Below are 57,671 nucleotides of genomic sequence, written 5' to 3' on the forward strand. Positions count from 1 at the left end.
GCCGTCCGCGGCGGCGAACACCACCGGCAGGCAGTCGGCGGTCAGGATCGCCAGCACCACGCCCGGCACCGAGGTTACCGCCGCGTCGGCCACCGGCTCGCTCGCGCCGGGCACCGGCGGTGCATCGAAGCGCAGCACGGTGCTGCTGTGCACCTGGCGCAGCCAGTGCGGTGCCGACGGCAGCGCCAGCCCCTGCTGCAGCAGCTGGCGGTTGTGCTCAACGTTGGCTGGGGTATCACCATCGGCCGCGTGCCGGTTGCCCAGGTTGAACTGCGCGAACGGCGCCGGCGAGATGCCCGCACCGTGCCGGCGCGTGGTCAGCGCATGGACGCCTGCGGGCGCCGGCCAGTCGGCCTGCAGCAACGGCAGCGCGGCCGCCATCACCAGCGGTCCCGCTCGCGGGCGGCGAAGGCTTCGCTGTCTTCGCGCAGCACCTTCATCAGGTGCAGCATGTCCTCCGGCACCGGCGCGGTGTTGCGCACCGGTTCACCGGTGATCGGGTGCATGAACTCCAGGGTCTCGGCGTGCAGGGCCTGGCGCTTGAAGCCGCGCAGCGCGGCCACCAGCTCGTCGCTGGCACCCTTGGGCAGCTTCAGCGCGCCGCCATACAGCGGGTCGCCGATGATCGGATGGCGCACGTGCGCCATGTGCACGCGGATCTGGTGGGTACGGCCGGTTTCCAGGCGGCACTCCAGCGCGGTGTGTGCCCGGAAGCGCTCGCGCAGGCGGTAGTGGGTCACCGCCTCCTTGCCGTCCTCACGCACCGCCATCTTCAGGCGGTCGCGCGGGTGGCGGTCGATCGGGGCATCGGCTGTACCACCGGCCACCAACGCGCCCATCACGATGGCCAGGTACTGACGGTGCACGTCACGTGCCGCCAGCTGCTCGACCAGCGCGGTCTGCGCTTCCAGGGTCTTGGCCACCACCATCACGCCGCTGGTGTCCTTGTCCAGGCGGTGCACGATGCCGGCGCGCGGCAGCACCGCCACCGACGGATCGCGGAACAGCAGCGCGTTGACCAGGGTGCCGCTGTGGTTGCCGGCACCCGGATGGACCACCAGGCCGACCGGCTTGTTGATCACCAGCAGGTGCTCGTCCTCGAACAGCACGTCCAGCGGGATGTCCTCCGGCTGGGCATCGGTCTGGGTTTCCAGCACCGCGTTGAGGGTCACCACCTCGCCGCCGCGCAGCGGATCGCGCGGGCGCACCTGGGCACCGTCCAGCAGGACCTCCCCGGCCTTGATCCACTCGGTCAACCGCGAGCGCGAGTATTCGGGGAACAGTTCGGCCACGACCGCGTCGAAACGGCGGCCGGCGGCGGTGTCGGGGACGATGGCCTGGCGGGCCGATTCAGAGGGTTGTTCAGACATGGCAGGGGGCATTCTTTGAAATTTTGGGGTCCCGGCGGCCGGTTTCAGTCGCTGGACAGGACACTAGGCTATCATCGACCCTTCGTATTCCAGCCGCGTCCCGCCTCGACCCCATGATCCGACGCTCCGCCATGCTCTCCGCGCCCGTCCGCCTCACCGCCCTGCTGCTGGTGCTGGTCATCGCCGCAACCGGCTGCCATCGCGGCGCCAAGAAGGGTGATCGCCCCGATGAAGGCGTGCCGGTCGAACAGCTGTACGAGAAAAGCCACAAGCTGATGCAGGGCGGCAACTGGAGCGGCGCCGAAGCCAGCTTCCGCCGTCTGGTGGCCCAGTATCCGTACGGTCCGTACACCGAGCAGGCGATGATCGAAACCGCCTACGCCCAGTACAAGGCCGGCAAGCACGATGACGCGGTGTCCAGCATCGACCGCTTCATCCGTACCTACCCGACCCACCGCAACATTGCCTATCTGTACTATCTGCGCGGCCTGGCCAACTCCAACCGCAGTACGGTTTTCCTGCGGCGCGTATGGTCGCTGGATGCCAGCCGCCGCGACCTGTCCACGCCGCACCAGGCGTACTCGGACTTCAACATCGTGGTTGATCGTTACCCGAACAGCCGCTACGCCGCCGATGCGCGCCAGCGCATGCTGGAGCTGCGTGACGTGTTCGCCCAGCACGAGCTGGACAACGCGCTGTACTACATGCGCCGCGGCGCCTGGGTGTCAGCCGTGGGCCGCGCCAACTACCTGCTGGAAACCTACCCGCAGAGCGCCTTCCAGTACGACGCCGTGGCCGTGCTGGCCGATTCCTACACCCACCTGGGCAACAAGACCCTGGCCGACGACGCCCGCCGCGTCCTGCAGCTGAACCAGCCGGACCACCCGTGGCTGGAAGGCAAGTGGCCGAAGTACCCGTGGATGATCCGCAAGCTGAACCCGTTCGCCGGCGAGAAGTCCGCCAGCACCGGCCAGCGCAACGCGCGACTGGAAAAGAAGTAAGCGAGGGCCCCGAAAGGGGCCCTTCTTCTTTGTAGAGTCAAGCCATGCTCGACTGCTTTCCTCGTCCGCCTCCCCGCGCCGGGGCCGGCACCTAGGAATGCTACGAATCCACGGCGGATGCGACGCCGGTCGCAGCCTGCCCGGGCACGACCATCCACACTGCAGCGCCACGGCCACACCGGCCATCACGGAGCGCCCCATGGCCCGTCTGCCCTGCTGCAGTATCCGCCCTCTGTCCTGCCTCCTCGCCATCGCGCTGCTGGCGCTGACCTCGGCGCCGCCGGCCGCCGCACAGGACGCAACGGGCGATCTGCTGTCCGCAGCCCCCTATCGCGCCACCTGGGTGCCGTCCCAGGCCGCCCAGGCCTACAAACTGCACTACCGCACCCCTGACCACCGCGGGCAGCTGGCCGAAGGCACCGGCCTGCTGTACCTGCCCGCCGGCACGCCGCCCATCGGCGGTTGGCCGGTGGTGTCGTGGGCGCATGGCACCCAGGGCATTGCGGATCGTTGTGCGCCCTCGGTCTCCGGCCCCTACCAACCCGAACGCGACGGGCGCTTTCTCGATCGGTTCCTGGCACAGGGCTATGCAGTGGTCGCCGCGGATTACCAGGGCCTCGGAAGCTCAGGCGACCATGCCTATCTGCATGTGCGCACTGCCGCGCGCAACGCCATCGACATGATCAAGGCCAGCCGCCAGTACCTCGGCAACGGGACGCTGTCGCCGCGCTGGGTCTCGGTCGGCCATTCGCAGGGCGGTGCCGCCGCGCTCACGGCGGGCCACATCGCCCCCACCTATGGCGGACCGTCGCTGCAGTACCGCGGCAGCTTCACCACCGGCACGCCCACCGCAGTCGAACTGACCGCGCTGGTGATGAAGCCGGACAACCGCACCGCCAATCCGGGCGCGCTCAACGCGTATCACGCGTATCTGCTCGATGGACTGCTGCAGGTCGCGCCGCAGATCGACCGCGTCCTCAGCGATGAAGGCCGCGCGCGGGTGGCGGTGGCACGCGAACAGTGCCTGGGCGAACTGGCCACCACGCTCGACGGCGCCGACACCGGCAGCATGTTCACTGCGCCGCTGGCCAGCGTGCCGGGCATCTGGGCGGTGCTGTACGACTATCTCGGCGTACCGCGCCGCGGCTTCAGCCAACCGCTGATGTTGGGCCATGGCAGCCAGGACCGCGATGTGCCCTACCTGACCACCCTGCTGTACGCCGCTGGGCTGGCCCTGCGAGGCGAGCCGGTCGCGTTCCGGCGCTACCCCGTCGACCACCGGGGCACGCTGGACGCAGCGGCGGCCGATGGCCTGCGGTTCGTACGTGCGCGACTGGGGGACGATCCCTTCAACGACGCTGCGGAAACCGCCGGTCTCGAACAGTTGCTCGACGGAGTCCGGTAGATCCACGCCAAGCGTGGATGATCTTCGACCATCGTGCGGACCAAGCTCCGCACCCACCGGGGAGGGGCCAACGGGTTGCCGGCCAGCGGCCGGCACGACCCGCCAAGCGCTGCCTCAGCCCTTGTAGCCGTTGCTGATCGGGTAGCGCCGCTCGCGGCCGAACGCGCGGCGCGAGACCTTCGGCCCCGGCGCGGCCTGGTGCCGCTTCCACTCGCTGATGCGCACCAGGCGCAGCACGCGGTCGACCACGGCTGCGTCGTAGCCGGCGGCCACGATCTCGCCGCGCGACTGCTCCTGGTCGATGTAGCGGTAGAGGATGCCGTCCAGCACGTCATAGGCCGGCAACGAGTCCTGGTCCAGCTGGTTCTCGCGCAGCTCGGCCGACGGCGGGCGGCTGATCACCGCCGGCGGGATCACCGGTGCGCCGCCCACGGTATTGCGCCACTTGGACAGGCCGAACACTTCGGTCTTGTACAGGTCCTTCAGTGGCGCATAACCACCGCACATGTCGCCGTAGATGGTGGCGTAGCCGACCGCGTACTCGCTCTTGTTGCCGGTGGTCAGCAGCAGGCCACCGAACTTGTTGGCCAGCGCCATCAGGATCACGCCGCGGCTGCGCGACTGCAGGTTCTCTTCGGTCACGTCCGGCGCGGTGCCTTCGAACATCGGCGCCAGCGATTCCATCAGGCCCTTGAACGCCGGCTCGATCGACACAGCCTCAAGCTTCACCCCCAGCGCCCGGCACTGCTCGGCGGCCAGGTCGTTGGACAGGCCGGCGGTGTAGCGCGACGGCAGGCGCACGGCGGTCACGTTCTCCGCGCCCATCGCATCCACGGCCAATGCCAGCACCAGGGCCGAGTCGATGCCACCGGACAGGCCCAGCCACACCTTCCTGAAACCGTTCTTGCGGCAGTAGTCCTGGATGCCACGGGTCACCGCGCGCCAGGCCAGCGCGTCCATGCTCTCGTCGCCGTCGTCCATCCACACATGCGGCATGAAGCGGCGGGTCTCACCGTCATACTCCACCACCAGCCACTGGTCGACGAAGGCAGCAGCGGCCGGGTGCACCGTGCCATCACCATCCGCCACCACCGAAGCACCGTCGAACACCAGCGCATCCTGGCCGCCCACCACGTTGAGGTAAGCGATGGCCGCCCCGCTCTCGCGGGTACGCGCGGCCAGCACGGCGTCGCGCTGCGCATGCTTGCCACGCTCGTAGGGCGAAGCATTCGGCACCACCACCAGCTGCGCACCCGCGCGCATGGTGTCGGCCAGCGGCTCGGCGAACCACAGGTCCTCGCAGATCAGCAGGCCGACCGGAATGCCATTGACCTCGAACACGCAGCTGCCACCATCCGGATCGACGTCGAAGTAGCGGCGCTCGTCGAAGACCGCGTAGTTGGGCAGTTCGCGCTTGCGGTAGGTCTGCTCGACCAGGCCGTCACGCAGTACGCTGGCAGCGTTGTAGACCACCGCGCCAACCGCCTGTGGCCAGCCGACCACGGCGGTGATGCCACGGCAGGCGGTGGCGATGCGGGTCATCGCCTGCTCGCACTCGTACAGGAAACCCGGGCGCAGCAGCAGGTCCTCCGGCGGGTAGCCGCTCACCGCCAGCTCGGGGAACATCACCAGCTCGGCGCCGTACTCATCGCGCGCCTGGCCGATCATCTCGATGATGCGTTCGGTGTTGCCGGCGACGTCGCCGACCGGGAAGTCGAACTGCGCCATCGCGATGCGGATCGAAGCCATGGGAATCCAGCCTGTGGTTGCAATGCTTCCATTGTAACGCCGCGCCATGCGCGCGCCGGGCACGCTCGCTGCGTGGACAGCCCCGGCTCAGTAGATCCACGCCATGCGTGGATGGGGTTACCGGAACCGTCAGGGCGCCAGACGCAGAAAGGCCGCCCAAAGGCGGCCCTTCTGTTTCAGGCAGCCGGCCAGCGGCCGGCTCTACAGCATCGTCTGCGCGAGGCAGTCGATCTTATTTCACCAGCTTGGCGATGGCAGCGCCCAGGTCGCCCGGCGAACGGACGGTGACCACGCCAGCGGCTTCCATCGCGGCGAACTTGCCTTCCGCGGTGCCCTTGCCGCCCGAGGCGATCGCGCCCGCGTGGCCCATGCGCTTGCCGGCCGGAGCCGACGCACCGGCGATGAAACCGACGACCGGCTTCTTCACATGGTTCTTGATGTACTCGGCGCCGGCTTCTTCGGCGTCACCGCCGATCTCGCCGACCATGATGATGCCTTCGGTCTGCGGGTCTTCGTTGAACAGCTTCAGGCAGTCGACGAAGTTCAGGCCGTTGATCGGGTCACCGCCGATGCCGATGCAGGTGGACTGGCCCAGGCCGACTTCGGTGGTCTGCTTGACCGCTTCATAGGTCAGGGTGCCCGAACGCGACACGATGCCGATCTTGCCCGGCTTGTGGATGTGGCCCGGCATGATGCCGATCTTGCACTCGCCCGGGGTGATGACGCCCGGGCAGTTCGGCCCGATCAGCACGGTGTCCGGGTAGGAACGGGTCAGCACGTTCTTCACGCGCAGCATGTCCAGCACCGGGATGCCTTCGGTGATGCAGACGATGACCTTGATGCCGGCAGCCGCAGCTTCCAGGATCGCGTCGGCCGCGAACGGCGGCGGCACGTAGATGACCGAAGCGTTGGCGCCGGTGCTCTGCACGGCGTCGGCAACGGTGTTGAAGACCGGCAGGTCGATGTGGGTGGTGCCACCCTTGCCCGGGGTCACGCCGCCAACAACCTGGGTGCCGTACTCGATCATCTGAGTGGCGTGGAAGGTGCCCTGCTGGCCGGTGAAGCCCTGCACGATCACCTTGGTGTTCTTGTTAATCAAAACAGACATGGGAATTTCCTTCGGTGTCGTGGATCAGGCGGCGTTCTTGACCGCTTCAACGACCTTCTTGGCGCCGTCGTTGATGTTGTCAGCCGGGATGATGGCCATGCCGCTGTCACGCAGCAGCTGCTTGCCCTCTTCCACGTTGGTGCCTTCCAGGCGCACCACGACCGGAACCTTGACGCCCACTTCCTTCACGGCGGCGATGATGCCTTCGGCAATCATGTCGCAGCGGACGATGCCGCCGAAGATGTTGACGAAGATGCCTTCAACCTTGTCCGAGGACAGGATCAGCTTGAACGCTTCGATGACGCGCTGCTTGTTCGCACCGCCGCCCACGTCCAGGAAGTTCGCCGGCTCGCCGCCGTTGAGCTTGATGACGTCCATGGTGGCCATGGCCAGGCCGGCACCGTTCACCATGCAGCCGATGTTGCCGTCCATGGTGACGTAGTTGATGTCCAGCTCCGAAGCGGTGACTTCGGTTTCATCTTCCTGGGACTTGTCGCGCATCGCGACCAGTTCCTTGTGGCGGAAGTTGGCGTTGTCGTCGCTGTTGAACTTGCCGTCCAGCGCGTACAGGTTGCCATCGTCCAGGATCGCCAGCGGGTTGATCTCAACCAGCGCCAGGTCCTTCTCGTTGAAGATGCGGTACAGGTTCACCATGATGTTGGCGAACTGGCCGGCCTGCTTGGCGGTCAGGCCCATCTTGAAGCCGATGTCACGGCCGTGGTAACCCTGCACGCCCTCGACGAAGTCCACGTTCAGGGTGTGGATCTTGTCCGGGGTCTCGGCAGCGACCTGCTCGATTTCCATGCCGCCTTCGGAAGAGGCGATGTAGCTGATGGTGCGGGTGCCGCGATCCACCAGGACCGACAGGTACAGCTCCTTGACGATCTCACCGGCGGTGGTCACCAGCACCAGGTTGATCGGCAGCTCGACGCCGGCGGTCTGGTAGGTGGCCATCTTGGTGCCGAGCATCTTGGCCGCTGCGGCCTTCACGTCGTCGACGGTCTTGCAGAACTTGACGCCGCCAGCCTTGCCGCGGCCGCCAGCGTGGATCTGCGCCTTGACCATCCAGGGGCCCTGGCCCAGCGACTGGGCGACTTCAACCGCCTCGTCCGGGGTCGCCGCGACCTTGCCGGCCGGGACCGGGATGCCGTATTCGGCAAGCAGTTGTTTTGCCTGGTATTCGTGGAAATTCATGCGTCACCGTGGGAATAGGAACGACCGCACGCAATTCCTCAGGGCCCCCTCGAAGAGGCACCGGCACGGACCGCGGCGGGCCCTCTATTGTGGCCGAGCCGGCGCCGGGGCGCAAAGAAGTCTGTACAAAACGCCAGACCCGGCCAGATTTCCGCCGTCATTCAGGCAGTTGCGCCCGGGGGCCGGCTGGCCAGCGGTATCCACCCCAGGCCAAATGCGCGATCCGGGCCGCAGCGGCGGGCCCCTGCCGGGGGCCCTATACTGGTCAGCCAGGGTGTGTAGCGTCGGGGGTGCTCGACGGTTTTCCACCGCAGGCCACATCGAAGCGACGTACCGCCCGGCCTCAGGGGACGCCGGGCAGGCCCGCCGCAGATTCCAGACCCAGGCAGCCAGAAGGGGAGTTCCGGCGTGTCACCCAGTGCTTCATTGATCGACCGCATCGAATCGATTCCGCGGCGTGAGCTGTATTTCTTCGCGCTGTACCGGGTGCTGATCGCTTCGGTCATCGCCGCCCTGCTCTACAGCCCCTTGTCGGCCATGGTCGGCGAAGCCCACCACCCGCGGCTGGCCGACACCGTCGCCGCCATCTACCTGGGGCTGTCGCTGCTGGCCCTGGTGATCGGCCGCAACGAACGCTGGCTGCGCCCGATCGTGGTCAGCGGCGTGCTGGTGGACATCGTCGCCGCCACCCTGCTGTCACATGCCCTGCCCGGTGCCAGCGCCGGCATTTCGATGTCGCTGCTGTTCAACATCGCCGCTGCCGCCACCCTGCTGCCGCTCAGCCTGGGGCTGGGCCTGGCCCTGGCCGCCAGCCTCGCCACCGGCGTGGAATACACCTGGAAGCTGCTGGAAGGTGGCGACCCCACCCGTACCCTGGCCGAACTGGCGATGTTCGCCACCAGCTACCTGGCGCTGGCCTTCATCAGTTACCAGGTTGGCAGCCGCGCGCGCCGCAACCAGCAGCTGGCCAACCAGCGCGGCGATGAAGTGGCCAACCTGTTCCAGATCAACGAGCTGATCATCCGCCGCATGCGTACCGGCGTGCTGGTGGTCGACGCCGACAACCGCGTCACCCTGGCCAACGAGGCCGCCTCGATGCTGCTCGGTGACAGCGACGGCAGCGGCGAAAGCGGCCGCCTGGACCTGGCCAGCGCCGCCCCGGAACTGGCCCGTCGCCTGCAGCGCTGGCGCAACGGCTGGGCCCAGGACGAACTGCCGCTGCAGCTCAACCCCGACCAGCCCGAAGTGCAGCCCCGCTTTGCGCGCCTGCTGGCCGGCAGCGAGCTGGCCCTGGTGTTCCTGGACGACTCCAGCGTGGTCTCGCGCCGTGCCGAATCGCTCACCCTGTCAGCAATGGGACGCTTCTCGGCCAGCCTCGCCCACGAGATCCGCAACCCGCTGGCCGCGATCAACTACGCGGTGCAGCTGCTGGAGGAAGGCACCGGCTTCAACGAAAGCGACCGCCGCCTGCTGCAGATCATCCGCCAGCAGTGCCAGCGCACCAACGGCATCGTCGAAAGCGTGCTGGGCCTGGCCCGGCGCGAGCGCGCCACGCCCGAAAACGTCGACCTGGCCGCCTTCGTGCGCCGCTTCGTGCTGGAGTACAAGCAGGGGCAGACGCTGGAGACCGACAGCATCGAGCCGATCATCAACGACACCTCGGTGCTGGCCCAGGTCGACAGCAAGCACCTCTACCAGGTGCTGACCGTGCTGGTGCACAACGCACTCAAATATGGCCGCATTGGCCAGCAGCCGGCGCGGGTGCGCCTGCGCGTGGCGCAGCACGAGCGCAGTGCGGTCATCGACGTGATGGATCGTGGCCCCGGCATTCCCGAGAGCGTGGCCGCGCAGTTGTTCCGGCCGTTCTTCACCACGTCCGAGCATGGCACCGGGCTGGGCCTGTACATCGCCCGCGAGCTGTGCCGAGCCAACCAGGCGCGGCTGGACTACATCCCGGTTCCCGCTGGAGGCTCCTGCTTCCGCCTGGTGCTGCCCGGCCCGCATACGCTGTTGCCCACCTGATCTCGATTCTGTGCGTCAAACATTTGTCGCTTCCAGCCCCCTCGTTTATCTTTCACGCCCATGAACGAAACCCGCAGCGCCCTCGTCGTCGACGACGAACGCGACATCCGCGAACTGCTGGTCCTGACGCTCGGCCGCATGGGGCTGCGCATCAGTACCGCAGCCAACCTTGCCGAAGCGCGCGAACTGCTGGCCAGCAATCCGTACGACCTGTGCATCACCGACATGCGCCTGCCCGACGGCAATGGCATCGAGCTGGTCAGCGAGATTGCGCAGCACTATCCGCGCACGCCGGTGGCGATGATCACTGCCTTTGGCAGCATGGACCTGGCCGTGGAAGCGTTGAAGGCCGGCGCCTTCGACTTCGTCAGCAAGCCGGTGGACATCGCCGTGCTGCGTGGCCTGGTCAAGCACGCGCTGGAACTCAACAACACCGAGCGCCCCGTGCCCGGCCCCGCCGCCGAACAAGGGGCGCGCCTGCTCGGCGATTCGCCGGCCATGGACGTGCTGCGTACCACCATCGGCAAGGTCGCGCGCAGCCAGGCGCCGGTCTACATCCTCGGTGAATCCGGCGTGGGCAAGGAGCTGGTCGCACGCACCATCCATGCCCAGGGTGCCCGCGCGGCCGGCCCGTTCGTGCCGGTCAACTGCGGCGCCATTCCCGGCGAGCTGATGGAGAGCGAATTCTTCGGCCACCGCAAGGGCAGCTTCAGCGGCGCCCACGCCGACAAGCCCGGGCTGTTCCAGGCCGCGCATGGCGGCACCCTGTTCCTGGACGAAGTGGCCGAGCTGCCACTGCAGATGCAGGTGAAGCTGCTGCGCGCGATCCAGGAAAAGTCGGTGCGTGCGGTCGGCGCCGCCAACGAGGAGCCGGTGGACGTGCGCATCCTCTCGGCCACCCACAAGGACCTGGCCGAGCTGGTCGAGGACGGCCGTTTCCGCCACGATCTCTACTACCGCATCAACGTGATTGAGCTGAGGGTGCCGCCGCTGCGCGAGCGTCGCCAGGACCTGCCGGAACTGGCCGCGTCGGTGCTGGCACGGCTGGCCCGCAGCCATGGCCGCCCGACGCCGTTGTTGGCGCCGTCGGCACTGGACGCACTGGCCCAGTACGCCTTCCCCGGCAACGTGCGTGAACTGGAGAACATCCTGGAGCGTGCACTGGCACTGGCCGAAGAAGACCGCATCGGCGCCGACGACCTGCGCCTGCCGCAACATGCCCCGCGCACGCCCGGCAGCGCAGCACATGCCGAAGCCGTGGCTGACCTGCAGCCCGGCAACGCCGCCCTGCCCTCGTACATCGAACAGCTCGAGCGCAGCGCCATCCAGCGCGCGCTGGAAGAAAACCGCTGGAACAAGACCCGCACCGCCGCGCAGCTGGGCATCACCTTCCGTGCGCTGCGCTACAAGCTGAAGAAGCTGGGGATGGAGTAAGCACAGGGCCCGACGCGGGCCCACCAACCTGGTAGTGCCGGCCGCTGGCCGGCAACCTCATGCATCGCGGCATCCACGCATGGCGTGGATCTACCCACCAATGTGGTAGTGCCGGCCGCTGGCCGGCAACCTCATGCATCGCGGCATCCACGCATGGCGTGGATCGACCTCAATCCTTGGTAACGCGGTTGATCTCGGCCAGGCTGGTGATGCCCGCAGCGGCCTTCTTCAACGCCGACTGGCGCAGATCGTTCACCCCGATCTGCTGCGCGGCCTCGGCAATCTGCAACGCATTGCCACCGGCCAGCACGATCGTGGCGATCTCGTCGGTCATCGGCATCACCTGGTAGATACCCGTACGGCCCTTGTAGCCCTCGGTGCACTCATCGCAGCCGACCGCCTCGTACAGCTCGATACCCGCGTCCAGCTGCGCCTGGGTGAAGCCTTCGGCCAGCAGCGCATGCTCGGGCAGATTGGCCGGGCGCTTGCAGTTGTTGCACAGCCGGCGCGCCAGGCGCTGCGCGATCACCAGCGTCACCGAGCTGGTGATGTTGTACGGCGCGATGCCCATGTTCATCAGGCGCGCGATGGTCTGCGGCGCATCGTTGGTGTGCAGCGTGGACAGCACCATGTGGCCGGTCTGCGCCGCCTTGATCGCGATCTCGGCCGTTTCCAGGTCGCGGATTTCGCCGACCATGATGATGTCCGGATCCTGTCGCAGGAACGAGCGCAGGGCCGCGGCGAAGGTCATCCCGCGCTTGTTGTTCTGCTGCACCTGGTTGACGCCGGGCAGGCGGATTTCCACCGGGTCTTCGGCGGTGGAGATGTTGCGCGTCTCGTCGTTGAGGATGCCCAGCGCGGTGTACAGCGACACCGTCTTGCCCGAACCGGTCGGGCCGGTCACCAGCACCATGCCGTACGGCTTGTGGATGGCTTCCAGGAACAGCTTCTGCTGGTCCGGCTCGTAACCCAGCTTGTCGATGCCCAGCTTGGCCGCGCTGCCGTCCAGGATACGCAGCACCACCTTCTCGCCGAACAGGGTCGGCAGCGTGCTCACGCGAAAGTCGATCTGCTTGGTCTTGGACAGATTGAGCTTGATGCGTCCGTCCTGCGGCACGCGCTTCTCGGCGATGTCCAGCTGCGCCATCACCTTCAGGCGCGCGGCGATGCGCTGGTTCAACTTCACCGGCGCGCGCGCGACCATCTTCAGCAGGCCATCGATGCGCAGGCGCACGCGGTAGTCGTCTTCATAAGGCTCGAAGTGGATGTCCGAGGCGCCCTTGCGGATCGCATCCACCAGCACCTTGTTGACGAACTTCACCACCGGGGTGTCATCGCCCTTGGCGTCGATGCCGGCGTCGCCGCCGGCACCGAGATCCTCGTCTCCGGCTGCAACATCGAGGTTGCCCATGCCATCGTCGTCACCACCGAGCGCGTCGCCCAGCGTGTCATGGCTGGCATGCCATTGCTCGAGCGTGCGGCGGATCTGGTCCTCATCCACCAGGATCGGCTCCACCACCAGATTGGTGTGGAACTTGATCTCGTCCAGCGAATGGGTCGGGTTGCTGGTACCCACGAACAGCTTGCCGCCGCGCTTGAACAGCGGCAGCACGTTGTGCTTGCGCAGCAGCTCCTCGCTGACCAGGCTCATTGCGTTCTGGCTGGCGTCGAACGTGGACACGTCGAACAGCGGCATGCCGAACTCGACCGCATTTGCGGCCGCCAACTGGGCCGCCCCGACCACCTTGTTCTGCGCGAACCAGGTCGGCAACGGCTGGCGGGCCGCAGCGGCCTTGGCCATGGCGTCGCGTGCGGAAGCCTCGTCCAGCGCACCATCCTGGACCAGGCGACGGGCCAGGCCGGTGATGCCGACGAGATTGGCGGAAACGATCGTGTTCATTCTTTACTCCAACTCCCCGCGCAGCCTACCCTACAGATGGCCGCCTCGGAACCGGCAAGTAGATTCAGCCGTGCGGACATGCCTTGGGCGCAACCTCAGCAGGCGCACTGGTCCTGCAGTCCCAGATGCCTGTATTGGCTGAATATGTGATCGTCACTGTCGCTGCCTTGACCTTCTCATTGACACCCGCCGCGGCCATAGTCGCGACGATCACGCAAGGAATGGCAGGTGATGCCTTGATGCTTTCGACGTACTTACCCGTCGTTACGGCATCGGCCGGCACTGCGCAAGATGTTGCTACATTGCTGTTGGCGAATTGCTCGGCCACCGGAGTTTTCAGGCCGCCCAGCAGACTGATCGCCTCGGACAACTGGCTGCGTGCAGTGTAGTCGTTGTATTGCGGGATGGCGATGGCCGCGAGAATGGCGATGATAGCCACCACGACCATCAGCTCGATCAAGGTGAAGCCCGTCTGCATTTTCATGATTGCGCTCCCCAGCGCAGAGAGTGTATGTGCCTGCTCAGCGCACAACACATTGCCCAAAAAAAAGCCCCGGCAACACCGGGGCCTTTTTCTTACGGACAACTATATTTAGGTCGGATCACAAGCCTTCGGCGTGATCGCGGCGCTGACGCTGCTCTTGCAGGTCCACGCGCCGGTCGACGGCTTGTAGGTCAAGGTGACGGTCGCCTCCTTCACCTTCTCGTTCACACCCGCCGCCTTCATCTTGGCTTCAATCGCGCAGCTGTCTGCGCCCGGAGTCGGCGTCAGGCTGGCGACGTACTTACCAGTGGTTACCGAGCCAGCCGGCACGACGCAAGAGGTCGCTGCGGTGTTGTCCTGGGCGAAAGCTTCTGCAATCGGCGTCTTCATGCCAGACGCCAGAGTGAAGGCTTCCGTCATCTGGGCGCGCGCGGTGTAATCGTTGTACTGCGGGATCGCGATGGCGGCCAGGATGGCGATGATCGCAACGACGATCATCAGTTCGATAAGGGTGAAGCCCTTCTGGTTCTTCATTTTGGTACATCCCCAAGATAAGTGGTGGTTGATTTCAGAGCACAGGATCGGTCTGGCCAGCGGCCAGCTGAGCGGGTCCTGCCCCCTGCGGGTGGATCAACGCAGGTTGCGTGCCAACCCCGGCACGCCTCCCCCTGGATTTCCCCGCGCTCATGATGGCAGCTATTTCACGGATGGGAACCCCCCGGATGCGAATCTGCGATGGACGCGGCAATGTGACGCAGTGCGTCACCTTTGGTCGGCACCCGGCACGAATTCGCATGATGGCGCCCCCAACAACTGCCCAGACGGGCATGAACCCGCTACCATCGACGGCTAGACGCCCGCCTGGGGATGGCGGGTCTTGGGGAGCCGATATGTCTGTCAGTCGCAGTGCGATCAAGAAAGAACCCGTGGCGCGCAGCACCACGGAGTTGCAGCCGTTTGTCTGGGAGGGGACCGACAAGCGGGGCGTGAAGATGAAAGGGGAGCAGGCCGCGAAGAACGCAAATCTGCTGCGGGCGGAGCTGCGTCGACAGGGCATCAACCCCGGCACGGTAAAGCCCAAACCCAAGCCACTGTTCGGCGCCGCCGGCAGCAAAGTCTCACCAAAGGACATTGCCTTCTTCAGCCGTCAGATGGCAACAATGATGAAGTCCGGCGTGCCAATCGTCTCGGCCCTGGACATCATCGGGAGTGGGCACAAGAACCCACGTATGAAGAAGATGGTCGACGGAATTCGCGCCGATATTGAGGGCGGTTCTTCGCTTTATGAGGCGGTCAGCAAGCATCCCGTGCAGTTCGATGAACTTTATCGAAACCTGGTCCGGGCCGGCGAGGGGGCGGGTGTACTGGAGACCGTACTGGATACCGTCGCCACCTACAAAGAGAACATTGAAGGCCTGAAGGGGAAGATCAAGAAGGCACTGTTCTACCCGGCCATGGTCATAGTCGTAGCGCTGCTGGTCAGCGCCATCATGCTGATCTTCGTCGTACCGCAGTTTGAAGAAGTGTTCCGCGGGTTCGGGGCGGAACTGCCTGCATTCACTCAGATGATCGTGAATCTGTCGCGCTTCATGGTCTCCTGGTGGTGGCTGATCGCAATCGTGACGGTGGGCGCCGTCGTGGTCCTCACTATGGCCTACAAGCGATCACCCAAGATGCAGCACACCATGGACCGGCTGATTCTGAGGGTGCCTGTGATCGGCCAGATCATGCACAACAGCTCGATCGCCCGTTTCGCCCGCACTACGGCCGTGACCTTTAAGGCCGGTGTCCCGCTGGTTGAAGCGCTGGGCATCGTTGCCGGCGCCACCGGCAACAAGGTCTACGAAGAGGCCGTGCTGCGGATGCGTGACGATGTATCAGTGGGCTATCCAGTGAACATGGCGATGAAGCAGACCGCCCTTTTCCCCCATATGGTCATTCAGATGACCGGCATCGGTGAAGAAGCCGGTGCCTTGGATGCCATGCTATTCAAGGTGGCCGAGTACTATGAGCAGGAAGTCAACAACGCCGTGGATGCCCTGAGCAGTCTGCTCGAACCGATGATCATGGTCTTCATCGGTGTCGTTGTAGGCGGTATGGTCATCGGCATGTACCTTCCCATCTTCAAACTCGGCGCCGTCGTCGGATAATCACTACATGGCATTTCTCGACCAGCATCCCGGCCTCGGCTACCCCGCCGCGGCCGCCCTGGGGCTGCTGCTGGGCAGTTTCCTCAACGTCGTCATCCTGCGCCTGCCCAAGCGGCTGGAGTGGCAGTGGAAGCGCGATGCGCGCGAGGTCCTGGAAGAACCGGACTTCTACGAGCCCCCACCACCGGGGATCGTGGTCGAGCCCTCGCACTGCCCGCACTGCAAGCACAAGCTGAGCTGGTACGAGAACATCCCGCTGTTCAGCTGGCTCATCCAGGGCGGCAAGTGCCGCCACTGCAAGGCGCCGATCTCGCTGCAGTATCCGCTGGTCGAGGCCCTGACCTCGGTGCTGGTGCTGGCCTGCGTCTGGCAGTTCGGCTTCGGCTGGCAGGGCTTCGGCGCCATCGTGCTGACCTGCTTCCTGATCGCCCTGTCCGGCATCGACCTGCGCACCCAGCTGCTACCCGACCAGTTGACCCTACCCCTGATGTGGCTGGGACTGATAGGCAACATCGACAACCTGTACATGCCGGCCAAGCCTGCCTTGGTCGGCGCGGCGGTGGGCTATCTGTCGCTGTGGATGGTCTGGTGGCTGTTCAAGCAGCTGACCGGCAAGGAAGGCATGGGCCACGGCGATTTCAAGCTGCTGGCCGCCCTCGGCGCCTGGTGCGGGCTGAAGGGCATCCTGCCGATCATCCTGCTGTCGTCGGTGCTGGGCGCCATCATCGGCTCGATCTGGCTGTACACCCGGGGCCGTGACCGCGCCACGCCGATTCCGTTCGGCCCCTACCTGGCCATTGCGGGTTGGCTGTACTTCATGTGGGGCGCGCCGGTGGTCGAGCAGTACCTGGTGTTGAGCGGACTGCGCTGAGGGGAATCCCCATGAGCCGGTATGTGGTGGGCCTGACCGGTGGCATTGCCGCCGGCAAGAGCGAGGTGACCCGGCGCTTCGAGGCGCTGGGCATCGTGGTGGCCGACGCCGATCTGGCCGCCCGCGCGGTGGTTGCTGCCGGCAGCCCTGCCCTGGGCCGCATCGCCGAGCGCTTCGGCGCCGACATGCTGCAGGTAGACGGCGGCCTGGATCGGGCACGCCTGCGGGCCCACGTGTTCGCCGACCCGGCCGAACGGACCGCGCTGGAAGCGATCACCCATCCGGCCATCCGCCTACTGATGCAACAGCAGTGCGCGCAGGCCGCCAGCCCCTATGCGATTGCCGCCATTCCACTTCTGACCGAGGTCGGTGGGCGGACCGCCTACCCGTGGCTGGACCGGATACTGCTGGTGGATGCACCCGAGGCCGTGCAGCACGCCCGGCTGATGCAGCGCGACGGCATCGACGCCGCACTGGCCGACAAGATGATCGCCGCCCAGGCCAGCCGCGCGCAGCGCTTGGCACTGGCCGATGATGTGGTGGTCAACGATGGACATCCCGAGGACCTGCAGGCGCAGGTGGAAGCGCTGCATGCGCGGTATCTGGGGTTGGCTGGGGGCTGAGGCGTGATTGCCGGCCAGCGGCCGGCACTACCGAAGCCAATCGACGCACTACCGAGGCGCATCCACGCATGGCGTGGATCTACTCCAGCTGCAGGCGGGCATAGCGGGCCAGTTCTCGTGCGCCAAGCAGCAATCCATCTACGACATCCGGGCTGAGCTGCTGGTGGGCACCGCCCTGCTCGCGGGCGGCTTCGGCGGCGTGCAGCACCTGCATGAGTGCATTCAAGCCGGCCAGGGTGCGACTGAGGCCGGCCATGGTGGCCGCCTGTGCCGGGCTCAGTCCCTCCGCTTCCAGCCGTCGGCCGTCGGCTGCATCGCGCCCGTCCATGCGGGCCAGCAGCGCGGGCAGCAGATCCCTGGGATCATCGAGCAGGGTCTCGATGCGCTCGGCGATGTCGGCGGGCAGCAGGTCGGCGGCTTCGCCGATCAGGGCGTGCAGCTGGGGGAACAAGGGGCGTGCGGACATAGTGAATCTCCTCGCAGACGGCGGGCCACCCGCGGATGCAAGGTGGCGGACGGTGCGGGTTGGCGTACCGGAGACCCAACAACTCAAGCGCGAGGAAAAAGACTCCAGCGGATTCTGATGAATCCCCACGCACCATCCGCCGAAACAAGGCAGCCGATGCATTTTCCATGATGAGCCGCAGCACACCCGGAGCGCTTGAGTTGAAGGTTTTTTTTCAGGACGCCAATCCCGGCCAGGGCACCTGCCCCGGCCGCCCCATCTGGCCATCACGCAGCGCTGTGATCTGTAAGGAAATTCTCAAGCCGCAGTTGGGTGCACGAATGCGTGCATGCGGACACGCGCGCGGCGTGGCGGCGATCACGGTGATGTCGTGTTGGGCTTCTGGCCCTGGGTTCCTGCGGGGGGGATTCGGTGGCACAAGCGACACTGGGCGCTATACGGCGCCGGCCGGATTCGTGCCGACCAAGGTCGGCACCTACCAAAGCAGAGCCATTGCCGACCAAGGTCGGCACCCACCAAAGCAGAGGCCCTTACAACGGCTTCGGCGAGAACGTCAGGGTGGCGATCACGCCGCGCTCGCCACCGGGGCGCACGCTCACCTGCCAGCCATACAGATCGCACAGGCGGCTGACGATCGACAGGCCGATACCACCGCCCTGCGAATGGCCGGCGTGCGTGCCGCGATAGCCGCGCTGGAACAGCTTGGCGGCATCCTCTTCGCTCAGGCCCGGTCCGCTGTCGGTTACCGACACCGAATTGCTGCCGACAAAGACGCGCACCTCACCATCCTGCGAGTACTTCACCGCGTTGCCGATCAAGTTGCCCAGCGCCACCGACAATGCGGCTTCCGGCGCATCGATCACCAGGTTGCGCTCGCCTTCCAGTGCCAGTTCCAATGGCTTGCCGCCCAGCTGTGCGCGGTGGGCATCCAGCAGCTGTTCGGCTACGCGCGCGACGTTGCTGGTGCCCTGCCCTCGTTCGTTGCGCGACAGCAGCAGCAGCGCGCCGATCAGGTCGCTGCACTGCTGTTCGGCACGCTGGATGCGCTGCAGACGCTGCAGCACCTTCTCATCCAGGCCGGGCCGGGTCAGCAGCAGCTCGGTGGCGCCACGTATCACCGCCAGCGGCGTGCGCAACTCGTGGCTGACGTCGGCGTTGAACTCACGGTCGCGCTGCACCACTTCGGTCAGCCGCGACGAATAATCATCCAGCGCCTGCGCCAGTTGCCCCACTTCGTCATCGGGGAAACGTGGCGCCAGCGGCTCGGGCTCGCTGGTGCCGCCGCGATAGGCGCGCAACCGCGCGGCCAGGTCCGAGACCGGCTTCATCACCTTCGAGGCCGACCACCAGCCCAGCACCAGCGACAGCAGGCTGAACACCAGCACCGACAGCACCAGCGCGCGGTTGAGCTGCTGCCCACCGCGCACGCTGTCGGTCATGTCGTAGGCCAGGAATGCCCAGGCGTCGGGTGTTTTGCGCACGGCCAGCTTGTACGCATACGGTTGCCCGCGCTCGTCCACGCCAGAGATGTTGTGATTGCCATCGGGCAGCGCAGCCCAGTCCGGCTCTTCCTCGCGCAACGCCTCGAACTTGTCGGGTTTGACGAGGCGCGCGCGCATCTGCTGCACGGGCAGATCGGGGTTGCGATCCGGGCTCTCGTAGAACCGCCGCACGTACTCGTTGATGTTGCGGTTCATCACGTCTTCCACCAGCTGGTTTTCCACGCGCATGCGGGCCCAGTTGGTGGCAAACGCGAACAGTGTCGTCAGGCAGAAGCCCAACAACACGAACGAGACGATGATGCGGCTGCGCAGGCGCCGCCGATACGGCGAACGCCGGCGCTCCCCCTTGGTTGCCACGGAATCAGGCTTCCGGGGTGGCGATGCGGTATCCGATGCCATGGCGGGTCTGGATCAGCGGCACTTCAAACGGCTTGTCGACCACCGCACGCAGGCCGTGGATGTGGACACGCAGCGAATCCGAGTCGGGCAGCTCTTCGCCCCAGACGCGGGTCTCCAGTTCCTGGCGGGTAACCACGGCCGGCGCGGCCTCCATCAGGGCCTGCAGGATCTTCAGCGCGGTCGGGTTGAGCTGCAGCAGCTTGCCCTGGCGGCGCACTTCCAGCGTGTCCAGGTTGTATTCCAGATCGCCGGTTTCCAGCACGCGGGTCTGCACGCCCTTGCCGCGGCGCGACAAAGCGTTCAAGCGCACTTCCACTTCCTGTAGCGCGAACGGCTTGATCAGGTAGTCGTCGGCGCCGGAATCGAAACCGGCCAGCTTGTTGTCCAGCGAGTCGCGGGCGGTCAGCATCAGTACGGGGGTCTGCTTGCGCGCTTCGTTGCGCAGCTTGCGGCAGACTTCAATGCCGTCCATGCCCGGCAGGTTCAGGTCCAGAACGATGGCGTCGAACTCGTGGACCACCGCCAGGTGCAGGCCGGTCACGCCGTCGGCGGCGAAGTCCACGGTGTGGCCACGATCCTCAAGGTAGTCGCCAAGGTTGGCGGCGATGTCGCTGTTGTCTTCGATTACGAGAATGCGCACTGGGACCTCTGGTTCTTGAAGGGTCGTCGGGGGGCCAGGCCCACCTGCTCAGGATGCCCCTGTGCGGGTGGACGCGACGTCTACCTGCTGAACGATACAGGTTCCATTCTTAACATTTCGTACCGGAGGGACGACACCGGCAAACGCCCCCGGGGCGAGCGCTCAGCGGCTGATGCGCTGCTGGTCGGTCAGCGCCCGGCGGCTCTCTTCCTGGGCTTTGCGACGCTGGGCCACGGTCAGGCAGACGCTGGTCGGCATGTTGCTGCCGGTCAGGCGCTCGCGGCGGCAGATCATGCGGCTGTCGGCCTGGGCGCGGGTCATGATGGTGTTGACGATCTCCTGCTCGTTGAACAGGTCGTTGCGCTCCTGCGGGGCCAGCTCATCCAACTTCTCGCGGCCATTCATCTTGATCCGGATCCGGTTCAGCGCCTGCTGCACGCGGCTCTTGTCCTCCAGCCCGATCTCGCTGTAGTCCTCGCTGCCCATGGCCGTTTCAACGCGGCGGATCTGCTCGGATACCGGGGTGAAGGAATCCATCTGCACGGTGTCCTTCTGCGCCTTGCCCTGCACGGTGGCCACCAGGCCGAGCGACAGCATCAGGGCGAGCGTAGTGGTGCGGTACATGACGAGCTCCATGTTCGTCCATGAATAGGGTCTCGACTTTACGGTTGCGCCGATGCGTCCACAAGGGACGCACGACAGGGTGACCGATGGCGGCCTGCGACCGGTCCAACCACGGTTACGGCTTGTAGTTGTTGAAACGCTGGTTGTCGTTGAGGGCCTTGCGGCTGTCTTCCTGCGCCTTGCGGCGCTGGGCCACGGTCAGGCAGACGCTCTGCGGCATGTTGCTGCCGGTGGTGCGCTCGCGGCGGCAGACCATGCGGCTGTCGGCATGGGCGCGGGTCATGATCGTGTTGATCACTTCCTGGTCGTTGAAGATCTCGGTGCGGTCCTGCGGGCTCAACTGCTCTACCCGTTCGTGGTCGCCCATCTTGATCTTGATACGGCCCAGCGCCTGCTGCACGCGGCTTTTGTCTTCCAGCCCGATCTCGCTGTAGTCCTCGGTGTTGATCGCCGTCTCAACGTTGCGGATCTGTTCGGCCACCGGCGCGTTGGCGTCGAACTTCACCTGCCCTTTCTCGGGCTTGGCGTGCGCGGTGGTGGCCAGTGCCAGGCCCAGCATCAGGGCGAAGGGGGTCATGCGCTGCATTGTTACCTCCAGGTTCTTCCATGAGTGGAACACCGACCCTGCGGTGCCACCGACACGCCGTTACGGCACCCCGGTGGACCGAAAGGCGGTGCGGTCAACGCCCGGCGGGCGGTGGGCTGAGCGTGTTGTAGCTGCGCTGGTCGTTGATCAGCGCCTTGCCTTTCTCTTCGATCCGGCGCCGTTCGGCCACGGTCAGGCAGCGGCTCCTGGGCATGTTGCTGCCGGTGGTGCGTTCGTACCTGCAGATCTGCCGGCTGTCGTCATGGCCACGCGCCATCAGGGTGTTGATGCGTTCCTGCTCGTTGAAGACCTCGGCCTGCAACTGCGGCGGCAGCTCCTGCACGGTCTGGCGTTCGCCCATGTGCTGGCGGATACGCGACAGCGCCTGCTGCACCTGGCCGCGATCCTCGGCAGACAGTTCGGCATAGTCGGGGGCAGCCAGCGCGGTTTCCACCTGGCGCATCTGCTCTGCGACCGACCCCTGCCGGTCCATCTGTACAGCGACTTTCTCCGGCTTGGCGGCAACAGCGCCAGACAGGCCCAGCAGCAACGCGATCGTCATGATGCGGTACATCGCCAACCTCCCGATCCATCCCGGAACGAAGGGCCAACTCTACGACCGTCACGCGGCCTCCACAAGAGACCTTGGGCACAGAGCCGACAGGCATAAAAAAGGCCCAGGCGGTGCACCCGCCTGGGCCTGAAGTCGTATCCCGATACCGATCCTGCTGAGAGGCAGAGCTGCGGTTCGCTGAAGCCTACGCCGGCACCGATTAAAGCCTCGTTAAAGCCCCGGATCATTTACCCATGAGAATCACAACCCCATGAATAATCAAGGCTTTTTGATCTTCTCTACGTGTTCGATGATGCGTGTGGCCACGTCCACACCGCAGGCCGCTTCGATGCCCTCCAGCCCCGGCGTGGAGTTGACCTCCAGCACCAGCGGGCCGCGCGCGGAGCGGATCAGGTCCACGCCGCACACCGACAGGCCCAGCGCCTTGGCCGAACGCACCGCCACCTGCTGCTCGGCGCGACTGGCCTTGGCCGCCACGGCGGTGCCGCCAGCGTGCAGGTTGGAGCGGAAGTCACCCTCCGGTGCCTGCCGCTGCATCGACGCCACCACCTGGTCGCCCACCACGAAGCAGCGCAGGTCGGCGCCCTTGGCCTCGCCGATGAATTCCTGCATCAGGAAGTTGGCGTACAGGCCGCGCAGCGCTTCGACAATGCCGCGCGAGGCACTGGCCTTTTCGGTCAGGATCACGCCGCGACCCTGGGTGCCTTCATTGAGCTTCACCACATGCGGCGGCGGGCCGAGCATGGACAGCAAATCGATGGTGTCATCGGGGTTGTCGCCGAACACGGTAACCGGCATGTCGATGCCCTTGGCCGCCAGCAGCTGGTGCGCGCGCAGCTTGTCGCGCGAACGCAGGATCGCATCGGACGGATTGGGCGTGCGTGCGCCCATCAGTTCGAACTGGCGCAGCACGGCGGTGCCGTAGCGGGTGATCGAGGCACCGATGCGCGGAATGACCATGTCCACGCCGGTCATCGGCCGGCCCTTGTAGTGCATGGAAAAGCCATCGGCGGCGATGCGCATGTAGCAGCGCAACGGATCGAGGATGCGCACGGTGTGGCCGCGCGCGCGCGCCGCCTCGACCAGCCGACGGGTGGAATACAGGGAGCTGTTGCGGGACAGGATGGCGAGCTTCATCGCGGAGGGATCGGTCGGCAGGCGCGCAGCATAGCGCGGGCGTGTGGCGGGCGGATGATGCCCGTCGTCGACGATCTCGAGCGTTGTGGATGAAGCTTCAGCTGTCCCGTTCAGCACTGACCTGGAAGCCACGGGCCGCTTCGCCCAGCGCCGCCACGCAGGCCATCTGCAGGGCAGAATTGCTGAACGCCTGCTGGTAGATCTGCTCGAGCAGTTCCGCGGCCTTGGGACCACCGGCACGCCCCAGCGCGCGCACGGCTTCAAGCTGCTTGTTCGAGCCGACGCCGGCGGAAAGAAAGATCCGATGGATGCGCTCGACGACGTCGTTCCGGCAATTCATGGGAGGCAGCTCCTGATCAGTATCCGCTCACGCTAGTTGCTCAGCGCCGGCCTGCCCATGGGAAAAGTTTGAAGCGTTACGCGCCCCTCCGCAGCGCCTCTAGGAGTTCTACGAAAATGTCGCTTTCGGCTGGAAGCAGGCGAGCGTGCCGATCACCATGGAAGCCCCTCCCAAAGCGGAAATCCCGATGTCGAAAATGGAGCAACTTGCACAGAAGCTGCAGCAGTCCGCACAAGCGGAGCAGGCCAGGGCCGCCGCCGTCGAAAAGCAGTACCAGGACTGGATCCAATCGCTGCATGTGTTGTTCGACACCATCGAACTGTGGCTGCAACCGTTGGTGCAAGCGCAGGTGGCCACGCTGCGCCGGGACACGGCCACCATCACCGAGCACCCATCATCCGGGGAAGTGAGAACCTACCAAGCCCCCGTCCTGGCCCTGAGCGTCAACGGCAAGGCCGCCTCGATCAAGCCTCTGGCCCTCTTCTGCTTCGGCTGCCAGGGCCGGGTGGATATTCTGGCCCGGGAAAACCAGTGGCACCTGACACGGCAATTGGAACCGGGCGAGGTCTGGTACCTGCACACGCATAATCGCGATCAGGGGCGCGTGCTGGATGCCGACGTGTTGGCCAGCGTGTTCGCGGCGTACTGAGGCGGTCTGGAGGGACCTGCGCGGCGGAAAGCGGCGCGGTCTTGAAGGATGGAGCGGGCGATGGGAATCGAACCCAAATCCGCTTAACCGACTGTTCCATAAGAAAAATGTCCGGAACATTCGACTGAAAAACGATACCTCAAACGATACCTAGAAGCCTAACAGGCTTGCAGAAGGGCCAGCAACCAGCAGGGCAATGCGTCCACTTGCTCCCACTGGTGGGGATGGCTCGAGTGCGCATTGCCCCGTCGGTAACCCAAGCTCCAGCAAAAGACAAGGCCGCCAAACGGCGGCCTTGTTGATCAACCCTTAGGAGGATTTGGGTCGTTCCCGTAACTGTCCTTGTCCCGGATAAGGCCCTGACGGTCGTGGATCACCACTTCGCTGCGCTGGTTGATGGCGATCTCACGCGCATGCTGCCTTGCCTCTTCCTGGGTCCGGTGGTGAGAGGTATCGCGCGAGTTGCCTTCGCCACGCACCGCCCAGCCATCCGGCCGCTTCACCACGTGCTGATTCTTGCCCATTTCGACCTCGACAATGGTTTTGGGCGACGACCGCCCAAACCCATGATCTTGTGTAAAAATTACAAAATCAACACCAGATATAGTTAATTCACAAAAAAACACGCCAATTCACTCCGCAGCTGCGGATGTTGCAAACGCGTCTCAGTTCACGCCGAGAGGAAGGCCTTCAAAGCTCGCGGGTAAGCCAGACCGAACGGCGTCTCGTGTCGGCAATTCGGGGCGTTTGGCTCAGCGCCTGCGGCAAGGGGCGTCGCACACGTGGCGGCAGGGTCACGCCGTTCCCACGCCTCCAGGAACCTAGTGGCGTGAGCGCGGCAACATCGCCCATGACCACGGCCTCGTGTAATGGCGTCCAAGTCATGATTGTCCTGCCCTTCGAGTGGTAGCCCTCGCCTCCAAATGGGCGATGCCTTTCTCGCGCAGGGCATTTCGTCGGGTCGGTTGTAGCAACAGCTGCTCGCTCACAACCAACAATTCTCCGACAACTTCTGCCGGATCCCAACTGTCCACCCCGGCAGCGATTACCAGACCACCCAGTTCGATCTTCCGGTGGGCATCGGCACGGCGATCCGCTTCGCGTTGCTTCAGTTCTGCACGCCGGCGCTTGCGTTGCTCTTCGCGTTCGACGAGCAGCAGCTTGGCTTGCTCCTTGGCCAGCGCTCCGACCATCCGCTCCAACTTCAGCTTCTGCTTTTCAACGTTTCCCACAGCACGCTTGCTCTTGCTTCGTTGATCCATGCAACCAGAAATGGCACGGAGCGCAAGGGGGGGCCAGATCAGCCTGCCCCATCATGGATGCGAGCGGTTAGCGAGCATCGCTTTTGCTCTTGGCTAAAAAGTTGACAGTTCTGACGTGCATGTAACCCTGAGAAGGGGGCCCGGCGAGCGGCAGCGAGCGGCCCGGTTCTATGCAGTTGGCAGGGGGCGATTTCGACCCCAACAACCCAGCAATAGCGCACTTATGGTTTTGCTTCGCAAAACCGTGCGGTCAGGGCTTCGCCCCGACACCCGAACGCCACGCCATGCGCGTCGCCTTCCCCCCAATCCTCGCCCCCAGAGGGGGCTGCGGTGCATCGGAGCTTTGGGCAGTGGCGATCTACAGCGTTCAAGTGAAAAGTCTCAGCCGTGGGAAGGGCGACAGCGCGACCGCTGCCGCCGCTTACCGGGCTGGTCTCGACCTGGACGATCCCAGCGGCGCACGCCACAGCTACAGCCGCAAAACCGGCGTGCTTTCCGTGGACATGCTGGCCCCCACCAACGCGCCGGCGTGGGCATTGGATCCGCACCAACTTTGGTCCAAGGTTGAAGAACACGAGACACGGAAGAACGCGCGTGTCGCGCGCGAGGTGCTGATGGCTCTGCCCCACGAACTCACCCCCGAACAACGCCGGCTGCTGGCTCGGCAGGTTGGCCAACTGTTGGTGGAACGTTACGGCGTGGCCGCGCAGATCGCTCTCCACGCCCCGGACAAGGGAGGCGATGACCGGAACTACCACGCGCACATTCTCATGACCCCTCGCCAAGTGGGTCCAACCGGGTTTGGCGACAGCGCGGCCAAGGTCCTGGATGAGTTCAAGGCAGGTGCTCAGGAGCTGAAAGCACTGCGGGCCTTGATCGGTGAGCGCATCAACGGCGCCCTAAGCGATGCCTGCCAATCGGCACGCGTGGACCACCGCAGCCTGCGAGACCAGCGAGGCAGCGCCATCGAAGCGGGCGATTTCTGCACCGCCGCCAAGCTGGACCGTCTGCCCTCCAGGCACGAAGGCAAAGCGGTCACGCAAGCCCGCCGAAGGGGGGAGCGCCTCCCTCGTGCAAAACGCAACGATCGCTTGAAGACGGCGGGGGAACGGCGGTTCAACCAGCACTCCCGTCGCTTCGAGGAAATCAAAGCCAAGGCCGCCGTCGAAGGCCGATTGGCAACCGTGGACGAACAAGCCCTGCATGCGCGCGCCTTGGTTGAACGCCCTAAAGCAGGGGCTCAGCGGTTTTAGGCTGCGACCGAAGCCCTTCTCGTTCCAGACACCCCCAAAGCCAAGGCGGGCGTTCCAGCACATGAGATCCGACCCGCTTCCCTCCAAGCCGGATCCTCAGTGCCCAAAAGGACCACTCGGGTGATCGGTCACCGGGGGAAAGAGGCAGCGGCCAAACTGCCTCCACAAGTCCACACCCGGGTCACCGGTAATGGAACGAGGGAAAGCGAACAAGCGGCCCACCTGGCCAACCTATGGCTGGCTCAGGTGGAAAAAGACGTGGCCGATCTGATCCGGCGTGCCCTGGCTTGGGCTCAGAACCATGAGCACACATTAGCAAGCCTTGGATGGACCGCAAGCCTCTCCTCCTTCTCTCCTCCCCGTCTGTCCAGCCCAAAGGCCGTTGGTAGCCGTATCACGGTGCCCGGATGGAACAAGCCGGGTCATGCACAAGGAACGGGAGCCTCATTGCGGGGCTTGGGTTGACCGCCACCGGAGCGCATGAGCTTTGAAGCAAGGGGACAGGGCGCTGTATGGCCTGCAACTTGCGCCAACCCAAGTGGATCATCTGTCGAGGGGTAACCGGGAGTGCTCAATCTGGCCCGGGAGCGTATCCCCTTCTCTGTCCGTCCACCAGCGGGTTTGTGGTCAATGGAATGCAGCTAGGAGTTATCCCAGGAAGAACGCGCCTGGGGGCGGGGTAGCCCACTGGAGAGACGCCAGGCGAGAGCTTGGTGACAGGACCCAGAGCCGGGGCAGTCAGGCTGCCTGAACCTGTTGAAGCGGTGTCGTCTGATTATCACCGCGCCCTGAGTGCTGGAGGTCTCCGCAGGAGGCCAACTCACTGGGCCAAAGTCATCCCCGGGCGCCATTCGGTGCCGGTCCTAGGGGAGACTTTGCCCTTCGGCTGGAGGGGCCCCGGAGGGGACCCGACAGCTGAAGGGCAAAGCAGGGGGGCGTTGGCAAAGCTTTTAGGAGTTACAGAAAGGCTTTCCTAGGCTTTTCCTGTTCTGGATAAGCAGATCCGGCAAAAATTGTTGCGCAGCCCGCCCTCGCGCATCGGCAAGAATGCGCTAAACACTGGGCATGACGACCGCCGACCAACGCCGCCTGACCCAAGCCGCCAACGGCTTGCTCAACGCCGCCCGCTACGGCGCAGGCCGAAGTGCTGGGCGTGCTGACCAGCGCTGCTGGCACCGCGGTTGTCGTCTATCCGCTGCTCTTCCGGTAAACAAACGATTTTGACTTCCGGGACAGCATCGCTAGCACCCGCTACTAGCCTCCCAGTTTTCCAGTCACGGAGTAGAGAGGCTCCAGCAGCCATTCGTAGAGCTTGCGGCGCTCGCCCATGATATCGGCTTCAAGCTGCATGCCTGGGCGGAGCGTCTCCATCTTCCCGTATGCCAGCACTCCTTGTTGGTCCAACGAGACCAGGACCCGATACAAGGACTGCCTTGCATCGCCGTCCTTCTGGGATCCTGTCAACGCGCTGCGAGAGATGCGGATGACCGTTCCTTCGTGGGCACCGAACTTCTGGTAAGGATAGGCTTGATAGCGCAGGAGAACCCGGTCGCCTGATTTGACGAACCCAATGGCCGAGCTGGGCACCAGCAGTTGTGCTCGAAGCTCGGATCCCTTGGGAAGTAGACTGAGAATGGGTTGGCCCGGCTGCACCGCCTGGCCGGCCTCGACGAGTCGATTTGCTACCAGTCCAGTTACTGGTGCGCGAAGCAGCAGCTCCCCGTCGGCCTCCATCCGGACGGTCTCCTGGCTCAATGCAGCCAGATCACGTTCCGAGGCCGCCTTGGCGGAGAGCCTCTGATGGGGAATTTCTGCGAGCCGCTGCTCCAGTTCAGCCAGGTTCCGCCGAATCGAGGTCGCTTGGCGTTGAAGGGCTTGTTGCGCGTTGACCGCCTCGAGTATCGATTGCTCTTGTTGGTTGATCTGAACCAGGCTTACGTAGCGCTCATCCTCGACGCTCCGAAATCGGGCGAGGGTCTCGCGACCAATTCGCACCTGCTCGCCGCGGGTGTGGATCTCTGCCTCAATCTGCGAAAGCTCGCGCAGCATCGCCGAGCGTTGGGCCTTGGCTCCCTCCTGCTGTGCCGCGAGCTGCCTGTCCTGGAACTCGCTCATCGCCTCCACACTGGCCATACGGGAGCGCTGTGCGTCAAGCAACGTGGACACGGCATCCTGCCCTGAGGAGGTGACCCGCGGCACATTGATCGTCAGCAGCCCGTCCTGGCGCCGGACGTGGTCGCCTTCTTCGACATCCAGTCTCGCAACCACGCCAGCCGACGGAGCGACCACGGTGGAAAGCCCGAGATCAGGCACAAGCTCGCCCATAACCCTGGATCTGCGTGAATACTCGCCCAGGTAGAGGAAGCCGACGATGGCCGAGGCAGCCATCGCTGCGAACACCGCAAGAATCCAGAAACGGAGCGGTTGCGCCAGGGACACTCCACCGAGCCAGCTTCGTCGCTGGGCATCGATGGCTTCCTTGCGGAAGAGGCCGCTCATGCGAGGCCCCCCTCAAGGCCGTCCCGTGCGGCTTTCGCGGAGCTTGATGCGTTCTGCACCAACTCGCGCGCTACCGCGCCCGCGTGCATGATCAGCACCCGGTCTGCACTGGCGATGGTCTCTGGCCGATGGGCGATGATCACCCGGGTCAGCTCAAGTTGTCGGACGGCTTCATTCACCAGCCTTTCCCGCTCAACATCCAGATGGCTGGTTGCCTCGTCCAAGAAGAGCAACTGGGGCTTGCGATACAGGGCGCGTGCAAGGATCACCCGCTGCTTCTGACCACCAGAGAGGGTCGCCCCCATGTCGCCGATCAGGCTGTTGTAGCCCATGGGCATCGCTGCGATGTCGTCATGCACAGCGGCCAACTCTGCGGCTTCACGCACCCTGGATTCATCATGGTGATCGTCTTCGAAGGCGATGTTCTCGCTGACACTTCCCGCGAAGAGCTGGTCATCTTGCATCACCGCGCCGATCATGCTGCGATACTCGCTTACGCTGACCTTTGACAAGGGCACGCCTCCGATGCGGATCTCACCTTCCGTCGGCTGGAGAAGGCCGAGGAGAATCTTGATCAGCGTGGTCTTTCCGCAGCCAGATGGGCCGATGATGGCGACTGACTCACCAGGATCCACTACAAAACTACAGTTCCTCAGCACCCAGGGCTCTCCGGGGGCGTAGCGGAATCCAAGCCCTTCGACCTCAATTCGGATGCCGTCCGGCGACAGAGCGCTGGTGCTGGAAGCGAGGTTCTCTGGTTCGGTAAGAACAATGTCGGAGAGCCGTTCGCCGTGAAGACGGAGCATGCGGAACTCCACCCACTTGTCGATCAAGGCTCCCACTCGTTGTGAAAACTGGTCCTTGTAGGCGAGGTAGGCAATCAGCATGCCGACGGAGAAGACGTTTTCCATTGCCAGTAGTGCACCCAGCCAAACCACCGCAATGCGCTCCAAGCCGAACAATAATTGATTGGCTCCGCCGAAGCTCAACCCAAACTTTGCGAGCCAAACGTCATGGTTGACCGTTTCGTTCATGAGATTGAAGTAGCCGGCCTGGCGAATGGACTCTCGGCCAGCAACTTTCACCGATTGAACCCCCCGGATGGACTCGAGCAGGTGGCTCTCCTGCCGTGCCCCGGCGATCAACTGCCTCTCTGTGCCTCGCCTGAGCGGGGCGAAGGCACAAGCACGCGCGATTGCATACAGAGCAACTGCAATCAACGTAACCAGCGCAAGCTTCCAGTTGTAGAGCAGCATCATTCCCAGCGTCACCACCGCCATGAGGCCATCAACGAACGCTTCAACGAAACTGGTTGTTAGCGTTCGCTGTATGGCTTGGACGCTCCCCATCCGTGAGGTGACATCACCCAGATGACGCTTCTCAAAGAAGTCCAGAGGCAAACGCAACAGGTGCCGGAAGACGTTGCCGGTCCATTGCAGGTTGAGCCGGTTTGATAGGTAGATGACCGCTCGGCCTCGGATCTGCCCGATGCAGACCTGCAGCAGGAGCGCGAGGGCAAACCCAGTGCCCAGCACAGTCAGCAAGTCCCTGTCATGAGCAATGAGGGCCTGATCCACGGTCCATTGCATGAAGAATGGTGCTATCAGAACAAACACCTGAAGAGCAATGGACAGAAGCAGCAGCAAGCTTAGAGCACGCCAGAATCCCTCGATCTTCCCCGTCAGCTGCGCGAGCGAGACGGCCGGCGGGCGCGGGACTGCACGGAACTCGGCAGTTGGGTGCAACTCCAGCGCAATTCCGGTGAAGTGGCGCGAGACCTCATCCAGAGAAAGCTTGCGTTTGCCAAAGGCGGGATCCAGAACGGTCACGCCATTTCGACGGACCTTGCTGATTACAACGAAGTGGTCGATGTCCCAGTGCGCAATGCAGGGTAGTTGAAGTTGACTCAGGTGCTCCAAGTCCAGGCGTAGTGGGCGGCAACGAAAGCCGAGCGCGCCTCCAATTTCAATGACTTGAGCAAGCGTCGAGCCCTTAAGTGAGAGGGCATGGCGGCGGCGGAGTTCCCGCAGTCCAATGTTGTTGCCATGATGCGACGCGACCATGGCTAAGCATGCAAGACCGCATTCCGCTGCCTCGGATTGAATCACGGCGTCAATAAGATAGCATCTCTCTATCGCTAGAAATGGCGAATTGAACAGGGTAGTTGTTGGAGGTTCTGCAGAACTGCGCGTGATGCGAGAAGGGACGGGGTAGAACTCCCCACCCCTTTAATCGTGAATTCAAACTACTGAGACTGTTCCGATCGCTTATCAGAATCTTCTTGCTTTGCGAGGTATTTCCCGCCATGGTAGCCAGCTACAAAAAAAGCAAAGGCTGCTACAAGAGCGAAAGCAAGGATGCTGGCGTCACTGTGCTTGGTCATTTGAATCAAAGGCTCCTCCGCGTTGACATTCGTGCTTGCCTGCGCGAGTCGCTGGCTTGAACGCACGGCGCTGCATGGGAAGGTCCGCTGGTGCTCACGACTGAATTCCGTAGTCCCTGAGCGTCGGGTAGAATATGACCCACTGCGTTATTGTGAGATTTATTGTGCCGTGGACTGTAGCCAGCTGGGTTATGCTCAGGTTGAATGGATAGGCCAAAATGCATAGCAGTATCGAAAATAGGAATGACGAGATAACGGCGTCGACGTGAACCGCAGCAAATGCCGCGCTAACCATGATGGTTCCCAATACGCGCCCGAAGTAGTGAGATACGCCATCAAAGAGCAGGTGTCTCACTACCTTCTCCTCGAAAAGAGGTCCGATAATGCAGGTCGAAATCAAGCCAAGAACATAGAAATTGATTGGAATTTCGCTAAAGGGGATGAATTTTGTATGTGGTATTGCAGGGATTCCAACGACGTAAACCCAAATCGCGCCTCCAGCGATCCCAATGGCCACCAAGGCAGCGCCAAGCCGGAAAGTCCACTCTCTCCTCGGCTCATTGGGAAGTAGCCAGACACAAACCGCGAAGGCGAGAAGTTCGACGATCGCTCTTGATCCAAAAACGTCGAAGTATTTCAGAACTCCAAGTGCCGCACCGGCGCCCACAGTTGCAATTGCAGCTACGAATATCTTGTTCTCCGCTATGGGGCGAGGCCTCCAGTGCGCGATTCTCCTGAGCAAGAACTTTCTCCCGAGGGCCCAGGCCCGGAATTGGGCCTGGGCCTTAGCTAACGCGCCTACATCATTCTGAATTGTGCCTCAGAGGTTCGGCCTCGTATTCACGCTGGCGCCCGATCAGGCATTCTGGATCATTGAGCCATGAGGTGATGGTAGATTAGACCAGCAGCGCCGATTCCACTGAAGGGCGCAACCCTTCCATACATATACGCGGTCTCCATGAAGCTGTGGAGAGTTCCGCTGACGTGGCTTCCTTCGCTCGAACCAATCTGAATGTTGATGCCCTTCGTACCGCCTGACACTTCTGCAAGTTCCAATTGACTAAGATCACGCATATAGCCTCCATTGCGATGCTGTCGGAGTAATGAGAGTTGCGAATTCGCCTCGAGACCAAGCGTGGCGGCATCGAGTTAACCAATAATCTCGATGCGCCGGAGCTTCGTCAGCGACGCGCTGTGGCCTTCGTGGTTCACATTGGTGCACCCAGCAGGCGCTTTCATTCAAGACTGTGACGGCCCTTCCGCACAATCCAACTGAGGCCACTTGAAATGTTATGACATAACAATATATGTTCACGGGCTGTCCGCAGCCGAGGCTGCCTCGGGCCACTGTGTTGCTTGATGCACCTGTGACTTCGCAGCGGGCCGACCAATGCCTCGTCTGGCCAGCTCCGACGGAAGCCAAACTCTTGCCCTGCTCCTGCCGCCTCAGGCTGGAGCGTGCTCGGGCTTTGCTTTCGCGCGCTTTCGCGGAGCACCTTCGGACAGGAGTGCCTTGAGAACCGGTAGGTTCAAGTTGAAGTCCAGCACTGCCAGCCCAGGGGTGTTCACGCCCGGGCCATGCAGATCTTCTTGGACGGTGAATTCGCGGCTATACGTGGCTTGGTGCTCGTCGTCAGCTCGCTCAACCACCTGGACCCGCAACTCGGACGGTATGCCTGCGCGTCCGAGAGGCTGAACTTCTGCTTTCGAAGTGAGTGGAAACCGCGCCTCATCGGCTTCCACGTCTTGCCGGGCCAACGCCATCCCAGCCGCGGCAGTCATGCGGATGTTTTGTTTCTTTTTGCCTCTCGCGCAATTCGCTTGGCTTCCGTAGCGGCCCGTTGCAAGTTCTCCCCAAATTGACCCGGCACATGCGACGGCAGGGTCACCGGCGGATTGAACATCGCCAACGTCTCCACCCGCAGAGGCAAGGTCTCTGGCTGAACTGCCGCTGGCACGGCCAACCCGCTGTTGTCCACGTAGACTTTTCGCAAGACCGATTTGGGCGGTTTGCCATGTCCGGTGATGCGGCCAATGGCCACGTCCCTGGCACTGACCTCCATGCCGGTGGCCAGCAGCGCTCGATCCGTGTGGGTGATGAAGTAATGCCTAAAGGCATGAAATCCCATGCCCTCTTCGGTGACGCCTTGCCGCTTGATGTAGGTCGAAAACTGACGTGACAGCTGACGCCCAAAGCCCAGTCCTGTGCTGTTGGGAAGGTCCGGGAAAAGGCGATCCACGCCGGACGCTCGCACCTCATCTACGAAATGGAGGAAACCTGCATCCAGCACCGGTTGAGCCAATGGAACAAACCGCAGTGAGCTCGTGTTCTTGACCTTGTTTCCTTCTCCCCGAGTTGTGACCAGGAAGCCGGCAACCCCATCCACATGCATCACATCTGCTGCGCGCAGCTGCGCCACCTCGTTCACGCGCGCGCCGCTGTAGAGGCCAGTATCGGCCCCCAGAAGCGGTGCGGATACTTCGAGGCCCAGCGCAAGAAACCTGCCCCGAATACCACCTTCAGTTCGTCATGCGTGAACGGGCGACCCGTTTCCGGCTCCTCCACTCCCCGCCGTTCCGACGGTGAGGCGACGCCCTCCATCGGGTCAAGCTGTAGAAGCCGCTGCTTGCGCAGGTGCGAAATAAACACCCCCAATCTGTCCCAATGCTTGTTGAGCGTCGCACTGGCCGGCGGCTTCTCTGCGTTGCGTTTCGACAGCGCAAGCACCTGAGGCACACTTAGGTCGCGATACAACTTGTTCTTGGTTGCGTTTCTGGGCCAATGCTCCACTGCGTCCATGAAGGCCTGCACGTGGTCAGCGTCCAGTGTGGCGACAGGAATGTCCCCAACAAGGCCCAACAGAATTCGCAGGCTGTGCCGACTTTCGATGATGGTCTTCGGCGCCAGCTTTCCCAAGCTGGCCAGATGCTTGTCGATGCAGGCGGAGAGCAGTGGTCCTGACGGGGCCGCAGCCGACGTGGGCACCTGAGGAGGGTAGCCGGCCACCGCAGCAGCCAGCGGATCCTTCTCCGCCACTTGGCCCATCAGCCGCTCCAGCATCTCCACGTCCTGGAGTGTTTCCAGCTGAGCCTCAGCAACATGTGTTCCGTTGCGCAGGGTCATGCCTCTGATGATCAGGTCCCTGCGCCCAGCAGCGCGTGCCGCTTCCAGTGCCTTCTTCAGATCCACCGCGTCCCCCTGGCGTATCGCTTCGAATGCCTGAGAGAGTGCCACGCCCATGCAGGCGGCCACCAGCCGTGCCCTATCGCCGGCAGGCTCATGGAGAGGACGAACGAGGAAACGCGAACCGACGGCGCCACGCAGATCGATGGGCACAAGAAAGCGGGCGTATAGCCCACTGGGACGAGCAAGAAGCAGCGGCTTGGGCAAAAACGATACCTCGAACGATACCTAAACAGGTCGTTTGAGCATTCGTTCTTCTGCCAGTTCACACGTGCGCTATCAACAACTTAAGCGCAGATCACGTGACAAATGGAGCGGGCGATGGGAATCGAACCCACGTCAGTAGCTTGGGAAGCTACAGCTCTACCATTGAGCTACGCCCGCAGTGCGCGGTGAAAGTCTATGCGGTTGGCCCGGTGTTGCGCAATGGCGGCCACCGCATCCGCGAGGGGTCAGAGCCCTTTCCTCGCGGAAAGGGATCCGACCCCGGCGGTTGCTGCTTAGAACGTGCCGCTGAAGTTGGCGAACAGGGTGGCGTCCTGCGCGCGCTTCTGGCCGGTCGACGCGCTCAGGCCGAAGTTGCTCTGCAGGCCGAACAGTTCGGTGCGGGCACCCAGCACGACGGTGGCGTAGTTCTTGTCGAACTTCAGGCCCGGCACGCGGTAGCTGCCCAGTTCCGGCAGGGTCTGCAGCCAGGCGCTGGCCTGCTTGGTGTCCTCGAACTCGTGGTCGTAGGTCACCTGCGCGTACGGCTTGAGGGTGCCGCCATCGAAGCGGGCCTGCCAGCCGATGCGGCCGACGGTCGAATCGACATTCTGGCGGTCGTAGCCCAGCGCGGTTGCCAGCGTGCCGGCCGCGGCGCTTTCGGTGTAACCGTCGATCTTCACCTTCTGCCAGATCACCGAAGCGATCGGGCCGTGACGGAAGCCGCCTTCGGTGCCGAACTCGTAACCGGCGTTCAGGGCGGCGGTCAGGTTGCTGCCGTCCGGCGAACCACCATGCTCACGAGTGGCCGGGCCCAGCTGGACCTTGCGGTTCACGTCATAGGACAGCCAGGTGTAGCTGACCTGACCGTTCACCCAGATGCGGTCGCCGTACCAGCCAGCGAACAGACCGGCCGAGGTGTCCTTCTGGGTGAAGTCGCCACGGTTGTTGCCGAAGTCGGCGTTGAGGCGACCGAAACCGGCGAAGCCGCCGAACACCATGCCGTCGCGTGCCCAGTCGATACCGAACAGGCCGGCCGGGGCCAGCCCGTCGTACAGGTCGGCGTGGTCGTAGCGCTGCAGGTCACCGCGCACGCCCCCCCACCAGGACAGGCCGTCAGCCGGACGGCCGCCCAGGTGCATGCTGACCTGGTCGGCGCGCGAGCGGCCGATGGTCTGCGCCGAGTGGCTCAGCACCTGCTGCAGGCGCGGCGCTTCCAGCACCGAGACTGCGTACTGGCCCAGCAGCTGATGGCCGGCGGTGGTCGGGTGCACGCCATCGGCGAACAGGTAGGTGTTGGCCGCATCCGGGCTGACGTAGCTGGTCGGGTTGCAGGTCAGGATGCTCTGCGTCGAGTTGGCCGGATCGATCTTGCAGGCGGTGCTGGTGACGTTGGTGAAGCCGTACATGCCCGGGTTGGCGGTCACTTCACGCAGGATGCTGAAGGTATCGAGCGGAATGAACTCGATGCCCGCCTGCTTCAGGCCACCGTACAGGGCCTTGTTGTAGCCGGCCGACAGTGCGGTGGCGGCGGCGGCATTGGGGCCGCGGAACTGTGGGGTGATGCCCACATCCGGCAGGTTCGGTACCAGCACGTACTGGGCGCCGGCCTGCTTCAGCGCACCCACCAGCGCGATCTGGTCGGTGACCGCTGCGCCGATGATGCCCTGCACCTGGGCCTGCGACGCGCCACCTGCCGCCGCACGGGTGGCCGCGAACAGATCATTGGCCCCTCCCCATACGGTGTACAGGGCGTTGCCGTCAGCCTTGCCACCGTTCGCGGCAAGGTAGCGGGTTGCTTGCGACTTCAGCGACGGAATCACGCCCAGGCCACCGGCCTCGTCCACCGACACGCGGGCACCGCCGACTGCATAGTTGTCACCGCTCTGGCCGTTGCCGTTGGCGGCGCCATTGAGGCCATAGTAGTTGGCGACCTGCTGCGACCACACCCAACCCGGGTTGGTGGTGAACTGGCCGGTGACCGGACGCACATCGGCCGGCAGCAGCGGGCGGAAATAGCCGGCATCGGTCAGGCTGTCGCCGAAGAACACGGCCTTGGAATACGGGGATTCGCCTGCCATGGCCGGAACCGCGGCCAGCGCGATCGCGGCCGCCATCAGGGAGCGGATCGGGCGTTTGCTGAGCAGCATGTAAGAAACTCCTGTGGGGATATCGTTGAGGACCCGGCGGACGTACGCCGGCGCACGGTGAATGGTTTCACTGCGCCGCGTTTTGCTCACGCTGCGCCGCCGCATGGATTGTCGCCCGGCAGCGTCGGACAACGCTGTGCCGGGGCTGGCGGCCGAGGCAATTTGCAAGGGTTCCGATCCGCGCAGGCCGTAGGCGACAATGCGGCGATGAACATCCAGCTCAACGGCGAACCCCGTACCCTGCCCGCCTCGGCGACCCTCCACGATCTGCTGCAGGCCGAGCAGTTGCTGCAACGCCGGGTCGCGGTCGAGGTCAACGGCGAGATCGTCAGCCGCAGCCGCCATGGCGAGCACGTCCTGGCCGAGGGCGACGTGGTGGAGATCGTGCACGCGCTGGGTGGGGGCTGAGGCTGCGCGGGTGTTCAGGGGTCAGATCCCTTTGCCGGTGGCAAAGGGATCTGACCCCACGCTCGACCCCGCCCTCTACGTGACCCCATCTTCAGGCGGATAAGCGATAATTGCGCCATGAACGTTCATGTCTCCCCCGATTCGCTGGTAATCGCCGGCAAGACCTATGGCTCGCGGCTGCTGACCGGCACCGGCAAGTTCAAGGACCTGGAAGAAACCCGCCTGGCGACCGAGGCCGCTGGTGCCCAGATCGTCACCGTGGCCATCCGCCGCACCAACATCGGGCAGAACCCGGGCGAGCCGAACCTGCTGGACGTGCTGTCGCCGGAGCGCTTCACCATCCTGCCCAACACCGCCGGCTGCTACACCGCCGAGGACGCGGTGCGTACGTGCCGCCTGGCCCGTGAGCTGCTGGACGGCCACAACCTGACCAAGCTGGAAGTGCTCGGCGACCAGAAGACCCTGTACCCGGACGTGATGCAGACCCTGAAGGCCGCCGAGCAGCTGGTCAAGGACGGTTTCGAGGTGATGGTCTATACCTCCGACGACCCGATCCTGGCCAAGCGCCTGGAAGAGATCGGCTGCGCTGCGGTGATGCCGCTGGCCGCGCCGATCGGTTCGGGCCTGGGCATCCAGAACAAGTACAACCTGCTGCAGATCATCGAAGACGCCAAGGTCCCGATCATCGTTGATGCCGGCGTGGGTACCGCGTCGGACGCGGCGATCGCGATGGAGCTGGGCTGCGACGGCGTGCTGATGAACACCGCCATTGCCGGTGCGCGCAGCCCGGTGCTGATGGCCAGCGCGATGCGCAAGGCGGTCGAGGCCGGCCGCGAGGCCTTCCTGGCCGGGCGCATCCCGCGCAAGCGCTACGCCAGCGCCTCCTCGCCGGTGGACGGGCTGATCGGCTGATGACCAATCCTTTTGACAGCGCCGGTTCCAAGGCCCCGCCCAAGCCCTTCACCGTGAGCGAGGGCCGCCGCGAGGTGCGCAGCTTCGTATTGCGCCAGGGTCGCTTCACCCCCGCCCAGCAGCGCGCGTTCGACGAACGCTGGCCGCGCTTCGGCATCGATTACAACGGCCAGCCGCGCGACCTGGACGCCACCTTCGGCCGCCCGGCACACAAGGTGCTGGAGATCGGCTTCGGCAACGGTGCCGCGCTGCGCTTCGCGGCCCAGCACGACCCATCGCGCGACTACATCGGCATCGAGGTGCACGCCCCGGGCGTGGGCCGGCTGCTGAACGCGCTGGCCGAGGACGATGCCGACCACGTGCGCCTGTACCACCACGACGCGGTGGAAGTGCTGCAGAACGAGATCGCTGACGGCGCACTCGATGAAGTGCGCATCTACTTCCCGGACCCGTGGCACAAGAAGCGCCACAACAAGCGCCGCCTGCTGCAGCCGGCATTCGCCGAACTGCTGGTGCGCAAGCTGCGCCCGGGGGGCCGCCTGCACTGCGCGACCGACTGGGAAGACTACGCCGAGCAGATGTGGGACGTGCTCGACGCAACCGCCGGGCTGGTCAACCGCGCCGGCCCGCGGGGCAGCGTGCCGCGCCCGGACTGGCGCCCGCAGACGCACTTCGAGACCCGCGGCCAGAAGCTGGGCCACGGCGTCTGGGACCTGCTGTACGACCGCACCTGACGATCGCCTGAGGACGCCGCGCCCCACATGGATACCGCGCTGACGCTGACCAACGACATGAAGCTCGTGCTCGGGCTGGTCGGCTTCACGATGGCGATGTTCCTGTTCGAGCGCATCCGCGCCGACGTGGTCGCGCTGGTGGTGCTGGTGGTGCTTGGTGTCACCGGGCTGATCGCGCCGGAGGAGATCTTCGGCGGTTTCTCCGGTAACGCGGTGATGAGCATCATCGCCACCACCATCCTCGGTGCGGGCCTGGACCGCACCGGGGCGCTGAACCGGCTGGCGGCCTGGCTGCTGCGGCGCGGCCACGGTGTCGAGCAACGGCTGCTGATGATGACCACCGCCATCGCCGGCCTGAACTCCTCCTTCATGCAGAACCCGTCGGTGATGGCGTTGTATCTGCCGGTTGCCTCACGACTGGCAGCGCGCACCGGGCTGACGATGCAGCGCCTGCTGCTGCCGATCTCGGCGGCGATCGTGATGGGCGGTGCACTGACCATGGTCGGCAATTCGCCGCTGATCCTGCTGAACGATCTGCTGGCCTCGGCCAACAACAACCTTCCCTCCGGCCTGGCCACCATCGAGCCGCTGCGCATGTTCGCGCCGCTGCCGATCGGTGTGGCGTTGCTGATCGCTTCGTTGCTGTACTTCCGCTACTACGGCGACCGCAAGCTGATCGAAGAGGAAAGCCTGGTCAATGACGGGGTCACCCCGGCGCGCACCGAGAGCTACTTCGCCAAGACCTATGGCATCGAAGGCGATGTGTTCGAGCTGGTGGTGACCGCCGAGAGCCCGCTGGTGGGCATGACCCTGGGCGAGGCCGAGACCCTGCACGATGCGCCACTGCTGCTGGCCCTGAAGACCGGCAACGACACCCGCCTGGCACCGCCGGCGGAGATGCGCATCTGGGTCGGCAGTGTGCTCGGTGCGATGGGACCGCGCCAGCAGATCAGCGACTTCGCGCAGAACCAGTTCCTGCGCATGTCCTCGCGCCTGAAGCACCTGGGTGACCTGTTCAACCCCAGCCGCGCCGGCATTTCCGAGGCAGTGGTGCCACCGACCTCGAACGTGATCGGCAAGAGTGCGGCCGATCTGCGACTTCGCAAGGAGCGCGGCATCAGCCTGCTGGCGATCAACCGCGACAAGCAGGTGATCCGCGAGGACGTGCGCGACGTGCAGCTGCGCGCCGGCGACATGCTGGTGTTCCACAGCATCTGGACCGACCTGGCGCAAGCCGCGCGCAGCCGCGACTTCGTGGTGGTGACCGACTATCCGACCGGCGAGCAGCGCCCGCACAAGTTCAAGATTGCGATGGCGATCTTCGCGCTGACCATCCTGATCGCGCTGACCAGCAAGCTGCCGGTGGCGCTGACGCTGATGACCGGCGTGGCCGGCATGCTGCTGACCGGCGTGCTGCGTATGGACGAGGCGTATGCCTCGATCAACTGGAAGACGGTGTTCATGATGGCCGGGCTGATTCCGCTCGGCTGGGCGATGGACTCCAGCGGTGCGGCCGCGTGGGTGGCCGGCCATACCATCGACAAGCTGCCGACCGGCATTCCGGTGTGGGTGCTGGAGGTGGCGCTGGCGCTGCTGACCACGGCGTTCTCGCTGGTGATCAGCCATGTGGGTGCGACCATCGTGATGGTGCCGATCGCGGTGAACCTGGCACTGGCGGCGGGGGGCAACCCGACCGCGTTCGCGCTGATCGTGGCGCTGTCGGCGTCCAACAACCTGATGACGGCCTCCAACCCGGTGATCTCGATGATCACTGGCCCGGCCAACTACACCCCGCGCGAGATGTGGCGGGTCGGCGGCCCGCTGTCGCTGATCTACACCTGCGTGGTGGTGCTGATGATCAACCTGATGTTCTGAGGGATGGGATCTACAGTAGATCCACGCCATGCGTGGATGCCTTTTGTAGCGTCGAGCCATGCTCGACTGCTCCTGGCTTGATGGGGTCAGAGCCGTTTTCCTGCGGAAAACGGCTCCGACCCCCAGCTGGCCTCAGGCCAGGTAGACCAGCCCGTCGCGTACGTCCACCGGCACCGTACGCAGGCGGTCACCCTTGCACGGGCCGGCGATGCAGTCGCCGCTGTCCAGCGTGAACGAGGCGCCATGCGCGGCGCATACCAGGTGGCCCTCACGGCTCTTCAGGAACTGGCCTGGGGCCCAGTCCAGGCGGCGGCCAGCGTGCGGGCAGATGTTCAGGAACGCGCGCACCTGCGCGCCGTCGCGGTACAGCACCAGCGATTCGGCATCGCCATCGACCACCGCTTCGACCTCGGCAAACGCGCCATCGGCAATGGCATCAAGGGCGATCAGGGCAGCAGCGATAGTCATGGCGAAGGCTCGGACGGTAAACCGGAATTGTCGCATGCCTGCTCAGGTGACTGGCTGCGACATGAACACAAGTCATTGATCCGTAATAAGCACAGGCTATATTTAACGAGTTTTTCACTCAATGACAGTGGCGCGTCCCGATACTCTGTTTTCGCTGATCCCAGCCTATCGAGCCGCCATGTTCAATCGCGCATCCGCCTTCAACCAGTTCCGCACCCTGTTCGCGCCGCGTAAGCCGCGTCATCCGCTGGTGCGCGTCGCCGTGGGCCTGCTTGGCCTGGCGATCCTGGCGGCGATGGTGTTCATCGGTGTGTTCGTTGGCGCGGCGATGATCCTGGTCGGCCTGGCGTGGAAGCTGCTGGCTTCGCGCAAGCCGGGCGTTGCGCGTCCGGTTGACCCGACCGTGGTTGAAGGCGAGTATCGCGTGGTGCGCAAGCCGGTGTTGCCGGCCTCGCGCTGATCCAGGCCTTCCGCGCCCGCTGACGGCGGGCGCCATGCGTTCTAGACTGCGGGCACGCCCTTCCTGGATGCCCGCATGTCCGATGTCTCCGATGTGATCCCTGCCGTAGCCCTGCCGCGTGTACCGGTAGCCGGTGGCGGCAGCTTCCCCGTGCACCGCATCTACTGCGTCGGCCGCAATTTCGCCGACCACGCCCGCGAAATGGGCGCGGCGGTGCCGGCCGCCGATGACCGCGGCCGCCCGATGTTCTTCAGCAAGCCGGCCGATGCGATCGTGGTCGGCCACGACGATGCCATCCCCTACCCGCCGGCAACCGCCAACCTGCACCACGAAGTGGAACTGGTGGTGGCGATCGGGCGCGATGCGCCCACCGGCGAGCTGGCCGTGGCCGACGCCGATGCGCTGGTCTATGGTTACGCCGTCGGCCTGGACCTGACCCGCCGCGACCTGCAGGCCGCGGCCAAGGACAAGGGCCACCCGTGGGACGCGGCCAAGGGCTTCGACGCCTCCGCGCCGATCAGCGAAATCGTCCACGCCGAGGAAGTCGGCGACCTGGCCGCGCTGAACCTGTCGCTGGAGGTCAACGGCGAAGTGCGCCAGCAGGCACTGCTCGACCAGATGATCTGGAACGTGCCGGAGATCCTGCATGAGCTGTCCAAGCTGTGGCAGCTGCGTGCCGGCGACCTGGTGTTCATGGGCACCCCGTCCGGGGTGGCTGCGTTGAAGCCCGGCGACCGCTTCAGTGCCCGCCTTGAAAACGTGGCCGAGCGCCACGGCGTGATCGCCGGCTGACATCACCTGCGCTACCCTGCGCGCTGTCCACTTCCCCACCGGAGAAAAACAACAATGGGAATGCTCACCGAGTTCAAGGAATTCGCCATGCGCGGCAACGTCATTGACCTCGCCGTCGGCGTGGTGATCGGCGCGGCCTTCGGCAAGATCGTGACGGCGCTGGTCGAGAAGATCATCATGCCGCCGCTGGGCTACTTGATCGGGCGCGTGGATTTCTCCAGCCTGGCCTGGACGTTGTCGCCAGCCCGGCTCGGACCGGATGGCAAGGAGATCCCGGCGGTGGTGGTTGGCTACGGCGACTTCATCAACACCGTCATCCAGTTCGTGATCGTGGCTTTCGCGATCTTCATCGTGGTCAAGGCGATCAACCGGCTGTCGCGGAAGAAGGAAGCTGCCCCGGCGGCGCCGGCCGAAGAAGTGGTGCTGCTGCGCGAGATCCGCGACAGCCTGAAGAAATGAGGTATCGGGCGCCTATGGGCGCCCCTCCCACCTGTAGAGCCGAGCCCACGCTCGGCTGATCTGCAAAAGGCAGCCGAGCATTGGCTCGGCTCTACAGAAGCAGGCGAAAGCCCCGTCCTGGCGGGGCTTTCGCTTTGCCGGTCATGGCGGAAAACAGCGTTCGCGCCAGCCATGACCTCCCGCCCATGCGCCGGGCTGAACGACTGTTAAGCTCCAAGGCTTAGGTCCCTTCCCGGAGTTGTCCATGCGTCGCCGCGTCCTTGCCATCGCATCCTCCCTCGCCCTGCTGGCCGCCCCGGCCTTCGCGGCGCCGCACACCACTACCCTGCCCCCGGCGTCGCTGGCCACCGCCGCACAGCTGCGCGACCAGGCGCTGGCCGATGACACCGGCTGGAAGGTGGTCGAGTCGCTCACCACCGAGATCGGTCCGCGCATCGCCGGCAGCGAAGCCGACGCCCGCGCCGTGGCCTGGGCCGAAGCCAAGTTCAAGGCCCTCGGTTTCGACAAGGTGTGGAAGGAGCCGGTGACATTCCCGAAGTGGGAGCGGCGCAGTGAACACGCCGCCGTGACCGGCAGGAACCCGCAGCCGCTGCAGATCACTGCGCTGGGCGGCAGCCCAGGCGGCACCGTGGAAGCCGAGGTGGTGCGCTTCGCCGACCTGGCCGCGCTGCAGGCCGCACCGGCGGGTTCGCTGAAGGGCAAGATCGCCTTCGTCGATTACCAGATGCTGCCGTTCCGCGATGGCCGCGATTACGGCCGCGGCGGTGCGATCCGCAGCAAGGGGCCGTCCGAAGCGATCCGCAAGGGCGCGGTCGGTTTCCTCATGCGCTCGGCCGGTACCGACTCGCACCGCGTGCCGCACACCGGCATCACCCGTTTCGATGAGGGCCTGACCCCAGTGCCGTCGGCCGCGCTGTCGGTGCCCGATGCCGACCAGCTGGCCCGCCTGCTGGCGCGTGGCAGCACCACGGTGAAGATGGCATTGGATTGCGGTTGGGATGGCACCGCCACCTCCTACAACGTGATCGGCGAGATCACCGGCCGCAGCCTGCCGAAGGAAGTGGTGGTGATCGGCGGTCACCTGGATTCGTGGGACCTGGGCACTGGCGCGGTGGATGACGGCGCGGGCGTGGGCATCACCATGGCCGCCGGCCACCTGATCGGCCAGCTCAAGCAGGCACCGAAGCGCACCATCCGCGTGATCGCCTTCGCCAATGAGGAACAGGGGCTGTATGGCGGCAAGGCCTATGCCGAAGCGCACGCGAAGGACGTGGCCCTGCACCAGCTGGCCGCCGAGAGCGATTTCGGCGCAGGCCGCATCTACGCCTTCAATACCGGTTCGCCGAATCCGGACGGCTCGCGTGAAGCGACGAAGCAGATTGCCGAAGTGATGAAGCCGCTGGGCATCGAGTACCAGGCCGACAAGGGTGGCCCGGGCCCGGACGTCGGCCCACTGGCCGCCAAGGGCGGTGCGTGGGCGTGGCTGGCGCAGGATGGCTCGGACTACTTCCACCTGCACCACACCGCCGACGACACGCTGGACAAGATCGACCCGAAGGCACTGGCGCAGAACGTAGCCGCGTACACCGTGTTCGCCTACCTGGCGGCGGAAGCGGATGGCAGCTTCGGCAGCGAGGCCAAGGCGACCACGCCGCCGAACGAATGATGCTGTAGCGTCGGGCCATGCCCGGCGAGCGCAGCGGGAAAAGTGGTGCGAACCGCGGTTCGCACCCACCGGGCAATGGCGTGGATCAGAGCCCTCGCCCTTGGCGAGGGCTCTGACCCCGATCCTGTCAGCCTTCCCACACGCTGGTGTTGCGCACGCCCAGCAGTTTCGGGTTGAACAGCGGATCCTTGCCGGCCTGGCGATGCTGCTCGTAGTCACGCAGCGCCGCCAAGGCCGGTTTCTGCAGCAGCAGGATGGCGATGATGTTCAACCAGCTCATCAGGCCGACGCCGATGTCACCCAGCGACCAGGCCACCGTTGCACTGTTCACCGCCGAGTACCCGGTCGCTGCCAGGAACAGCAGCTGGAAGCTGCCCATCACCCACGGCGTCGGCCGATCGCGGCACAGATAACTGACGTTGGTCTCGGCCATGTAGTACAGCGCGAGGATGGTGGTGAACGCGAACGGCAGGATCGCCAGCGCTACGAACGAACGGCCGAAGCCCGGGAGCGCGGATTCCACCGCATGCTGCACGAAGCGTGGCCCGGCCTCGACACCCGGCAGATTGCCCAGTAACAGGCGCGCCTCATCCGGAATGCCGTTCACCGCGGGGTCGTAGACGTTGTACAGGCCGGTGGACAGGATCAGGAAGGCGGTCGCACTGCACACCACCATCGTGTCGATGTAGACCGAGAACGACTGCACCAGGCCCTGCTTGACCGGATGCGAGACTTCCGCGGCGGCGGCCGGATGCGCACCACTGCCCATGCCGGCCTCGTTGGACAGCACGCCGCGACGCACGCCCCACTGGATAGCGGTACCGATCATCGCGCCGAACGCTGCGTCCACGCCGAATGCACTGCGCAGCACCAGCATGATCACCTCCGGCACCTTTTCCGCGTTGAGCACCATCACCAGCGCCGCAACCAGCAGGTAGGCCACGGCCATCAGCGGCACCACCCATTCGGCCACGCGCGCAATGCGCCGCACACCGCCGATGAGGATGGCACCCAGCACCACCAGCAGAACCGCGGTGGTGGTCATCACCGGGACGTCCCAGGCTTCGTTCACCGCGCTGGTGATCGCATTGGACTGGGTGCCAGCCAGCATCGCGCCCGCCAGCACCGTCACCAGTGCGAACAGCACTGCATACCAGCGTTGGCCGAGGCCTTTTTCGATGTAATACGCCGGGCCGCCCCGGTACTGCCCCTTGCCGTCGCGATCCTTGTAGATCTGCGCGAGCGTGGATTCGATGAAGGCACTGGATGCGCCAAGGAAGGCGACGATCCACATCCAGAAGATCGCGCCGGGGCCGCCGAAGGCGATGGCCATGGCGACGCCGGCGATGTTGCCGACGCCCACGCGGCTTGACAGCGAAATGGACAACGCCTGGAACGGCGACACGCCGGCATCGGAGCGCTCATGGCGGAACATCAGGCGCAGCATGTCCGGCAACGCACGCAACTGGATGAAGCGCGTGCGCACGCTGAAGTACAGGCCGGTGAGCAGGCACAGCACCACCAGGTAGGGACTCCAGACGACGCCAAGGATCGTGTTGACGATGGATTCGATGTTCATCGGCGGCCCCTCAGAAGAACATGCCCAAGGCAATCTGGGGGCTGACGATATGGCTGGTGTTGCGGCCCGCCACGCTGAACTCCACGCCGGCGATCAGGCCCAGCGTCGGGCTGAAGTGGTACTCCACGGCCGGCGCCAGGGTGACGCTGCGGCTGGCCGGGCGATGCTCTTCGATCCGTTCGATCGCACCGCTGCTGTTGCGTGCGAAGCCGCTGAGGCGCTGGCCTGTCTCGCGGCTGGCGGCCACCTCCATCACGCCCACCCAACGCGAATTGAAGCTGTACTCGGCGCCGACCGACAGGCCCAGCACCGACCCGCGGGAGATATGTCCCTGGAAGCTGTCATCGGTGCCGTAGACGCTGGTGCCGGATATGGCGGTGCGCGACGGTGCCGGCCCGGCACTGAGCTGGGCACGCCAGCGCACGGGGCGGTCATTGCCCAGCCACACGACCTGCTGCACGCCCAGCGCTGCAGTGGTGCGCTGAACGCCGTCGCCCTGCGCATCGAGCGGATTGCCGGCGATGCGATCGTGGCTGCCGGTGCTGAAACGCTGCACCAGCGCGACCGAGATGGCCGGACGGGTGCCATCGGCATTCGGCGCCTGCAGCAGGTACTGCAGCCGCGCGGTGGTGTCACCGGCACGGAAGCCGCTGCTGCGCGCACCGCCGGACTCCGAGCGCGATGCACTGAGATTGACCTGGCCCATCACCCGGTCGCTGAAGCCATAGATGATCGGCACCACCGTGGCCCATGCACCGCTACGTTGCCCACTGCGGCGGCGATGGCCGCCATCGTCGTAATGATCGCGACTGTCGATCCGCACCAGATAGGGTTCGATGTACCAGTTGCCCTGCGGCAGGCCGGCCGGATTGGGGGTGATCAGCGGGCCGGTGAAGTTGACACCGTCAAGACTGCGTTCGTCAGCCGCTGCGTGGGCACTGGCAAGGACGTTGGCCAGCACCAGCAATGCGACGAGGGTACGGCGAGGATGATGCATGACAGCCACTCCTGGACAGCATGGGATGGAATTCCACCCTGCGTCGCCAGAAGCGGCTGACCAATAAGGAAACTTTCAAAACATCATGCGTGCTTGACGCAATTGCCGGCCCCGGAAGGGGTCAGAGCCCTCGCCTGCGGCAAGGGATCCGACCCCGAACATGGCGAGCCGCTGGGGTCGGATCAGCCGCGACGGCTGGCCCATTGCGCCAGCAGTACCGCCGTGGCCGAGGCTACGTTCAGGCTCTCCACCGCGCCGCTGCCGGGAATCGAGACCTGCAGGTCGCACGCCCCCGCCAGGCTGCGGTCCATGCCCTCGCCTTCGGCACCCATCACATACACCAGGCGGGCCGGCAGCGAGCTGCGGAACACGTCATCACCGCCCTCGACCAGGGTCGCGGCCAGGCCGAAACCGGCTGCGCGCAATTGCGCCATTGCCTGATCGGTCTCCGGCAGCTGCACCAGCGGCACCGCTTCGGCACCGCCTTCGGCAACGCGCGCGGCGGCGCCGGACAGGGCCAGCGTGCTGCCGGCCGGCAACAGCAGCGCCTTGGCACCGAAGTGCGCGGCCGAGCGCAGGATCGCGCCGAGGTTGTGCGGGTTGCCCACGCCATCGAGCCACAGTGCCAGCGCCGGGGCCTCGCCGACCTGCTCCAGCCACTGCGCCAGCGGCAGTGCAGGTGCACGCAGCACATCAGCCACCACCCCTTCGTGATGGGTGGTGCCGGCGAGCTTGTTCAGATCGCCATCCTCGACCACGCGGTAGCCCACGCGGTTGGCAACGCACCACTTCAACAGCGGCTGCAGGCGCGGGATGCGTGCTTCCAGCAGGTACAGCTTGCGCAGCGCCTGCGGCCGCGCTTCGAACGCAGCCAGCACGGCATTCAGGCCGTACAGACGCAGCTCATCGCTGCCACCGCGCCCACCACCGCCCGTGGCCGGCACCTCCGGGCGCGGCAACGGCGTTGCGCGCGGCGGACGGGCGGACGGGCGGCGGTTGTTCCAAGGGTTGTTCACTTACACACTCTCCTGCTTGCGCTGGCGCCAGAAATCGGCGTTCTTGATGCCCAGGGCATCAGGGTCGAACACCGGATCCAGGCCCAGCTTCTTCTGTCGTTCGTAGTCACGCAGGGCCAGCATCGCCGGCTTCTGGATGATGAGGATGGCGATGATGTTCAGCCAGGCCATCAGGCCGACGCCGATGTCGCCCAGCGCCCAGGCCAGGGTGGCATTGTGGAACGCGCCGAACACCACCATGCCGATGATGCCCAGGCGCAGCAGCAGCACGGTCAGCGGCCGCTTCCTGTTGTGGTTCACATAGCTGAGGTTGGTCTCGGCCATGTAGTAGTACGCCATGATGGTGGTGAAGGCGAAGAAGAAGATGGCCACCGATACGAACGCCGAACCCCAGCCCGGCAGCACCGCTTCCACGCCGGCCTGGGCGTAACCGGCGCCTTCCGGAATGCCGGCCAGGCCCTGGAAGATCGGCGCGGCGCCCTCCACCGGCGAGTACACGTTGTAGGTACCGCTGGCCAGGATCAGGAACGCGGTGGCGGTGCACACCATCATGGTGTCGAAGTAGATCGCGAAGGCCTGCACATAGCCCTGCTTGGCCGGATGCGAGACTTCCGAGGCGGCCGCCGCGTGCGGGCCCGAGCCCTGGCCGGCTTCGTTGGCGTAGATGCCGCGCTTGATGCCCCACTCCACGGCCAGGCCCATCATCGCGCCGAACGCGGCATGCGTGCCGAAGGCGCTCTTGAAGATGATGCCGAACATTTCCGGCACGCGGTCGTAGTTGATGATCATGATGATGATGGCCATCAGGATGAAACCGGCGGCCATGAACGGCACCACCACCTCGGCGAAGTTGGCGATGCGCTTGACGCCACCGAAGATCACCACGCCCAGCAGCAGCGCCACCACGATGCCGATCCCCAGCTTCAGCGCCTGCACCGATTCCATGCCGAAGGCCTGGCCATCGAGCGGACCGCACAGCGCGGTGCCACGGCAGGCGTTGATGATGCTGTCGGCGATGGCGTTGGCCTGCACGCCCGGCATCAGGAAGCCTGCGGCGATGATCGTGGCGATGGCGAAGGCCAGCGCGTACCACTTCAGGCCCATGGCTTTTTCGATGTAGTACGCCGGGCCACCGCGATAGCGGCCTTCGGCGTCCTTGGTCTTGTAGATCTGCGCCAGGGTGCATTCCACGTACGAGGTGGACGCGCCGAGGAAGCCCATCACCCACATCCAGAAGATCGCACCGGGACCGCCGAATGCGATGGCGGTGGCCACACCGGCGATGTTGCCGATACCCATGCGGCCGGCCATCGACATGGCCAGCGCCTGGAACGAGGACACACCGGCGTCGGATTTCTCACCCTTGACGGTGAGGCGGCACATCTCGAGGAACCCCCGGATCTGCATGAAGCGCGTGCGCAGGCTGAAGAACAGGCCGGCGCCCAGGCACACGAAGATCAGTGCCTTGCTCCAGATGATGCTGTTGATGAAGTGTACGGTTGCTTCCACGCGCGCTCTCTCCAGTCGGCGGGTTGTAAGGACGTCCCGTCGGCTGGAGGGGACCGGTCGATTCTCCCTGATCGAAGGCCGCTGCGGTAGCGCCATTGGTCGCGCCGGGCCATGACCGGAGAGCGGAGAAGGGGTCAGATCCCTTTTCCACTGGAAAAGGGATCTGACCCCGGGCCGTTCAGGGCAGCTGCGTGCGCACCCGGGCGAAACGGCGCAGGTCGTGCAACACGCCGCGCTTGTAGACCGCACAGCGCTCCACGCCCTCTTCCTGGAAGCCGTTCTTCTCCAGCACCCGGGCCGAGCCGAGGTTGAAGTCGACCACGGTGGCCTGCAGCCTGAACAGGCGCAGCTCATCCATCACCCACGGGGCGAACAGGCCGACCACGCGGGTCATCAGGCCGTGCCCCCAATAGGCCCGGCCCAGCCAGTAACCCAGTTCGGCGGTATGCCCACGCTCGGCCAGCCCCTGTTGGGCACCGACGCTGCCACAGGCCTGGCCGTCGATCTCGATGGCCAGGTTCAGGGTGCTGGGGGCCAGTACGCGGCCCGCGAGGAAGGCCTCGCCATCCTCGCGCGTGTACGGATACGGGAAGCGGTCGCGCAGGCCGCGCGACACCTCGGCGTCGTTGGCGTGGCGCAGCAGGGATTCCAGGTCGCCGGGCTGCCACGGGCGCAGAGTGAAGCCTTCGCCCTGCAGTGGTGGGGTCAGAGCCCTTTCCCCTTGGGAAAGGGATCCGACCCCGTCGACAGGCCGGTCAGGCATGACCACCCACCGACGGCGATTCCGCTTCCTGCTTCTCCAGCTCGCGCTTCACCGCTTCCGGCGAACGGGTGTACGGCGCCAGCCGCGCGTAGAACGCCGGCACCACGAACAGCGACAGGAAGGTCGAGAGGGTCACACCGAAGATGATCACGATGCCGATCGTGCCACGGCTGGCCGAACCAGGACCACCGGCGACCACCAGCGGGATCGCGCCGACCACGGTGGCGATCGAGGTCATCAGGATCGGGCGCAGGCGCACCATCGCCGACTCGATGATCGCCTCGCGCACGCTGCGCCCATCGTCGCGCAGCTGGTTGGCGAATTCGACGATGAGGATGCCGTTCTTCGCGGCAAGGCCGACCAGCATCACGATGCCGATCTGGCTGAACAGGTTCACGGTACCGCCACTCACCCACAACCCGACCAGCGCGCCGAGTACGCCCAGCGGCACGGTCAGCATGATGGTGAGCGGATGGATGAAGCTCTCGAACTGCGCCGCCAGCACCAGGTACACCACCAGCAGCGCCATCGCGAAGGTCAGCAGCACCGCGCCGCCGGCGCTCTGGTACTCGCGCGATTCGCCCTTCCAGTTCACCTGCGCGTACTGCGGCAGCTCTTCCTGGGCTACGTTCTGTGCCCAGGCAATGGCTTCGCCCAGCGGATAACCGGGCGCCAGGCCGGCACTGATGGTGATCGAGCGCAGTCGGTTGAAGCGGTTCAGGGTGCCGGCCTCGGCCACTTCACTCAGCGTGACCAGGTTGGACAGCGGCACCAGCTCGCCGGAGTTGGCGCGCACGCGGATCGCGGCCAGGTCGGCCGGGCTGGCACGACCATCGCGACCGGCCTGCACCAGCACGTCGTACTCCTCGCCGTTGTCGACGAAGGTGGTGACGCGACGCGAGCCCATCATGGTTTCCAGCGCCGAACCGATCGCGGTGACCGGCACGCCGAGATCGGCCGCACGCTGGCGGTCAATGTTCACCCGCATCTGCGGCCGGGTTTCCTTGTAATCGGAATCGGGGCCGACCAGGCCGGGATTGTCGGCCATGCGCAGCAGGATGCGGTCGCGCCACTGCGCGATCTCGGCATATTCCGGGCCGCCCAGCACGATCTGGAACGGTTGGCCGCCGCTGCGCACCAGGCCACCACCCACCTGCGTGCGTACGCGCACGCCGCGGATGGTATCCAGTTCCTTCTGCAGTTCGTTGGCGACTTCGGGCGTACCCTCGCTGCGCTGGCGCCACGGCTGCAGGAAGATGCTGACGCGGCCGGTATGCATTTCCTCGCTGGCGCCCCAGCCGCCCGGCACGCGGGGGTTGGCACGCACGATCGGCTTGTCCGGGCCGACATGCGGTGCCAGCAGCGCTTCCACCTGCTGCACCTGCTGCACGGTGTAGTCGTAGCCGGCGCCTTCCGGGCCGTCGATCATGATCTGGAACGAACCACGGTCTTCGGCTGGCGCCAGTTCCGACGGCAGCAGCTTGAGCAGGCCCCAGCTGGCGGCCAGCGCAGCCACCATCACCAGCAGGTAGATCCAGGTGCGGTCGACATGGTGATCGAGAACCCGCCCATAGGCACCCGCAAGGCGTTCCAGGTTGCGGTTGATGAAGCCGTGCAGGCCTCGCGGGGCCTGCCCGGTATGCGGCTTGAGCAGCTTGGAAGCCATCATCGGCGTCAGTGTGAGCGCAACGAACGCGGACAACGCCACGGCAGCGGCCAGCGCCACGGCCAGTTCGCGGAACAGTCGCCCGGTGTTGCCCTCCAGGAAGCCGACCGGCAGGAACACCGCCACCAGCACGGCAGTGGTGGCGATCACCGCGAAGGCGACCTGCGCGGTGCCGCGCTTGGAGGCCACCAGCGGTGGTTCGCCCAGGTCGATGCGGCGCTGCACGTTTTCCACCACCACGATCGCATCGTCCACCACCAGGCCGATGCACAGCACCAGCGCCAGCAGGGTCAGCAGGTTGATCGAGAAGTCGAACGCATACAGCGCGATGAACGCCGCCACCAGGCAGACCGGCACCGTCACCGCCGGAATCAACGCGGCGCGGAAGCTGCCGAGGAAGAGCCAGATCACCGCCAGCACCAGGATCATCGCTTCCACCAGGGTGGCGTAGACGCGGTCCACTGCAGCTTCGATGAAGGTGGTGTTGTCGAAGGCGACGAAGATCTGCGTGCCCTTGGGCAGGGTCAGCGCCACCCGCTCGGCCTCAGCGCGCGCAGTGCGTGCCACGTCCAGCGAGTTGGCGGTGGAGGTCTTGACGATGCCCAGGCCGATGCCGGGCTCGCCGTTGCTGCGGTAGTACGCGCGGCGTTCGGCCGAGGCCAGCTCGATCTTCGCCACGTCGCCCATGCGCACCACGTAGCCGTCGCGGCCCTTGCCCAGCGGGATGGTCGCGAAATCCTCGGGCTTGATGTAGTTGCGTTCCACGCGCAGGGTGAAATCGCGGTCGGTCGACTCGATGCGGCCGGCCGGCAGCTCGACGTTCTCGTTGCGCAGTGCGGTTTCCACGTCGCCGGTGGTCAGCCCGCGCGCGGCCAGCTGGTCACGGTCCAGCCAGATCCGCATCGCATAGCGCTGGCGGCCGCCGATGCGGACCTGGGCCACGCCATCGAGGCTGGAGAAACGATCGACCACGTAGCGGTCGGCATAGTCGCTCAACTCCAGCGTGTCCATGGTCGAGGACACCATGTTGAACCAGATGATCGGGTCGGCATCGCTCTCGACCTTGGCAATCTCTGGTGGCCGCGCCTCTTCCGGCATGCGGTCGGCGACGCGGCTGACCGCATCGCGCACGTCGTTGGCCGCCGCTTCGATATCACGGTTGGAGGTGAACTCGATGCTGACCTGCGAGCGGCCGTTGGTGCTACGCGCGTTGATCGTATCGATGCCTTCGATGCCAGCCAGCGCATCTTCCAGCACCTGGGTGATGCGGCTTTCGATGACCGCCGCCGACGCGCCGGTGTAGTCCACCGACACCGAAACGATCGGAGGGTCGATGGCGGGCAGTTCGCGCAGGGTCAGGCGGGTGAAGGACATCACGCCCAGCACCAGCAGCAACAGGCTCATCACCACGGCGAACACCGGCCGCTGGATGGAGATGTCGGACAGCTTCATCCGCCGTGGCCCTCGGTCGCGACCGGCGCCGGCGCGTCAGCCGGTTTGGCGCCAGAGGCCGGTGCGGCGTCCTTCGCAGCGACCTTCAGGCCCGGGCGCAGCTTGCCGGTGCCATCGACCACGATGCGCTGGCCTGCTTCCAGGCCCTGCCGGATCTCGACCACGCCGGCACGGCGCGCGCCGGTTACCACGTCCACCCGCTCGACGCTGTCGTCGGCCTTGATGCGGTACACGAAGGTATCGCGGCCGACCTGTACCACGGCGATTTCCGGGACCACCAGCGCCGGGCGCTCGGGGCGGAACAGGCGCACGTCCAGCAGCATGCCCGGGCGCAATGCGTGGTCGCCATTGGCGAAATCGGCGCGCACGGTCACCGCACGGGTGGCCGGATCGATGCGCGCATCGATGGTGCTGACCACGCCCTCGAAGGTGCGACCCGGCCAGGCCACGCTGGTGGCACTGACCTTGTCACCAACGCCCAGCGCAGCCAGCTCCACTTCCGGCACCTGGAAATCGACATGCATGTGCTCGATGTCGTCGAGCGTGGCGATGACCGTGGTCGGGGTCAGCAGCGATCCCGGACTGACCTGGCGGATGCCAAGCACACCGGCAAAGGGCGCACGCACACGGCGGTCGCCAATGTCTGCCTGCATCTGCATCACGCGCGCCTCGGCGGCGTCGCGGATCGACTTCTGCGTATCCAGCGTGGCGCTGGACACCAGCCGCTGGGCGGCCAGTTCGCGCTGGCGCTTGTACAGCTGATCGGCTTCATGGAAAGTGGCCTGCGCCTGCACCAGTGCGGCTTCCTGGGCCTGCCCGCGCAGCGTCACGATCGGCGCACCGGCGGCAATGTGCTGGCCGCTCTCGAAGTGCACTTTCTCGACGATCTCGCTCACTTTGGCAGTGACGCTGATCGACTCGCGCGCCTTGGCCGTGCCCAGTGCCTGCAGGGTGTCGTTCCACTGCCTGGGCTGCACGACCTGCGCGGTGACCGGCACCGCTTCGCCCTGCCGACGTGCGGCGGCCTCCTGTTTGCCTGCGCACCCGGCCAGCACGGCCAGGCTGAGGCCGAGGGCCAGGGTCGAAGCGATACGAGCCAACATGAACGGTCCTGATTGATCCACGGCCGCCGAGTGTAGGCAAGTGCCCATAAAAGCGGTATGTGCCAAGCGTTTACCGGCGTGGAACCTAGGCTGCGATAGCGCCTTGAACCCGTTCCGTGCAAGGCTGCCATGGGCAGTGTCGGCGTGTGTCGGGGTGTATCCAGTGGTGCACCACCGCGGCCGTCATCGTAGAGTCGAACCTGCCCGACCGAGGGCGTCGGGCGGGGCCGGATCCTGGCGGGGATCCGGCCCCGTTTTTTTATGCCCGGCGGATCAATACCGGTAGTTCAACTTCATCCACACGCTGCGCCCCGGCTCGTTGATCCGCACCGGGTCGGCCGGGAAGCCGAAGTCGGCGCTGCCGGCCAGGTTCAGGTGCTCGCTGTAGGCGCGGTCGAACAGGTTGTCGACGCCGGCGCTGAGCTGCAGCTGCGAACTGAAACGGTACGCGGCATTGAGCGCGAAGGTGGCAAACCCGGCGCTCGGCCCGAGGTCCTGCGCGACCACGTTGCCCTGTCCATCTGCGACACGATGCTGATGGGTCACCGCGCGCAGCAATGCGCCGGCACTCCAGCGCTGGCCCTCCCAGTTCGCGCTCAGGCGTGCTTCCAACGGCGGCATCTGCGGCAGCGGACGCTGCTGGTCGCGGTTCTCTCCCCAGGCATAGGCCAGCGTGCCGCCCAGCTTCCACTGCTCGGTCAGGCTCACTTCCAACCCGGCCTCGGCACCGGCAATGCGCGCCTCGACGTTGCTGGCCTGGCTCATGCCCATCATGCCGCTGCCGTGGTAGGTGAACAGGATGTAGTCCTGGATCTGCCCGGCATAGGCCGAGACCCAGGCCTGCACGCGCGGTCCCTTGTACTGCAGGCCCACGTCGAGCTGGGTGGTGCGCTCGGGCTGGATGCCGGCAAACGCGTTCATTGCACCGGCCGGTCCGTGGTCGGGCGAGAACAGCTCCCAGTAGTCGGGCATGCGTTCGCTGTGGCCGAGGCCGGCGTACCAGGTCAGGCCGTCGGCCAGGTCCTGCTCGTAGCGCAGGAAGCCACTGCCGAGCCACGCCTTGCGCTTTTGCTCGGCCGTTGGGTTGGGCCGGCTGCCCATCATTCCACGGATCGACTGCCGCTCATCACGCACGCTGGCACGATCGATGCGCAGGCCGCTGATCCAGCGCTGATCGGTGCCGGCGCCGAGGGTCAACTCGGTGAAAACGCCATAGCGGCGGAAGCTGGCATCGGTCTGCCACGCCGCCTGGCGATAGGTGCCCCGGCCCATGCCCATTCGCCCACGATGGCGGCTGTCCTCGCCATCCACACCCGCCACCAGTTGCACGTCCTGCCAGCGCCACTCGGAACTGACCCGGCCGCCCTGGGTGCGTCGGTCCACGTTCGATGCCATCGGCATCGGCATCATGCTGTGCGGATTCGGCGTTCGCAGCGTGTAGTTGTCCATCACGTGGTCGGCCTCGTTGTAGTACACGTTGGCCTGCACTGTGTCCCAGGCACCCGGCAGATTGCGCTTCTCGAAGCGCGCGGCGTAGCTGGTGCGTTCGAACGCGGCACCGTCCATGCCGCGCCCCGCGTAGCGTGCGATCGCATCGCCGGCACCGGCAGAAATTTCCAGCAGCGTGTCGGCATCCGGCGTCCAGCCGATCGCCACGTCACCGTTCCACTTGCGCCACTTCGATGGCACCACATCGCCGTTGCCGTCCTTGTAGTCATCGGCTTCGGAACGGTTGCCGCTGGCGCGCACATAGCCGGTCGGGTTGCCCAGGGTCAGGTCCAGCACCTGGTCGTTGCGGTTGCGCGAACCGACCAGCGTACTGGCATCGGCACGCAGGCCCGGTTCCTCGAAGCGCGGTGTATCGCGTTCGAAGCGCACGGTGCCGGCCGAGGCACCTGCCCCCCAGCGCACGCTCTGCGGGCCCTTGATGATGGTCAGGCGGTCGAAGCTCTCCGGTGCGATGTAGGACAGCGGGTTGTCCATGCGCGAGGGGCAGGCGCCGATCAGGTTGCCGTCATTGCTGAGGATGTTCAGGCGCGAACCCAACATGCCGCGCAGCACCGGGTCACCGTTGGTGCCGCCGTTGCGGATGGCGGAGAAGCCAGGAACGGTCTTCAGGTAATCGGCGCCGTCACTGGCAGGGACCGGCTGCCGCGGCAGGCGTGGATCGGTCACCCAGTGCAGTGGCGACGAAGGCGCGGCGGCGGTGACCACCAGCGTATCGAGAGTGCGCGCCTCTTCGGCGGGCGCGGCATGGGCGAGCGTTGCAGCTGCGGCCAGGCCAAGGGCAACCGGCAGGCGCACGCAGGCGCCCGCGGGGCGGGAAGTCATTTTCATCGGAACAGCTCCAAGGTACGCACGCGCGCACGGCGCCCGGTCAGGCGTCGTGCGGCAGATTCGACAGGAAAATCAGCGGACGATGGAGGCGCGCGGTGGCCCACGCGCGGCGTGTGCCGGCCAGCGCAGTGCCGGCAGTACCTGCTGTGACCACGGGAATACCAGCCGCGGCCGCCACAGCAGTGGCAACAGCAGCACCAGTACAGCCAGCCACGGCAGCAGGCGCATGGCCAGCACGCAGTATTCGCAGGCTTCGCCATGCATGGCGTGGGGATCGGCCGGTGGGGTCGGACTCCGTTGCCCGTGCAGAGG

General features: G+C 65.2%; 49 protein-coding genes, 1 tRNA gene and 1 pseudogene (1 of these 51 running past the window's edge). 17 read left to right on the plus strand and 34 right to left on the minus strand.

What is annotated here, in order from left to right; translation table 11 throughout:
- Together N5E02_RS05155 and rluD are read right to left on the minus strand one after the other, a co-directional pair.
- A partial coding sequence (locus N5E02_RS05155) for a laccase domain-containing protein (protein ID WP_279945991.1) occupies positions 1-381 on the minus strand: 381 nt, incomplete at its 3' end.
- The gene (gene rluD, locus N5E02_RS05160) at positions 381-1,370 is read right to left on the minus strand and encodes a 23S rRNA pseudouridine(1911/1915/1917) synthase RluD (RefSeq protein ID WP_083297626.1); all 990 of its coding nucleotides are present in this window, start codon (positions 1,368-1,370) and stop codon (positions 381-383) included. The genes rluD and N5E02_RS05155, both read right to left, overlap by 1 nt.
- 113 nt (positions 1,371-1,483) lie before the next feature.
- Between rluD and N5E02_RS05165 the strand changes: the two genes are divergently transcribed.
- Together N5E02_RS05165 and N5E02_RS05170 are read left to right on the plus strand one after the other, a co-directional pair.
- The gene (locus N5E02_RS05165) at positions 1,484-2,371 is read left to right on the plus strand and encodes an outer membrane protein assembly factor BamD (protein WP_032960726.1); all 888 of its coding nucleotides are present in this window, start codon (positions 1,484-1,486) and stop codon (positions 2,369-2,371) included.
- Positions 2,372-2,570: 199 nt separating this feature from the next.
- Positions 2,571-3,776 (plus strand): lipase family protein, encoded by a 1,206-nt coding sequence (locus N5E02_RS05170; RefSeq protein WP_279945992.1) that lies wholly within the window; start codon positions 2,571-2,573, stop codon positions 3,774-3,776.
- Positions 3,777-3,890: 114 nt separating this feature from the next.
- Here N5E02_RS05170 and N5E02_RS05175 read toward each other — a convergent pair whose 3' ends face one another.
- From N5E02_RS05175 to sucC, 3 genes are all read right to left on the minus strand, one after another.
- Positions 3,891-5,525 carry an NAD+ synthase gene (locus N5E02_RS05175; RefSeq protein WP_279945994.1) on the minus strand — a complete coding sequence of 545 codons (1,635 nt, stop codon included), beginning with the start codon at positions 5,523-5,525 and terminating at the stop codon, positions 3,891-3,893.
- Positions 5,526-5,757: 232 nt separating this feature from the next.
- On the minus strand, positions 5,758-6,633 hold the full coding sequence (gene sucD / locus N5E02_RS05180; RefSeq protein ID WP_005418610.1) for a succinate--CoA ligase subunit alpha: 876 nt from the start codon (positions 6,631-6,633) through the stop codon (positions 5,758-5,760).
- 24 nt (positions 6,634-6,657) lie between these two features.
- Positions 6,658-7,827 carry an ADP-forming succinate--CoA ligase subunit beta gene (sucC, locus tag N5E02_RS05185; protein ID WP_005418614.1) on the minus strand — a complete coding sequence of 390 codons (1,170 nt, stop codon included), beginning with the start codon at positions 7,825-7,827 and terminating at the stop codon, positions 6,658-6,660.
- A gap of 408 nt (positions 7,828-8,235) precedes the next feature.
- Between sucC and N5E02_RS05190 the strand changes: the two genes are divergently transcribed.
- Together N5E02_RS05190 and N5E02_RS05195 are read left to right on the plus strand one after the other, a co-directional pair.
- The gene (locus tag N5E02_RS05190; RefSeq protein WP_053499189.1) at positions 8,236-9,849 is read left to right on the plus strand and encodes an ATP-binding protein; all 1,614 of its coding nucleotides are present in this window, start codon (positions 8,236-8,238) and stop codon (positions 9,847-9,849) included.
- 60 nt (positions 9,850-9,909) lie between these two features.
- Complete coding sequence (locus tag N5E02_RS05195) at positions 9,910-11,283, plus strand: sigma-54 dependent transcriptional regulator (protein ID WP_065178929.1); 1,374 nt, start codon at positions 9,910-9,912, stop codon at positions 11,281-11,283.
- 169 nt (positions 11,284-11,452) lie between these two features.
- Here N5E02_RS05195 and pilB read toward each other — a convergent pair whose 3' ends face one another.
- The 3 genes from pilB to N5E02_RS05210 all read right to left on the minus strand — a co-directional run bounded on the left by pilB (position 11,453) and on the right by N5E02_RS05210 (position 14,201).
- Positions 11,453-13,183 (minus strand): type IV-A pilus assembly ATPase PilB, encoded by a 1,731-nt coding sequence (gene pilB / locus N5E02_RS05200; RefSeq protein ID WP_279945995.1) that lies wholly within the window; start codon positions 13,181-13,183, stop codon positions 11,453-11,455.
- Between the two features lie 64 nt (positions 13,184-13,247).
- Positions 13,248-13,667 (minus strand): pilin, encoded by a 420-nt coding sequence (locus N5E02_RS05205; RefSeq protein WP_065178931.1) that lies wholly within the window; start codon positions 13,665-13,667, stop codon positions 13,248-13,250.
- Between the two features lie 108 nt (positions 13,668-13,775).
- Positions 13,776-14,201, minus strand: coding sequence for a pilin (locus tag N5E02_RS05210; protein ID WP_065178932.1), 426 nt, complete (start codon positions 14,199-14,201; stop codon positions 13,776-13,778).
- 356 nt (positions 14,202-14,557) lie between these two features.
- Between N5E02_RS05210 and N5E02_RS05215 the strand changes: the two genes are divergently transcribed.
- The 3 genes from N5E02_RS05215 to coaE are packed head-to-tail and all read left to right on the plus strand — an operon-like array spanning position 14,558 to position 17,311.
- Positions 14,558-15,817 carry a type II secretion system F family protein gene (locus N5E02_RS05215; protein ID WP_065178933.1) on the plus strand — a complete coding sequence of 420 codons (1,260 nt, stop codon included), beginning with the start codon at positions 14,558-14,560 and terminating at the stop codon, positions 15,815-15,817.
- A 7-nt stretch (positions 15,818-15,824) separates the two neighbouring features.
- On the plus strand, positions 15,825-16,688 hold the full coding sequence (locus N5E02_RS05220) for an A24 family peptidase (RefSeq protein WP_065185263.1): 864 nt from the start codon (positions 15,825-15,827) through the stop codon (positions 16,686-16,688).
- An 11-nt stretch (positions 16,689-16,699) separates the two neighbouring features.
- A complete protein-coding gene (coaE, locus tag N5E02_RS05225) occupies positions 16,700-17,311 on the plus strand; it encodes a dephospho-CoA kinase (protein ID WP_279945996.1) in 612 nt (203 codons plus the stop codon).
- Between the two features lie 79 nt (positions 17,312-17,390).
- Here the strand turns inward: coaE and N5E02_RS05230 are convergent, their stop codons facing one another.
- The 8 genes from N5E02_RS05230 to N5E02_RS05265 all read right to left on the minus strand — a co-directional run bounded on the left by N5E02_RS05230 (position 17,391) and on the right by N5E02_RS05265 (position 23,579).
- Positions 17,391-17,777: a hypothetical protein gene (locus N5E02_RS05230; RefSeq protein ID WP_279945997.1), complete on the minus strand. Its 387-nt coding sequence runs from the start codon at positions 17,775-17,777 to the stop codon at positions 17,391-17,393.
- Between the two features lie 530 nt (positions 17,778-18,307).
- Positions 18,308-19,678: a HAMP domain-containing sensor histidine kinase gene (locus N5E02_RS05235; RefSeq protein ID WP_061479297.1), complete on the minus strand. Its 1,371-nt coding sequence runs from the start codon at positions 19,676-19,678 to the stop codon at positions 18,308-18,310.
- Positions 19,641-20,318, minus strand: a complete 678-nt coding sequence (locus tag N5E02_RS05240; protein WP_005410804.1) for a response regulator transcription factor — start codon at positions 20,316-20,318, stop codon at positions 19,641-19,643. The genes N5E02_RS05235 and N5E02_RS05240 overlap by 38 nt, the downstream gene beginning before the upstream one ends.
- 162 nt (positions 20,319-20,480) lie before the next feature.
- Positions 20,481-20,942, minus strand: a complete 462-nt coding sequence (locus N5E02_RS05245; RefSeq protein ID WP_279945998.1) for a hypothetical protein — start codon at positions 20,940-20,942, stop codon at positions 20,481-20,483.
- A 115-nt stretch (positions 20,943-21,057) separates the two neighbouring features.
- Positions 21,058-21,528: a hypothetical protein gene (locus tag N5E02_RS05250; protein WP_005418647.1), complete on the minus strand. Its 471-nt coding sequence runs from the start codon at positions 21,526-21,528 to the stop codon at positions 21,058-21,060.
- Positions 21,529-21,622: 94 nt separating this feature from the next.
- Positions 21,623-22,102, minus strand: a complete 480-nt coding sequence (locus N5E02_RS05255) for a hypothetical protein (RefSeq protein ID WP_005418649.1) — start codon at positions 22,100-22,102, stop codon at positions 21,623-21,625.
- A 258-nt stretch (positions 22,103-22,360) separates the two neighbouring features.
- Positions 22,361-23,239 (minus strand): 30S ribosomal protein S6--L-glutamate ligase, encoded by an 879-nt coding sequence (gene rimK, locus N5E02_RS05260; RefSeq protein WP_262090264.1) that lies wholly within the window; start codon positions 23,237-23,239, stop codon positions 22,361-22,363.
- A 97-nt stretch (positions 23,240-23,336) separates the two neighbouring features.
- Positions 23,337-23,579, minus strand: a complete 243-nt coding sequence (locus N5E02_RS05265) for a hypothetical protein (protein ID WP_005418653.1) — start codon at positions 23,577-23,579, stop codon at positions 23,337-23,339.
- A gap of 145 nt (positions 23,580-23,724) precedes the next feature.
- Between N5E02_RS05265 and N5E02_RS05270 the strand changes: the two genes are divergently transcribed.
- Positions 23,725-24,228: a hypothetical protein gene (locus N5E02_RS05270; protein ID WP_279945999.1), complete on the plus strand. Its 504-nt coding sequence runs from the start codon at positions 23,725-23,727 to the stop codon at positions 24,226-24,228.
- Positions 24,229-24,530: 302 nt separating this feature from the next.
- Here the strand turns inward: N5E02_RS05270 and N5E02_RS05275 are convergent, their stop codons facing one another.
- Entirely contained in the window at positions 24,531-24,752 is a 222-nt protein-coding gene (locus N5E02_RS05275) for a DUF2188 domain-containing protein (protein WP_010481480.1), read from the minus strand.
- 357 nt (positions 24,753-25,109) lie between these two features.
- Complete coding sequence (locus tag N5E02_RS05280) at positions 25,110-25,490, minus strand: conjugal transfer protein TraD (RefSeq protein ID WP_231109040.1); 381 nt, start codon at positions 25,488-25,490, stop codon at positions 25,110-25,112.
- Between the two features lie 350 nt (positions 25,491-25,840).
- On the opposite strand from N5E02_RS05280, the gene N5E02_RS05285 reads away from it, so the two are divergent.
- The gene (locus tag N5E02_RS05285; RefSeq protein ID WP_081275748.1) at positions 25,841-26,743 is read left to right on the plus strand and encodes a MobA/MobL family protein; all 903 of its coding nucleotides are present in this window, start codon (positions 25,841-25,843) and stop codon (positions 26,741-26,743) included.
- Between the two features lie 1,254 nt (positions 26,744-27,997).
- Here N5E02_RS05285 and N5E02_RS05290 read toward each other — a convergent pair.
- From N5E02_RS05290 to N5E02_RS05315, 6 genes and pseudogenes are all read right to left on the minus strand, one after another.
- Positions 27,998-29,242 (minus strand): HlyD family efflux transporter periplasmic adaptor subunit, encoded by a 1,245-nt coding sequence (locus N5E02_RS05290; protein ID WP_065185271.1) that lies wholly within the window; start codon positions 29,240-29,242, stop codon positions 27,998-28,000.
- The gene (locus N5E02_RS05295; RefSeq protein ID WP_231109043.1) at positions 29,239-31,359 is read right to left on the minus strand and encodes a peptidase domain-containing ABC transporter; all 2,121 of its coding nucleotides are present in this window, start codon (positions 31,357-31,359) and stop codon (positions 29,239-29,241) included. The genes N5E02_RS05290 and N5E02_RS05295 overlap by 4 nt, the downstream gene beginning before the upstream one ends.
- Before the next feature lie 360 nt (positions 31,360-31,719).
- On the minus strand, positions 31,720-32,367 hold the full coding sequence (locus N5E02_RS05300; protein WP_231109041.1) for a CPBP family glutamic-type intramembrane protease: 648 nt from the start codon (positions 32,365-32,367) through the stop codon (positions 31,720-31,722).
- A gap of 1,036 nt (positions 32,368-33,403) precedes the next feature.
- A pseudogene (locus N5E02_RS05305) lies at positions 33,404-34,866 on the minus strand (site-specific integrase).
- A gap of 253 nt (positions 34,867-35,119) precedes the next feature.
- Positions 35,120-35,193, minus strand: a tRNA-Gly gene (locus tag N5E02_RS05310).
- A 116-nt stretch (positions 35,194-35,309) separates the two neighbouring features.
- Positions 35,310-37,163, minus strand: a complete 1,854-nt coding sequence (locus N5E02_RS05315; RefSeq protein ID WP_053501089.1) for an autotransporter domain-containing esterase — start codon at positions 37,161-37,163, stop codon at positions 35,310-35,312.
- Between the two features lie 207 nt (positions 37,164-37,370).
- On the opposite strand from N5E02_RS05315, the gene thiS reads away from it, so the two are divergent.
- The 4 genes from thiS to N5E02_RS05335 all read left to right on the plus strand — a co-directional run bounded on the left by thiS (position 37,371) and on the right by N5E02_RS05335 (position 41,092).
- Positions 37,371-37,571, plus strand: coding sequence for a sulfur carrier protein ThiS (gene thiS, locus N5E02_RS05320; RefSeq protein ID WP_005418796.1), 201 nt, complete (start codon positions 37,371-37,373; stop codon positions 37,569-37,571).
- Positions 37,572-37,688: 117 nt separating this feature from the next.
- Positions 37,689-38,483 (plus strand): thiazole synthase, encoded by a 795-nt coding sequence (locus N5E02_RS05325; protein ID WP_164229966.1) that lies wholly within the window; start codon positions 37,689-37,691, stop codon positions 38,481-38,483.
- Entirely contained in the window at positions 38,483-39,217 is a 735-nt protein-coding gene (gene trmB, locus N5E02_RS05330; protein WP_005418800.1) for a tRNA (guanosine(46)-N7)-methyltransferase TrmB, read from the plus strand. Before N5E02_RS05325 ends, trmB begins: the two co-directional genes overlap by 1 nt.
- A gap of 27 nt (positions 39,218-39,244) precedes the next feature.
- Positions 39,245-41,092: an SLC13 family permease gene (locus N5E02_RS05335; RefSeq protein ID WP_005418803.1), complete on the plus strand. Its 1,848-nt coding sequence runs from the start codon at positions 39,245-39,247 to the stop codon at positions 41,090-41,092.
- A 132-nt stretch (positions 41,093-41,224) separates the two neighbouring features.
- Here the strand turns inward: N5E02_RS05335 and N5E02_RS05340 are convergent, their stop codons facing one another.
- On the minus strand, positions 41,225-41,560 hold the full coding sequence (locus N5E02_RS05340) for a Rieske (2Fe-2S) protein (protein WP_065185296.1): 336 nt from the start codon (positions 41,558-41,560) through the stop codon (positions 41,225-41,227).
- A gap of 178 nt (positions 41,561-41,738) precedes the next feature.
- Here N5E02_RS05340 and N5E02_RS05345 point away from each other — a divergent pair, with 178 nt between their 5' ends.
- The 4 genes from N5E02_RS05345 to N5E02_RS05360 all read left to right on the plus strand — a co-directional run bounded on the left by N5E02_RS05345 (position 41,739) and on the right by N5E02_RS05360 (position 44,937).
- A complete protein-coding gene (locus N5E02_RS05345) occupies positions 41,739-42,020 on the plus strand; it encodes a hypothetical protein (RefSeq protein ID WP_005410817.1) in 282 nt (93 codons plus the stop codon).
- Positions 42,021-42,095: 75 nt separating this feature from the next.
- Entirely contained in the window at positions 42,096-42,812 is a 717-nt protein-coding gene (locus tag N5E02_RS05350; RefSeq protein ID WP_005418807.1) for a fumarylacetoacetate hydrolase family protein, read from the plus strand.
- Positions 42,813-42,866: 54 nt separating this feature from the next.
- Positions 42,867-43,271, plus strand: coding sequence for a large-conductance mechanosensitive channel protein MscL (gene mscL, locus N5E02_RS05355; protein WP_005418809.1), 405 nt, complete (start codon positions 42,867-42,869; stop codon positions 43,269-43,271).
- A 244-nt stretch (positions 43,272-43,515) separates the two neighbouring features.
- A complete protein-coding gene (locus N5E02_RS05360; protein WP_065179503.1) occupies positions 43,516-44,937 on the plus strand; it encodes a M28 family peptidase in 1,422 nt (473 codons plus the stop codon).
- A 127-nt stretch (positions 44,938-45,064) separates the two neighbouring features.
- Here N5E02_RS05360 and N5E02_RS05365 read toward each other — a convergent pair whose 3' ends face one another.
- The 9 genes from N5E02_RS05365 to N5E02_RS05405 all read right to left on the minus strand — a co-directional run.
- Positions 45,065-46,516, minus strand: coding sequence for an alanine/glycine:cation symporter family protein (locus tag N5E02_RS05365; RefSeq protein WP_065179504.1), 1,452 nt, complete (start codon positions 46,514-46,516; stop codon positions 45,065-45,067).
- 10 nt (positions 46,517-46,526) lie between these two features.
- The gene (locus tag N5E02_RS05370) at positions 46,527-47,513 is read right to left on the minus strand and encodes a hypothetical protein (protein WP_065179505.1); all 987 of its coding nucleotides are present in this window, start codon (positions 47,511-47,513) and stop codon (positions 46,527-46,529) included.
- Positions 47,514-47,695: 182 nt separating this feature from the next.
- A complete protein-coding gene (locus N5E02_RS05375; RefSeq protein WP_005418814.1) occupies positions 47,696-48,529 on the minus strand; it encodes a TrmH family RNA methyltransferase in 834 nt (277 codons plus the stop codon).
- Positions 48,530-50,038: an alanine/glycine:cation symporter family protein gene (locus N5E02_RS05380; RefSeq protein WP_005418815.1), complete on the minus strand. Its 1,509-nt coding sequence runs from the start codon at positions 50,036-50,038 to the stop codon at positions 48,530-48,532.
- Positions 50,039-50,216: 178 nt separating this feature from the next.
- Entirely contained in the window at positions 50,217-50,801 is a 585-nt protein-coding gene (locus N5E02_RS05385) for a GNAT family protein (RefSeq protein ID WP_065179506.1), read from the minus strand.
- Positions 50,794-53,919, minus strand: a complete 3,126-nt coding sequence (locus N5E02_RS05390) for an efflux RND transporter permease subunit (RefSeq protein ID WP_005418827.1) — start codon at positions 53,917-53,919, stop codon at positions 50,794-50,796. Before N5E02_RS05390 ends, N5E02_RS05385 begins: the two co-directional genes overlap by 8 nt.
- On the minus strand, positions 53,916-55,022 hold the full coding sequence (locus tag N5E02_RS05395; RefSeq protein WP_065185297.1) for an efflux RND transporter periplasmic adaptor subunit: 1,107 nt from the start codon (positions 55,020-55,022) through the stop codon (positions 53,916-53,918). Before N5E02_RS05395 ends, N5E02_RS05390 begins: the two co-directional genes overlap by 4 nt.
- 273 nt (positions 55,023-55,295) lie before the next feature.
- Positions 55,296-57,359 (minus strand): TonB-dependent copper receptor, encoded by a 2,064-nt coding sequence (locus tag N5E02_RS05400; protein ID WP_065179508.1) that lies wholly within the window; start codon positions 57,357-57,359, stop codon positions 55,296-55,298.
- Positions 57,360-57,431: 72 nt separating this feature from the next.
- Positions 57,432-57,671 carry the 3' portion of a DUF2946 family protein gene (locus N5E02_RS05405; RefSeq protein WP_065185298.1) on the minus strand. The gene runs 180 nt beyond the window's last position, so only the last 240 of its 420 coding nucleotides appear in the window; its start codon lies beyond the right edge, outside the window; its stop codon occupies positions 57,432-57,434.

Origin of the sequence: Stenotrophomonas sp. GD03777 (assembly GCF_029842485.1) — a bacterium.
In the GTDB taxonomy this organism is placed as follows: domain Bacteria; phylum Pseudomonadota; class Gammaproteobacteria; order Xanthomonadales; family Xanthomonadaceae; genus Stenotrophomonas; species Stenotrophomonas sepilia.

What these genes read in the sequence shown, in the direction of transcription:
- N5E02_RS05245 (WP_279945998.1), bottom strand. Translation starts at nt 20,942, where the DNA reads ATGTACCGCACCACTACGCTCGCCCTGATGCTGTCGCTCGGCCTGGTG.
- N5E02_RS05215 (WP_065178933.1), top strand. Translation starts at nt 14,558, where the DNA reads ATGTCTGTCAGTCGCAGTGCGATCAAGAAAGAACCCGTGGCGCGCAGC.
- N5E02_RS05290 (WP_065185271.1), bottom strand. Translation starts at nt 29,242, where the DNA reads ATGAGCGGCCTCTTCCGCAAGGAAGCCATCGATGCCCAGCGACGAAGC.
- pilB (WP_279945995.1), bottom strand. Translation starts at nt 13,183, where the DNA reads ATGAACACGATCGTTTCCGCCAATCTCGTCGGCATCACCGGCCTGGCC.
- N5E02_RS05205 (WP_065178931.1), bottom strand. Translation starts at nt 13,667, where the DNA reads ATGAAAATGCAGACGGGCTTCACCTTGATCGAGCTGATGGTCGTGGTG.
- N5E02_RS05400 (WP_065179508.1), bottom strand. Translation starts at nt 57,359, where the DNA reads ATGAAAATGACTTCCCGCCCCGCGGGCGCCTGCGTGCGCCTGCCGGTT.
- N5E02_RS05230 (WP_279945997.1), bottom strand. Translation starts at nt 17,777, where the DNA reads ATGTCCGCACGCCCCTTGTTCCCCCAGCTGCACGCCCTGATCGGCGAA.
- N5E02_RS05315 (WP_053501089.1), bottom strand. Translation starts at nt 37,163, where the DNA reads ATGCTGCTCAGCAAACGCCCGATCCGCTCCCTGATGGCGGCCGCGATC.
- N5E02_RS05175 (WP_279945994.1), bottom strand. Translation starts at nt 5,525, where the DNA reads ATGGCTTCGATCCGCATCGCGATGGCGCAGTTCGACTTCCCGGTCGGC.
- sucD (WP_005418610.1), bottom strand. Translation starts at nt 6,633, where the DNA reads ATGTCTGTTTTGATTAACAAGAACACCAAGGTGATCGTGCAGGGCTTC.
- N5E02_RS05395 (WP_065185297.1), bottom strand. Translation starts at nt 55,022, where the DNA reads ATGTTGGCTCGTATCGCTTCGACCCTGGCCCTCGGCCTCAGCCTGGCC.
- N5E02_RS05370 (WP_065179505.1), bottom strand. Translation starts at nt 47,513, where the DNA reads ATGCATCATCCTCGCCGTACCCTCGTCGCATTGCTGGTGCTGGCCAAC.
- rluD (WP_083297626.1), bottom strand. Translation starts at nt 1,370, where the DNA reads ATGTCTGAACAACCCTCTGAATCGGCCCGCCAGGCCATCGTCCCCGAC.
- sucC (WP_005418614.1), bottom strand. Translation starts at nt 7,827, where the DNA reads ATGAATTTCCACGAATACCAGGCAAAACAACTGCTTGCCGAATACGGC.
- N5E02_RS05325 (WP_164229966.1), top strand. Translation starts at nt 37,689, where the DNA reads ATGAACGTTCATGTCTCCCCCGATTCGCTGGTAATCGCCGGCAAGACC.
- N5E02_RS05360 (WP_065179503.1), top strand. Translation starts at nt 43,516, where the DNA reads ATGCGTCGCCGCGTCCTTGCCATCGCATCCTCCCTCGCCCTGCTGGCC.
- N5E02_RS05365 (WP_065179504.1), bottom strand. Translation starts at nt 46,516, where the DNA reads ATGAACATCGAATCCATCGTCAACACGATCCTTGGCGTCGTCTGGAGT.
- N5E02_RS05235 (WP_061479297.1), bottom strand. Translation starts at nt 19,678, where the DNA reads ATGGCATCGGATACCGCATCGCCACCCCGGAAGCCTGATTCCGTGGCA.
- N5E02_RS05385 (WP_065179506.1), bottom strand. Translation starts at nt 50,801, where the DNA reads ATGCCTGACCGGCCTGTCGACGGGGTCGGATCCCTTTCCCAAGGGGAA.
- rimK (WP_262090264.1), bottom strand. Translation starts at nt 23,239, where the DNA reads ATGAAGCTCGCCATCCTGTCCCGCAACAGCTCCCTGTATTCCACCCGT.
- thiS (WP_005418796.1), top strand. Translation starts at nt 37,371, where the DNA reads ATGAACATCCAGCTCAACGGCGAACCCCGTACCCTGCCCGCCTCGGCG.
- mscL (WP_005418809.1), top strand. Translation starts at nt 42,867, where the DNA reads ATGGGAATGCTCACCGAGTTCAAGGAATTCGCCATGCGCGGCAACGTC.
- N5E02_RS05210 (WP_065178932.1), bottom strand. Translation starts at nt 14,201, where the DNA reads ATGAAGAACCAGAAGGGCTTCACCCTTATCGAACTGATGATCGTCGTT.
- N5E02_RS05390 (WP_005418827.1), bottom strand. Translation starts at nt 53,919, where the DNA reads ATGAAGCTGTCCGACATCTCCATCCAGCGGCCGGTGTTCGCCGTGGTG.
- N5E02_RS05255 (WP_005418649.1), bottom strand. Translation starts at nt 22,102, where the DNA reads ATGTACCGCATCATGACGATCGCGTTGCTGCTGGGCCTGTCTGGCGCT.
- N5E02_RS05275 (WP_010481480.1), bottom strand. Translation starts at nt 24,752, where the DNA reads ATGGGCAAGAATCAGCACGTGGTGAAGCGGCCGGATGGCTGGGCGGTG.
- N5E02_RS05345 (WP_005410817.1), top strand. Translation starts at nt 41,739, where the DNA reads ATGTTCAATCGCGCATCCGCCTTCAACCAGTTCCGCACCCTGTTCGCG.
- N5E02_RS05165 (WP_032960726.1), top strand. Translation starts at nt 1,484, where the DNA reads ATGATCCGACGCTCCGCCATGCTCTCCGCGCCCGTCCGCCTCACCGCC.
- N5E02_RS05350 (WP_005418807.1), top strand. Translation starts at nt 42,096, where the DNA reads ATGTCCGATGTCTCCGATGTGATCCCTGCCGTAGCCCTGCCGCGTGTA.
- N5E02_RS05220 (WP_065185263.1), top strand. Translation starts at nt 15,825, where the DNA reads ATGGCATTTCTCGACCAGCATCCCGGCCTCGGCTACCCCGCCGCGGCC.
- coaE (WP_279945996.1), top strand. Translation starts at nt 16,700, where the DNA reads ATGAGCCGGTATGTGGTGGGCCTGACCGGTGGCATTGCCGCCGGCAAG.
- N5E02_RS05195 (WP_065178929.1), top strand. Translation starts at nt 9,910, where the DNA reads ATGAACGAAACCCGCAGCGCCCTCGTCGTCGACGACGAACGCGACATC.
- N5E02_RS05280 (WP_231109040.1), bottom strand. Translation starts at nt 25,490, where the DNA reads ATGGATCAACGAAGCAAGAGCAAGCGTGCTGTGGGAAACGTTGAAAAG.
- N5E02_RS05250 (WP_005418647.1), bottom strand. Translation starts at nt 21,528, where the DNA reads ATGCAGCGCATGACCCCCTTCGCCCTGATGCTGGGCCTGGCACTGGCC.
- trmB (WP_005418800.1), top strand. Translation starts at nt 38,483, where the DNA reads ATGACCAATCCTTTTGACAGCGCCGGTTCCAAGGCCCCGCCCAAGCCC.
- N5E02_RS05340 (WP_065185296.1), bottom strand. Translation starts at nt 41,560, where the DNA reads ATGACTATCGCTGCTGCCCTGATCGCCCTTGATGCCATTGCCGATGGC.
- N5E02_RS05335 (WP_005418803.1), top strand. Translation starts at nt 39,245, where the DNA reads ATGGATACCGCGCTGACGCTGACCAACGACATGAAGCTCGTGCTCGGG.
- N5E02_RS05170 (WP_279945992.1), top strand. Translation starts at nt 2,571, where the DNA reads ATGGCCCGTCTGCCCTGCTGCAGTATCCGCCCTCTGTCCTGCCTCCTC.
- N5E02_RS05265 (WP_005418653.1), bottom strand. Translation starts at nt 23,579, where the DNA reads ATGAATTGCCGGAACGACGTCGTCGAGCGCATCCATCGGATCTTTCTT.